Here is a 57671-nt window from a genome sequence, read left to right on the forward strand (position 1 = left end):
CAAAGATATTCTAATTTTTCTTTTATGTTACCGAGAGGAATATTGACAAAGTTTTGATTTGTCTTTTTTCCTAGATTAATATTGCGTTGTAATGTTTCCGCATAGCCAATGACAAGTTTGCCAATTTACAATCCGACGTTGTACATGTTCTTGGCAATATGGCACAGTTCTCGAAGAGTCAAGTATTCTTCTTTGGTCAAACCATTTAGCTGTTGTTTGATACAAAAATACATGTTTTCACCTCCCATCTAACTATATGATACTATATTTTACTGAATCTATCCTATTTTCAGCAAAATATAGTTAAGGCGATTCATCTCCCACTTACTCCGCTTCGCTTCGTCGAAGTGGGAGTCTTCTCGCCTAATTAAGATAAAGGAGGAAAAACTGTGCACATTGCCATCAATGGCGGAACCGGGCTCATCGGTCAGGCGCTCGCCCGCTACTTTTCTGAACAAGGGCATGACGTTTATATTTTCACCCGCTCTCCACAGCCTTCTAACGGCAATATCCATTACCTTTCCTTCAACGACAGCCGAAAACCGGACTCCATCGATGTGGCCGTGAACTTGGCCGGCGAGCCGCTCAACCGAAAGCGCTGGACGGCGAAACAAAAAGCCGTGATTGTTGACAGCCGCCTTCAGACTACCGAAGCAATGGTTAAGTATATCCACACGCTATCTAAACGCCCAGCGCTGTTTATTAACGCGAGCGCCATCGGCGTTTACGGCACCTCCGACTCCGCTATGTTCACCGAGCAAACGGACGAGTATGGGGCTGATTTTCTCGCGAAAACGGTCCGAGCGTGGGAAGCAGCGGCCCGTCCAATCGAACAGCTCGGCATCCGCACCGTCTACGCCCGGTTTGGCGTCGTCTTCGCCCGCCACGGCGGCGCCTTGCCGATGATGGTCATGCCTTACCGTTTGTTCATCGGCGGCCGGGTCGGCAGCGGACGGCAATGGCTGTCATGGATTCATCTTAAGGACGTCGTCCGTGCAATCGCTTATACCATCGAACATGACAAGCTGTCGGGTCCGGTCAACTTCACCGCGCCCCATCCGGTGCAAATGGACGAGTTCGGTCGTACGGTCTCCCGCCTGCTTCGCCGCCCGCACTGGCTTCCGGTTCCTGCGGCAGCACTTCGCCTTCTCCTCGGCGAAATGAGCATGCTTGTTACGGACGGGCAACGCGTCATTCCAGAAAAGCTGCTGCAAGCCGGGTTTCGCTTTTCATTTCCAACGTTAGAAGATGGTCTCACGGATTTGTTTTTGCCGCAAAGCTGACAAAAAATATCCAAAAAAAATTAACAAAAAAGCAATTCCCTTTTTACATCTAATCGTGTATGATAAAGAAGACCTCAGGGCAGTTGTTGTTTATAACCGCATACGGATAGGAATAAAGGGAAGGCAAATGGTGCGCCACCAGCGCTCGCGCTGGTTCTAGTGGGTTCGATTCCCACCCCGAAATTTTTTTAATGAAGTTTTAATAAAAAAATTTCGAGGGTGGTTTCCTGCTAGGAGGCTGCCCTCGGTATCCAAAGGAGGGATTGGCCATGCTGAAAAAACGCGAGCTGCAAGACTGCCATGCGCTGTATGAGCTGATGGTGCACCCGGATGTCTTCCCTTTTGTGCGCCAGAAAGCCGGCTCGTACGAAGAGTTTTTGTTTATGACGAAACAGCTCATTGAAGCGGAAGAACGCGGCGAGCTCATTTCGCGCACGATCTTGGACGAATGGGGAAACCCGATCGGCACGATCAGCCTCTTTGATATCGAAGATGGCGCCGGCTTTTTAGGGACGTGGCTTGGCAAACCGTACCACGGGCTCGGCTACAACCGGCGCGCCAAAGAGGCGTTTTTCCATGAACTATTTTATGAACTTTCCATCGAAACGGTATTTTTGCGCATCCGCAAAGTCAATGTTCGCTCGATTAAAGCGGCGGAAAAGCTGCCATATGTGGCGCCAGCCAATGAAACGCGGCGGGCGCTGCTCGAGCAAATCGGGGCGGACGTGTACAATTTGTATGAAATTACGAAAGACAACTATACGCTTTATACGATGCGCCATCCCTCCTTCACACTTGAAGAGGAACAACGAAAAGAGGCGTAAGCGCGGGAGGCCGCATGACGATCCAAAAAGAGGCTGTCCGTCCGGACATCCTCTTTTTTATGCATAAAAGCGGCTCATATCGTCCAAAATGGAACTGAAGGAATATTGATGCAAAGCGAGGGAACGAGCGATGGCGGAAAAACGAAAACGCGAAAAAGCAAAACATACGCTGACAAGCGCCCAGGAAGTGAGCTATGCCCGCGATTTTAAAATGGCCGACCAAGCAGGCGGGTATACGGCTAAAAAGGCGCGCCATTAGAAACGATTGCTATTTATACAACCGCTTTGTCCTTGCCATCCTAATGAATGAATCGTACGATTCACCACTTTTCGATAGGGGGCATGGACGATGGGCCGATCTCGCGGACAACGGGCACGTGACAAAAACAAGGCGACTTTGCCGCAGGTGCCGAAACAACTGAAATCCGACGGCATTGACGTCGAGTATTCCGAAGAATTTGCCGACCATGAAGACCTCGAGGCGCAAGCGCGCGCTGCAGCAGCTGGCATCCGCCGGCAAGAACGCAAACGGTAACCGAACAGGGTGTCCCGCTTAACGGGGCACCTTTTCCTATGACGTGGGCACTTTGTTGACATGCAGACGTTTTGCGGATCATCCCCTATGCCCGAAAGCAAACCATACGATCTTTTCTCCTTAGCGATTCATTTGCCGCGTGCCTGCCATTCCCCTTCCGCCCTCGCTGGCAGTCAGAAACGTTCCTTTGGAATTGAAGATCACTCCCATTGTCTCAACCGGTTACACTATCGTTTCCCCTTCCAACTCGAGCATTTGGCTGTATCGCCTGTAAAACAGTCCGAGCTCCCCTTTGTAATTAGGCTTCCATGGTTTTTCTTTACCGCAATAATGAATGAAGACCGTATGCTCCTCAATCCAAGACAAGTCATGCTTTGGATTCGGCAACAGCTGTAAAAGGTCATAGTAACGGGCATCGTAATTGTAGCGGTAGCCGTCGACCGGTTTGATTTTGTCCCAATACAGCCCGTTAAGCACGTCTTGATCCGGGAGGACAAGCTTAAACCGGTTGTCGCGAATGAACTGGTAAATCTCCTCTAGCCGGACGTGTTGCCGCATCATCGCTATATCCATCATCATTACGCCTGTGTTGAAATAGCCTTTGGCATTCGGCGTCTTTAACCGAAGTTTGTTGAACAAGTTGGCCACTTTCGTGGAATGTGTATGTTCGGCAGCGATAAACCAATTCCCTTCAAAATCCATCTCATACAACTCATCGATCGGGTTAATGGCGACAATATCCGGGTCAAGGTACAATACACGCTCGACATCCGAAGGCAGAAACAAATGGGCCGCCAGCCGGTAATACATCTCGGCCGTATAGTGGCGAAACACCGGAGCGTCATGAAACAGTTGCGGGTCGACATAAATCGGCACCAGTTCATGCCCTTGCTTGCGCACGAAATCACTAAGCGCCCGGATCTCCTCCTCCGCAATGCGCGAATAAAGCAAATAAAACGTAAACGGGCGCCGATTATTGCAAAATAACGAACGCATGAGCACTTTCAACGGCGGAAGATAATTAGCGTCTGTCGTCACTAAAATGCGGAACATGCACCATCACTTCCTTTGCGTCATCGTTTCCCCTTTCTTTACAATTATATATAGATACAGGCGAATGTTGCGCGCTTTTGGTCTCAGCCAGCGATGTTTTCTTGCCGCCCGCTGCAATCGGCCGCCTCTCCTTTTGTTTGAAAAAGGGGATCAACTCCTATGCCGTCAGCACAGTGAAACGCATCTTTGCTGTCTCCCTAACCAATTTTGCCGTCACATATTTTCCAGGATTAATATTTAGACTATTTACAATTATCCAATAAAATTTTATAATAACGATAGCGAGCTGTCTCCTGCCAGCTTGGCCGCTTGTGCAGACCAGACGGCCGCGCCATCTGTTCGTCCCGCTGCCTATCAGGCAACGTCGGTTGACTGCGTTCATTTTCATATCACCGTCACCAAAAAAGAACTGTGCGGTCTGACGGCATCTCCGCGCCGGGATGCCCCCTCAGTCCGCTTGAGCCGGTTCCTGTTTCGCACTTTTTGCAAGGAACCGGCTTTTTGCATGTGAAAGAAAGGAGGGAATCCGATGGGAGGAGCGCTCGATGGCGTGCGTGTTCTCGACCTGTCACGCGTGTTGGCCGGTCCATACGCGACGATGATTTTAGGCGATTTAGGGGCCGATGTCATCAAAATCGAGGCGCCTGGCGGATCGGATGACACCCGGTTTTGGGGGCCGCCGTTTCAAAATGGCATGAGCGCTTACTATACAGCCGTCAATCGCAATAAGCGGAGCATGACCGTCGATTTAAAAACGGAGGAAGGGAGAAAAACGGTCTTCCGCCTGGCGGAAACAGCCGATGTCGTCATCCACAATTTCAAAACCGGAACGATGGACAAATGGGGGCTTGGCTATGAAGCGCTGTCCCGGCTGAATCCGCGCCTCATCTATTGCTCGATCACCGGGTTCGGCGAAACCGGGCCGCTTGCCCCGCTCGCCGGCTACGACTACATCATTCAAGCGATGAGCGGCTGGATGAGCATTAACGGCGCCCCGGACACCGGTCCGCTTAAGGTCGGCGTAGCCGTTACCGATGTATTTACCGGCCTGTACGCTGCCATCGCCATTGAAGCGGCGTTGCTTGCCCGCGAAAAAACGGGACGCGGGCAAAAAATCGACCTATCGCTCTTTGACTGCGCGATCGGCGCGCTGGTCAATGTCGCCGCCAATTACTTATTATCCGGCGACGTTCCAAAGCCGCTTGGTAATGAACATCCGAACATCGTTCCGTATTCAACGTACGAGGCAAGTGACGGTCCGATCGTCATCGCTATCGGCAATGACCGGCAGTTTCAAGCGCTTTGTTCATTATTGTCCGACCGTTCGATCGGGGCCGATCCGCGCTTCCAGACGAACCCGGGCCGCGTCGCCCACCGCGACGAACTCAACCGGCGGCTGAACGAGGAGATCAAACAACGGACGCGGGCGGAATGGCAGCGCCTGCTCGCTGAGAAAGGCATCCCGTGCGGCCCGGTGCAGACGCTGGACGAACTGTTTCGCCATCCGCAAACGGCAGCGCGCGAAATGACAGTCACCATGCACCATCCGACCGTCGGTCCGCTCCCGCTTGTCGCCAGTCCGCTCAAGCTATCCGGAACACCCGTATCCTACCGGCTGCCGCCGCCGCTCGCCGGCGAGCATAACGGCGAAGCCGAAATCGGATGGCGAAACGGGCACGCGCCCCAAAGCGGACAGAACGAATCGCCATGACCAATGGAGAATCACTGCTTCTTGCAGCGGCTGGCGCCCGCAAGCGCTGACTTATACAATCATCTTTCACCAACAAATTCATGCATAGGGGGATCAAAACGATGATGAACTTCGACTTTACACCGGAACAAGAGATGTTGCGGCAAACGGTGCGCAAGTTTGTCGACAAAGAAATTATGCCGTATATCAAAGAATGGGATGAGCGCGGCGCATTTGACCGCAACATTTTCAAACGGCTCGCCGAGCTCAATTTAATGGGCGTCTGCATTCCGGAGCAATATGGCGGCATGGGGATGGACTACAACTCGCTCGCCATCGTCTGCGAAGAGCTCGAGCGCGGCGACACCGCCTTCCGCACCGCCGTCTCGGTTCACACCGGGCTCAACAGCTTAACGCTGCTGCAATGGGGAACGGAAGAACAAAAACAAAAATATCTCGTCCCGCAAGCCCGCGGGGAAAAAATCGGCGCGTTTGGCCTGACCGAACCAAACGCCGGCTCGGACGTCGCTTCGATTCAAACGACCGCTGTCCGCGATGGCGATGACTATATTTTAAACGGACAAAAAACGTGGATTTCCCTTGCTGATATCGCCGATCATTTCCTCGTATTCGCCTATACGGATAAATCGAAAAAGCATCGCGGCATTTCCGCTTTTATCGTTGAACGGACAATGCCCGGCTTTTCGTCGCGCCCGATTAAAGGGAAGCTTGGCATCCGCTCCGGCAACACAGGCGAGCTGTTTTTTGACAACGTCCGCGTCCCGAAAGAAAACTTGCTCGGCGAGGAAGGTGAAGGGTTCAAAATCGCCATGTCCGCGCTTGACAACGGCCGCTTCACCGTCGCTGCCGGCGCCGTCGGCCTCATTATGGCGTGCTTGGAAGCGAGCGTCAAATATTGTCATGAACGAAAAACGTTCGGCAAAGAAATCGGCCGCCATCAACTCGTTCAGCAAATGATCGCCCGCATGGAAGCCGGCCTGCAAATCAGCCGCCTGCTCGTCTACAAAGTCGGATTTTTGAAAAACGAAGGCCGCCGCTGCACGCGGGAAACATCGCTCGCCAAATGGATCGCCTGCGACTACGCCAACCAAGCGGCCGATGACGCCGTTCAAGTCCATGGCGCTTATGGCTACTCGAACGAATATCCGGTCGAACGCTACTTGCGCAACTCAAAAGCGCCGGTCATATACGAAGGCACGCGCGAAATTCATACGATCATGCAGGCGGAGTATGTGCTTGGCTACCGCGAGGACAAACCGCTGCGCAAAACATTGCCGGCATGGCGGCCAGACGAGGACTAAAACAACGGCGAAACAACGGCGGCCCCATCTCGCCGCCGCGCGCAAAAACGCGGCTGTCCTCATCCGTCGATGAGGAGCAGCCGCCTATTGTTCTTTCTCGTCCATTTTGCAAAATTGTTTGTACAAATCTTTCAGCGCCGCACAAAGAGCGGAATGCGCTTTGCCTAAATACCCCTCGTCAAGCTCAGCCAACAGCTCGTCAATGCCGTCGCGCAGCGAATGGCCGCGAAGCAGCCGGGCGACATAGTCGCGCCCGTGTTCAGTGGCAAGGGTGCACGACGCCTCAACGATCACTCCGTACTTTTTATCAATTTCCGCCGTAATCGTTAACGTATCGTAAAGGCTTTTCGCCGCCATTCCGGCTGGCAGTCGCGCATGGCCGGCGATAAACTGTGTTTTCATCCGCTCTCCCTCTTTCCTTCTCGCCTGATGTTTCCTGCGTCATCTGCTATGTTATTTCGCTGCCCCGTGCCGTTTTCCCTGCCTTTTTGTTGACAATTGGCTGAGGACGAAGGGTTATTCCTCCTGTAGCTGATCGATCATGCGGAACTGCTTTACCATATAGTCAAACCGGGCGCCATGCCCTTCGCTCGCTTCAACAAAATACCGTTGCTCAATAATAAACGCGCCGCCTTTTCCGTTTGGAACAACATAATATTTAACGACTTCGTCATTCCACTGATGCCCGGCTTCCCCGTGAATCACATAGCCATCCACCGGTTCGTTCACTTTTCCGGTTTGAATGATGACCGGGTATTTCTCCTTTACTTCCTGCTCTAGCTCGACGGCCACCATCTCTGGGGATCGGTCCGTCACTTGACGAATTTCCATATATACCGGCGGAATGTTGGCGCCCCCTTGATGAAGCGGCACAATCCGGTCGTACCCGTTCTTTGTTTCAAGCCGGTACATACTTTCATCGATGTAAATGATATAGCCGGCTTTCCCTTCGTTCAACGTCACCTCTTTTTGTTCCTTTTGGCCTTCTATTTCCTCCGTGATCACTTTTTTCGAGGCAAACCATTGCCTCACTTGATCAATCGCCGCCTGGCCAGGGGCGGTGAACAAAAATGCCAGCACAACCGTTGCCGCCACGGAAGCCATCGGCCATACCCACCTGCCTACACGGCGGCGTTTCCGTCGCTCTTTTACCATACGGGAGCGAAGATGCACCCATACATCCTCTTTCTGCTCCGCTGCCTCATCCGTTCCGTACAGCAACGCCGTTTGGATCATTTCGTCCCATTTCCGCTCATCCATTTGTCGCACCCCTTTCCTCCTCCATTTTCATCCATTTCATTAGTTGGCTGCGCGCTTTAAACAGCCGCGATTTTACAGTATTGACGTTTAAATCGAGAATGTCGGCGATTTCCTCATCGGTGAATCCTTGCAAATATTTCAGCACTATAGGAATACGCTGCTTTTCCTTCAACCGCCCGATCGCTTTGTACAGCTCTTCATACTGTGCAAACGCGTAACGCTCTTCATACGACAGAAAACCGGCAGCTCCCATCTCCTCGCTCAAGATGGCAACAGCGCGCTGTTTTTTCATAAACCGCCGGCATTCATTGATCAAAATGCGGTAAAACCATGGCCGAAACGGCCTAGAGGGGTCAAAGCGCCCGATATGGTCATAGACGCGGATAAACGTTTCCTGTACAGCATCCGCCGCGTTCGCACTGCTTCCGGTCACCGCTGCTGCCACGCGCAAAGCATATTCTGCGTAAAGCTGATACAATTCAGCGAATGCTCCTTCATCGCCGTGCCGAATCCGCTCGATCAGCTCCCTCTCCATCTCTCCACCTCCCGAAAAGGGGTTTTCACTTTATATACCCGCGATAGCGGCCAAACGTTTTTCTTTTTTATAAAAAAAGCCGCTTGCTTCGTAAACCGGGCAAGCGGCGATGATTTTCCTAATTCACATTTAGCGTGGCTGCACCGATAAGGCGCGAGCGCTCTCCCATTTCACCCACGCCCCACTATGCGGATCGATGGAGGCAAGGCGGAGCCAACCGTTTTCAACTTTTTGGCGAAAGTCGCCGTTTTCGCTGAGCAACCGTTCGATATAATAAGACGGCGCCTCAATAATGACGAGCAGGCGGAGCGGAGAATGGAACAGCTCGCGGTCAGATGCCGCCACCGACTGCCACGGCAAGCCGGTCAGCAGATCGCTTCCGTTCCCTTGCATGACGCCGATGCCGCCTGTAACCGTCTGGGTCGTTTTATCGCCGCTTCCGTAGTAGTGCGGCGCGACAGTTGACGCGTAATATTGCAAATTGATCCACTGACCGACGGTCGCCGGCCCGGCGATAATGCCGGCCAACGCTTCACCGGTCGGATCCTCGCGCCAATCGTAGCTATGCAAAAACACTCTTCCGTCCAAATGGACACCTTTTGTTAACGCCCTCCGGCCAATGAAAAAGGCGGTGTTTCCGGCTAATCCCCATTCCGGACGAACTTCGCTCCAGTCAACCGCGCGGCGCTGCGCTTCTGCCACCGGGTCGTGCGGCATGCCGCCAACATGCGGCAGCTTCGCCATCCGCTCAGCGTTCGCATGACGGCTCACACCGCCGAGGACCCGCTTGAGTTGGTCAAACGACCGCTGAGCCGCTTCTGATAACGGCGGCACCTCCAACCAGCGCAGTTCGTCAACGGTCGTGATATGTTCCGCAGCGACAAACACCGTCTCCTCCGGAATGACTATTCCCTCTTTTGCCAGCTCGGCTCGCACGCTAGGCAAATTCGCCAATGCGGTAAACACGCGGGCGTTAAATGCTCCGGCGGCACCGCCGCACGCTCCGCAGTCAAGCGCCGAGGCGTACGGGTTGTTTGCCGTTTCGCTTTCGTGGCCGCAAACGACGACAAGGGGGGCAAACGAGGACGTCAGGCCGATGTTGACAAGCAGTTGCTTAACATATTGGACTTGCTCCTCTTTTGTCAAACCGACCGGCAGTCCGGCCGCTTCGTCCCCGCTATGGCGATGGAGCGACAACATCGTTTTTGGTTTTTGTTCCGTCGTCGTTTCAGCGCGGCGAATCACCCGCCCGGCCCAAGCTGGCGCTGCGCTCCGAGCGAGCGTATGCAAGCCGAGCCATGGCCCGCTCATTTCCGGAAGCAATAAGCCGGCCAATATGTGCTGCTTGATTTTTTTAAACGTTTCACCGACAAAGCGAAGCGCATCGCGCCGGCGGCGATAGGGTTTGGCTTCCTCTTGATCCGCCGTTTCGCGAATTTCATGCTGGGGCGCGACGATCGCCGGGCACGATGGGTGGGCATCATCGCTGTCAAGCGCGCGCGTCTGAATCGGCAAGCCAAAAAAGCCGGCACATCCGTATGTTTCAAACGGCCCAGCTGCTTCCAAATGCCGGCGAAACGGCTCGGAACGAACGTCAATACAAAACAGCAGCTGAGCTGCGGCCCGCTCTGGTTCGCTCACCGGACGGCGCGTGGACACCGCCTCTTTCAGCCTTGCTTCATCCGTATCTTCCCACGCCTCAAGCCAAAGGTGACGGCGGTCAATCCGCCAAAAGCGATCCGCAAAAGCCAGGCGGGCTTGTTGTTCGTCCGGCCGCAAGCGCCGCCAGTCTTCCGGCGCCATTCCGGCCCAATGAAACCAAGCGGCCAACAACGGAAGAACATCGTTCCGATCTCCGTTTTCTTCCTCGCCTAACGGCAAATGCGGGGCGGCAAGCGCCCACTCGAGCGAGAGCCGGACAGCTAAATAACCGATCAATCCATCCACCTCATCGCCTGCTTGACGCGATCGCCACACTGTCATGCCGGCCCAGCCAGGCAGCGCCAGCAAATGCGCCTCCACATACGCCACTGCGTCTTCGTCCTGCACCCCCAGTTTTTCAAGCGCCTGGCGCAGCGCCTCATTTGGATCGTGCGGCCAATCGGAAAGCCGCTTCCGTTCATCTTTCGAAAGCGCTGGGTCCGCGGCGGCAAGCTGGCGCCATGCCTGATAAAAACCGCGCTCACGATGCGGAAGCGTCCATGACGCCCCGCTTTCATCATAAAACAGCTTGCACCACTTGATCATCTGTTGATCAAGCCGTTCGGCGATGTTGCCCAACCGTGCGCTGACCGGCCGGACAGCCGTCAGACGCAGCTGCGTTGCCTCCGCCAACGGTACCAGCTCCGCAAGACCAAACGCTTCCTCCGGCACCGTGTCGTTCCAAAGGAGGGCGCGGCAAAGCCGTTCCGCTTCGTGGCGCGGCGCCGGAAGCGGCTGTTTGTCAAGCCAGCGCTGCAGCCGTTGCTCAACGAACGAAAGATCGATCTCTCCTTTGGCCAACGCTGTATGGAACACGGCCATCGGCGGATACAAGTCGATCCCATACACTTGTTGCAACCGATCGGCTGCATCGGCAAACCGTTCCCTTTCAAACCCCATCCACGGATGGCGGGCGATAAATGCCGAAATCGGCCAAAGCGGGGCAATCGCCTTTGCCGCCTCTTTGACCATGTCAGCGAGCGGGCGGCCTTGCACGCGATCCCGCTTGAATACTCCAACCGTTCGCTCAATCGGCATCGCACTTTTATTCATGAGCCATTCCCTCCTTCATATAGGATGCCAAGTAATGCGGATGCGTCTCCATTGCCGCTAGGCGCGGCTCTCCAAGGTGAACGAGCCGCATATACAAACGAATGGCAAGCGCTGACGTGCGCTCGTTCGCGATCCAATAGGCAGCGAGCGCCGCCGCGGCGAATAACATGCCTGCCATCCATTCGAACGGAGCAGTCGGAATGAACACGGATGCTCCCCCTTCACCGAAGAGCGCCATAAACTCATGGCGCACCGTTTCCGAAACAAACGCCAAGGCGGCGACAACAGCGAAGCCAAGCCAGCGGCCTTCGCGAAAGTCGGCGAGCCGTCCCCAGGCGACCGCCGCCGAAGCGCCAAGCAGGAGCGCACTTAACAAGCGAGCCGGTTCACCGGGAGCTGCAAACCAAAAGGCTGCCCCAAGCAGTGCGCCGACGACCATGCTGCCCCGCCATGAACCTCCCGCTTTTCGATATCCCGCCCGGCCCACTCGCGGGACGACCGAACCGGACTGCAGAAAAAGCGTCGCTTTAAACAACCCGTGCAGCACTAAATGCACAACCGCCGCCCCATAAGCGCCAAGGGCGCATTGCACAAGCATGACGCCCATTTGCGCCATCGTTGACGCGACAAGCTGGCGCTTATAGTCAACATGCACCAAGCTGATCCCGGTTCCGATCAAAATTGAGAAAAAGGCGATCATAAACAGTGCTACATGCGCCTCCGTCCCACTAAAAAGCGGAGAAAAACGCCAAAGCAACAGCCCGCCGGCATTGACGAGCCCGGCATGCATGACCGCCGACACCGGTGTCGGTGTTACTGCCGATTCCATCAGCCAGCGGTGAAACGGCCATTGTCCAGCCGGGATGATCGCCGCCAAAATAAGCAGCCCGTTCATCACTGCCTTCTCCCAGGCACCTAGACGTGCAAGGTGCTCCACTGACAGCGCCGAAGCAAGACGCCATTCGCCGGTCGCCGCCCCAAGCCACCCAACTACAACGGCGACAGCCAGCCAACTGATGCCAAATACCGCGGCCATCTGTCGGGCGACGAACCGAGCGGGCCCCCACTCTTTTTTCAACCCGGTTAATGCTACAAGGCCGATCAACGGCAGCCCCCAGCATATGACCATCAAACGCAAGTCACCGCCCGCCCATGTGAGTGAAGCGGCAAAGGCGGTCCAAGTCAACAGCGAAAAATAAAGCCGATACGCACGGTCGCCATGCAAATAACGGATCGCAAACCGTTGAATCGCCCAGCTAAGGAGCGAAATATAGACACCAGCCAGCCAGGTGACCGTATCAAATCGCCATATCCCGACTTCCACGGCACCAGCGCCGATCCATCCCGACAGCGCTGCCGCCCCCGGCAGAAGCAACAGCCAGACGTGTACGTGCACATACCGCTCCGGCACGCGCGGAAATAGCCATACGATCGCGCTGGCAAACACAATCGCCACCGCTGCCAGCCAGCCCCATACGAACCATTCAAGCTCCATAAACATCTCCTCCCTCATCCGCTTGCTTTTTCACGGGAGAAAAAGAAAAAACCGGCTATGTCAATCAAGCAAGGCGGCCGAAAAAAGGCCGTTCCATTGCCTATAGATTGCCCATAGCCGGTTTATCTTCAACCAATCACTGATGGACTGTTTGAAGATCTCCCGTCGTTAGTTGTGCAACGGACATCGGTCGGTTTCCCTTCAACGAACCTAAGCAGATGTAGGTTTTTTGAAGGGCTCCCGACAATAACGTCCTCTTTATTTATTCTATACTTACTGTATAAAAGTTGTTTCAATTATACAACAATTCCGCCAGCCTGTCATCTGAAAAATTTATTTCGCCAGCTGTTTTTCCAAATCGTTGAACAGTTTAAAGACGATAATCCGCTCGCCTGTCCGCGTGCTTAAATCAGTATGAAAACTTTTCACCCGTTCACCGGTAATTTCCAAAATCATCTCTTTTAAGTCATCGACCCCTGATTCGACCAAACTCGTCCGCGACCGCTTCACGGCGAGCATCCCTTCCTTTGACTCACAAAGGGTGTATTCGGCAGGCGTCAAAATGCCATGCAAGGAAACGATAATCATATCGCGCAAAATATCGGTTTTGACAGACACCGAGCCGCGGCCGAGAAAATCTTTTTCCCATTTTGTTAGCGCCTTGCTGATTTCGGATTCGATCCAGCCTTTGGATTTGTTCATGCCCCGATCCCCCTCTAGCCAACCGGCAGCCTCTTTGCCGCCCTCCGCCGCGTTGCACTGATAAACATAATTATAACGATAATCGGCGGATGACGCTAGAGCAAAATCGCAGGAGCGCCGTCAGAAAGCGAATTCAATCGCTTGTTTGCCGCTTCTTAGCCCCATCGCGTTAGGGGCGGCTTGTTGTCCCGTCCATCGAAACGAACTGGCCTGAATGGACTGCCTGTCTTGCTTGCACTGGCACACTGTCACCATCATCGGGAGCGATGCGCTTGTTTCCATCGATCAGCGGTCGCAGGCATCTTTTCATCTCCTTATGTTGATGATATCATGATGCCTGCTTTCATCCCGTCCCTAAAGGAATGGGCTTTCCCGCCCACGGGTCTGGAAGGAAAACCACGCCCCTTTCTCCTGCCATCGTGCCTGCCGTTATTGGCTGCACCGGAGCGTCCGCAGCCGATTGAGCGCCGCCGCCAGCTCGAAGCGGCGCGGGCGGGCGAACTCGCCGGGATGGCCGTTGCGCAAAGAAATCGAGCCAAGCCCATGTCGGTCCCACCGTTCCTCGATGGCATCAAGCAGTTGGCGGACGGTTTTCTTTCCGTCGAACCATCCTTTTCGTTCCATATACAGCAGCGCCGCGGCGATCGCTCGCGTCTGGCTGTCGTCAACAAGCTGCTCGAGCGCATACAACAGCACGTCCGTCAGCCCGTATTGAATGACATGGCGACCGCGCGCGGCCGCTTTCGCTTTCTTTCCTTTTTGGCTGTTTAAGCTCTCCGGCAGCGGAATGCGCTCACGAATGCGGCCAAACGACGCTCCGCCTTCCGCTTTCCGCCCCGATGGCATCTTGGCCGCGATCTGTTTCGCTTCACTGGTCACATCGGATGGAGCATACTGTTCCATTTTGATCACACAATCGGCAATCTCAAAATAATCCCCTAACCCTCCGACGACCAGAACGGTGGAAATGCCGTAGTCGTGAAACAGCTGGCGGGCTTTGTCGATATACGGGGTGATCGGCTCGGCTTCTTTCGCGATGAGCGCCTGCATGCGCGCGTCGCGCATGAACAAATTGGTAGCGCTCGTATCTTCGTCAATCAAAAACGCCGACGCCCCCGCTTCGATCATTTCGATCATGCTCGCGGCTTGCGAGGTGCTGCCGCTCGCGTTTTCCGTCGAAAAGCGCGTCGTCTCCTTGCCGTACGGCAGCGTGCCGATAAACGGGGAAATATCGACATTGGCCACGCTGCGACCGTCCTCAGCGCGAATTTTCACCGCCCCGCTGTCGGTGATGACAAACTCCCGGCCATCGCCGGCGATATGATCATACACACCGTGCTCTAACGCCTGAAGCAGCGTCGATTTTCCGTGGTAACCGCCGCCGACAATGAGCGTGATCCCCTTTCGGATGCCCATGCCTTTGATCGGTTCGGTGCGATGCGGCACCGGAATCGCCACTTCGAGCTCCGGCGGGCTTTGAAACGGCACCGCGCCGCGCCGCAGCGGCTTGTCGCTCACCCCGCTTTCGCGCGGCAAAATCGCGCCGTTGGCGACAAACGCCACCAATCCGTGCTCATGCAAATAGCGGCGGATGGCGTGCTGTTGATCGGCCAGTTCAACCGCCGGGCGGATATCCTCTTCACGAAGGCCGTACACCGCCCGCTCGATCACGGCTGGAATTTGTTCGAAAAAGATGCCCTCGGCTTCCTTCGCTAAGATGCGCCGCCCGTTGGCCGGCAAGCCAACCGATAAACAAATGGTGATCGTCTCATCGGTGATGTGCACCGCCGTTCGCTCGAGCACCTTCTGCCCGGGCGCATCGATCGACACGAGCCCGCTTTTTCCCGACCCGCGCGCCCGCGCCGGCCATTGCCGCAGTTCGTGATGAACGCGGCGCACTAGCACATCTTCGCAACGGACGCGGCGCGGTTTCGTATTCGTCCACTCCGATGTCAACACCGTCTTCACCCGCGGCACGATCACCCGAATTTTTGACGGTTCCGCAAACGGGTCGCCTTGCACATGGTCAATCGCCAGGGTAAATGCCGGAAAGGAATACTCCCCCTCAATCGCTTTGTACGCCTTATATCCCTTTTGATCAATGGCCCGCAGTCGTTGTCTGAGCGCCTCCATTGCATCCACTCCTTCCTTTCACTGTTCACCGAGGGCTCCTTTATGCACCACTTTGATTGTACCGCAAACCGAACGCCTTCATCCAGAACCGTCAAAAACGGCGGCTCGCCTATTCTTCGGGCGGGCCGCCTGCCGCTTACCGGTCTTTCATCCCCGTATAGATCCAAATCGCTTCTTTGAGAAACTCAGCCGCTCCCGGATGCACTTGGTCATAATACGCTTTGAACCGTTCGTCCTCGACATACAGGCGCGCCAGTCCGGCATGCGCTTCCTCGGAATAATGCATGCACGGTGTACTCGATATTCCTCACCTCCCTATGGATGACGATACACCTTGACGCAACGTCAACGTAAAGAGGAAAATGAAAAAAAGGGCTCCCAAGGGCCCTTTTCACGTCCCACAAAACGTCCGGTACGGCCGGTCGGACGGCGGCGGCAGTTCCGCGTACTCGGCTTGTTCCGGCGAATAAGCGTACGGATCGGCCAGCGCTTCGAGGAAACGCTCCATCACGCTGTAGTCGCCGCAATTGACCGCGGCGGCCAATGCCTCTTCAACCCGATGGTTGCGCGGAATGACGGCCGGATTATGGCGGCGCATCCGTTCATACGCTTCTTCCCGCGAAACCGCTTCTTGGCTGAGCCTCGTTTGCCAGCGCTCGTGCCACTCGCGAAACTCGGAAGCGTCAAAGAGCGCCATTCCGATGTACTCGCCTAACGTCAACGCCCGGAACGTGTTCGTATAGTCAGCGCGGTATTCTTCCATCAGCCGCAATAAATCGGCGATAAGCTCGCCATCCCCCGCTTGCGCTTCAGCCAAACCGAGTTTCGCTCTCATCCCGTCGAGCCAATGACGATGGTACAACGTCGGATATTGATCGAGCGCTTCCTGCGCCAACGCCACCGCCTTTTCCTCATCCTCATCCAGCAGCGGCAGCAAGCTCTCCGCCAATCGAGCTAAGTTCCAGCCCCCGATATACGGCTGATTGCCGTACGCATACCGCCCTTCCGTATCGATGGAGCTGAACACCGTCTTCAAGTCATACGTGTCCATAAACGCGCATGGCCCGTAATCGATCGTTTCCCCGCTGATCGTCATGTTATCGGTGTTCATCACCCCGTGGACGAAACCGACCAGCTGCCATTGGGCGATCAATGCCGCCTGCCGGGCGATGACTTGTTCAAGCAAAAACAAATAGCGGTTTTCAGCCTCTTCAAACCGAGGGAAATGCCGCTCAAGCGCGTAATCGGCCAACGCGCGCAGCTCTTCTTTCGTCCCCCATTGCGCCGCGTATTGGAACGTCCCGACACGCAAATGGCTCGACGCCACACGCGTTAAAATCGCCCCAGGCAGTTCGGTTTCCCGCCGAATCGTCTCTCCCGTTGTCACGACCGCCAGACTGCGGGTCGTCGGAATGCCAAGGGCGTGCATCGCCTCGCTCACGATGTACTCCCGCAGCATCGGCCCGAGCGCCGCCCGCCCGTCGCCGCCGCGCGAATACGGCGTCCGGCCCGAGCCTTTCAGCTGAATATCCACCCGCTTGCCGCTTGGGGTGACATGCTCGCCGATGAGCACCGCCCGTCCGTCGCCAAGCATCGTGAAATAGCCGAACTGATGCCCGGCATACGCCTGCGCCAGCGGCTCAGCCCCGTCCGGAATCCGATTTCCCGCCAGCACCGCCACCTCTGCGTCGCTTCGCAATGCTTCTTCATTCAACCCAAGTTCTGCCGCAAGCGGCCGGTTGAGCACCGCCAGTTCCGGCGCGCGCACCGGCGTGGGGAGAACGCGGCTGAAAAAGCGTTCCGGCAGCCTTGCATAACGGTTGTCAAACGTCCACCCCGCATCCAATTTGATCATCTCCTTTTTTCGGCCAAGCTATGGTTTTATTGTATGGTAAAACCGGCGGCATAATAAATCGAAAACACGCGGTTCGCCCCAAAAATTCGACCGCCCTGTTTCGACGAAACCCGCCATCTTTTCTCTTTCGCTTCTGTTCCGTTTCGCCTATAATGGCTATGAGGAGGTGAAACGAATGGAAGAAAACACGATCATCCAAGCGGTGCTGCACGCCCTCGAACAACATTCCGACAAAATCAGCTCGAAAATGGAGGAAATGGAACAACGACTGCGCGGTGAAATGCATGAAATGGGCCAACAACTCCGCACGGAAATGCACGAAATGGGCCAGCAGCTCCGCAACGAAATCCATGCTGTCGAAACCCGTCTTGAAGCCAAAATCGATTCCCTTCGTGAGGAAATGCAACAGATGAACAGACAACTGACCGAACGAAGCGATCGCCTCGAAGAAGAACTCGCAGACACGCAAACCTCGGTCGACGTGTTGACCACGAAGGTGCTCCATCACGACCGAAAGCTTCGCCAACTGGCCAAACAAGCGTAATTCCTCTCGAAACGTTAGCCTTTTTGACCCACCGCAACGAACAAAACCGCTCCTGTTTCATCCTCCTGTTCCGTTTGATGAAATGGAGCGGTTTTCGTCTGAATATGGCGATCTTTTTCCCATCGCGGCCAAATGATGCACTCCTCACTTCACCAGCCCATGGCGAAACGCATAAATCACCGCTTGCGTCCCATTTCTTGAACGCATAGTACAAGATCGCCAGCGTGATCGCCAGCCCGACAAGCGGCCCGAGATGAAACAAGAGCACCAACAAGGCGGCCGCCCCGGCAACGAACAACCCGATCTTTTTTGCCATCCTTTCGCTTCCTATCTCACATTTCGCACCCTCTCGACAAAAATCGGGAGGATTTTTTTATCTTCCTGTCGAATAAAACCTTGAAACACAAGGAAAGCAAAGGAGTTTGCCCATCATGGACGTTCGAATTCGGGCCATTTATGAAAGTTCTTATTTGAATATAATAAGCACCCTGTTCAAGGATCTTGACCTTCCTCAGTTGATTGATCATCTGGTTCCCGTGAATCCGCAATGCCAAACTCGAGCCAGCGATATCGTCAAGCTAATCATTCTGGATATCTTGAGCGGCCGGCAAGCGCTCGTTCATTTGGAACAATGGGCGCACGACATCGATTTGCCGAAGCTGATTCGGCCAGGGCTGGAGCCGTCTTGGTTCAACGACGATGCCATCGCGCGTCATTTGGATCGCCTGTATGAGGCGAATATCCATCAAGTCCTTTCGTCTTGCCTCGTGCAGATCTACAAGAAAGAAGGCCTCTCTCTTCGTGTCTTCCACGCCGATACGACGGACAAGACCGTTTACGGCGCGTATGAATCGGTCTCGTCAGAGGCCCTGCAGATCACGCATGGCTACAACCGGCATCATCGTTGGCAAAAACAGATCGGTTTCGGGCTGATCGGCAACGAAGACGGCATCCCGTTTTACGGCGATGTGCACGACGGCAACGTGCCGGACAAAACGTGGAATCCCGAGGTACTCTCCCGTGTCCATGAACAGCTGAAGCAAGCCAAGATCCAAGACGAATGGATTTACGTGGCGGATTCCGCTGCGATGACGAAAGACACACTGACGCAAACGAAGACCGCCAACGCCTTTTTGATCACGCGAGGCCCTTCATCGCTTCGGATCGTCAAAGCCGCGCTTTTGGAGGCAGATGCCCAACCCGATTCGGCGTGGAGCGATCCCTTTACGTTGGCGGAGAAAAACGGTGCCACGTATCGAGTATGGGAAACAGCCTCGACTTATGAAGGCCATCCGGTTCGACTGATCGTCGTCGAATCGAGCGCGCTCGACCAGCGAAAAGGAAAGACGCTCGACAAAGAGCGGACCAAAGAAGCGGAGCTTCTTCGCGAGGAACAAGCCCGTTGGGAACGCCACCCCTTCTCTTGTCAGGCTGAGTCGAAGGGTTTTTGGGGGCTTTCATGATCCGCTCACGCTCCATTCCAACGATTTTTCTTCCTTTTTCGACATAAGCCCCCTAAATCCCTGCCTCAGGGTGTACTTTTTTCACCGGCCTTCTAGAAGGCCGGTGAAAAACGGCTGCCACGAGCAAATCAGCGGCATCTCGCCAAAAAAGAAGGCTGATTTCGCCAGGTTTTTCTAACTGAGAAACAGATGGAATAGCACTATTTTGTACTAAATCACCGCCCCTCTAGAACTCGAAATTTTGGGTACCATCAAGAATTTTGTGTAATGCAAGATGGGTATCTCTGAAATAGATTTGGAATGGATAAGGGACGGTTTCCTCCACACAGGAGACTTAATATTCAGTCTCCTGTGTGGAAAGAGAGAATCTCCTTATCTCATTTATTTACATTATTTGGTTAATTGTAACGTTCTTCAAACATTCATTGAAGAGCTTCATGTGCTTCGGCAAATCCTCACAACTTTCGTCCTGCCCTTTCTCATTAAAGTCCTAGATGGTTAAATGCACGACTTTTTCTACAGACTCTAAACTGCTTAAACTGTTCATCGACTTTAGACGTTTCCGAATCTCCTTGATCGTTCGTTCGATAGTATTGGTTGTGTCAATCACATTTCGAATACAGCTTGAATCATCCATAAATGTAAGGAGGATCCCCAACTCATTGGCCCAAGATTGAACTTTTCTTGGATAGTTGCCGGACCATTTTGACTCAATATAAGCTATCTTGACAATTTTTGTACTTGATGAAATATAAGGTACCTTCAAGACATCTCCAGCCTCAAAGATCCCTTAACACCGAAGAAAAACAAAATATATGGAAAGTATTAACAAAAAACCCAACGGCTAACTAGATTACCACAAGGAACGCTTTTGCTACGCCCCCACAATATCTTCCGAATTCCGGTTAATCTCATCGATAATGCGAATGATCTTCCGCGCGTCGTCCATGTTGTCTTGAAAGAGTTCAACAATGCTGCCAACGGTTTTGAACGGTTCTTCCTGCAGCACCCGCTTGTCCATGACTCCGTTTTTTACAAAGTAATCGACGATCAGTTTGACAAAGCGGCTTTGCTGGATGTTCAACCGTTCGCTTGATAAAAATTCGGAAAACGCTTCGTTGGCGGCCTGCGGGTCAAGGCCGACGATTTGGCGGACGAGCTTTGTAATCGGCGTGGCGCCGAATTCTCTTTGATAATCTTCCTGTGTGCCAAGCTCATTCCAAAGAATATGCTCCAACGTTTTTACGTCTTGGATGGTCAGCTTTTTATTATTCCGCAGCTTGTAAATGGCCATCTGGTCGCGGTGTTCGTGCAGATAATGTTCCACCTTTTTGCGATAATTTTTCAGATCATTGACAGTAAACATCGGGCCGTTTTCTTTGACTTCTAAAACTTGATCTTTGAAGTTCGTATAGTAAATTTTTTGCGTTTCTTTTTCAAGGAATTTCACTAAATCACGCAACGCTTCGCGAACGGCTTCCAATTCGAACAGATCGGCTTCGCTCCAAAACTCTTCCGTCTGCACCTTTTCGATGATGTATTTTTGTTCCTGCACTTGCGGGATCGAGCCGAGCTTAGATAGCACCTCTGCGGTGCGAATCACGCTGCGGATCGGTTTTGTGGCATTATTCGTTTGCAGCTTCGCCAGCTCAATCGTATACATCAGCAAATCAAAGCGCTTGGCCAGCTCATCATCGTTGAGCGGAACGATGAGCGGTGCCAGATGTTCTTTGATTTCATTGACATCCATGGCCGTTAAACAGTTCCATGCTTCCCGGTTTTGGAACTTGTGTACGTACTGAATATGTTGGCGTACGCGGAAGTTTTCTTCGTTTAACCGATTGATTTCCGCCAGCAGCTCGTCAATCAATTGATGGCGATAGGCAATATACTCTTCTTCTTGATATTGTAAATGTTGCAGCTCTTTAATGATTTCCAGTTTGGCGGTAAACAAACGCTCCGTTAAGCTTTCCACCGCTTTTCCTTCGATTCCTTTCGGATTTTCCCGGAAAAACTCAAAGTTGCCGCAATAGTCAAAAATAAGGAAATGCGTTTTATCTTGCCCGGCTCCGAATAAGTCTTTGCATAAACGGGTGCCACGCCCGATCATTTGCCAAAACTTCGACTTCGAGCGTACTTTCTTAAAGAACACAAGGTTGACGACTTCGGGAATATCCACTCCCGTATCAAGCATATCGACCGATACGGCAATTTGCGGCCATTTGTTGCGGTCGGAAAAATCATCGATTAATGTTTGGTAGTAGTTCACGCTGTAATCAATCACCCGCGCAAAACCGCCCTTGTATTCGGGAAACAATTGATCAAAGCGCTCCACGATCCGTTCCGCATGGCGATGGTTTTTCGCAAAAATGATCGTTTTGCCGAGTTTGTCTCCGCCTTCGACGCGAATTCCTTTTTCCATTACATCTCTCAGCACCGTATCAATCGTATCGTCATTAAACAGCCATTCGTTTAACGCCGCGCTGTCAATATCGTCGCCGACTTCCTCATCAAATGTTTCTTCATATCGTTCTTTTTCTTCCTCCGGCAACTGGTCGTAATGAATGCCCTCTTCCAAAAATTTAAGCTTTGTTTCGATCGTACGGTAATCGACCAAATAGCCGTCTTGAACGGCTTGGTCCAGCTCATACGCATACGTCGGCACACCGTTTTCCAGATCAAACACTTCATACGTATTGCGGTCAATTTCATCTTTTGGTGTGGCGGTAAGCCCAAGCAATATTGCGTCAAAATAGTCAAAAATAGCCCGATATTTCTTATAAATACTGCGGTGGGATTCATCGACGATAATTAAATCAAAATGCCCGACGGTAAAGAGGCGTTTGCCGTCTTTTCGTTTCGCTTCGTCAATCGCGTTCATCATCGTCGGGTACGTCGAAAACACCATGCGGCTTTCCTCGGGATTGTCTTTGTTGTCAAGCAAATTGCAAAGCGTCAAGTTCGGCAGCAGATGGCTAAAGCTGTTTTTCGCCTGCGTAACCAGCGTTTTGCGGTCGGCTAAAAACAAAATATTTTTCACCCAATTGTGACGGGTAAGAACATCGACAATCGAAATCGCTGTCCGCGTTTTGCCGCTCCCCGTCGCCATGACCAGCAGCGCTTTGCGCCGTTTGTTCTCAAGCGCGTCACAGACCGCCAGCACCGCTTCTTTTTGATAATAACGATTCGCGATGTTGTCATTGATTTGCACATGTTTTAGCGGCTTCTTCATCGTCCGGCGGTCAATCAGCAAGCTTAATTCTTCCTTGTTGTAAAAGCCGGAAACCTTCCGCGCCGGATAGGCAAGGTCGTCCCAAAGATACGTTTCAAAACCGTTGGTGTAAAAAATGATGGGACGTTGGCCGTGCATGTTTTCGATACAGTCGGCATATAGCTTGGCTTGTTGCTTTCCTTTGTTCGGGTCGGCGGTTGTCCGTTTTGCTTCCACGACCGCCAGCGGCTTTCCGTTGTCGCCAAACAGAACGTAATCGACATAGCCGACCCCTTCTTGATTTGGCATGCCAACGACGGGATATTCGACCACAACGTCCTTTTGAAACTCCCAGCCCGCTAATTTCAAATCCAAATCAATGTATTTCTTCCTTGTTTCCCATTCGCTCAGTGCATCGACTTGGAAATGGGACTCTTTCGTGTTTTCTTCCCGTTTGGCGGCAAGCAGAGCGCGAAGCTGTTCGTTTTCTTTCATCATCTCTTCCAGGCGCTTGTCTTTCGAACTGAGCCGCTCGTATAAATCTTTCAGCTCTTCCGGACGCTCGCGCTTTTCCTCGCCGATGGGCAATAACGATTCATTAAACTCCGCCGCCGTATAGTCATCCGAATAACAATAATCAATCCAAGAGACGAACTGATGAAGATTGTGGAGGGAAAGAATCGCTTCTTCCCTCGTAATCATCGAGTTCGTATGAACCGCGACATTTCCCAGTTTGACAATGTAACGCAACAGCGGCAGCAACGCTTCATCAATAACGGCCAAAAAACCGGGGTCATGAATCAAACTCGAAAGACGATCTTGATACGGAACTTTCAACGCACCATCAAAGCTGTACACCCACTTCACCGCCAGCTCCAGCGCCCGGCGCGTCAAAATCGCGCACGTCGCCGGACTGACAACCAAACTTTTCTCCGCCTCCAAACACGCATTCGCAAAGCTCTCATAATGAGGTTTGCCGATTAAAAACTGAAAGTTGGATCGCAATCAACGCCCCTCCCTTAACCGGTACCGAATTCCTTTCCTGTCGGTCAATCGTTGAACAACTCTCCCTTGAATGCGCGTTGCATGAGGGAGTTGAAGTTGTTTTCTAGTTCTTCTAGGCTTTTTTGAAGAAGGTCTTTTTGAGATTCTATTTTTTCTACTATCTCTACAAATTTATTTTGAAGTTCAACAGGTGGTACCGGTATTTCTAACTCACTTAAAATTTTGAGATTAATATTTTTTTGTGCTGATTCGGGAGCATTAGCTTCAATGATTCTTTGTAAAAACGTGAACCAAAAATGAACATATATATTAGACATATAATTTTTTGGAATGTAAGCAACAACGCTGTCTGGAAAACAAGCATCAAACGTTAATATTCCTGTTTGGGCTATATTAGCCGCAATTGTAATACATAACGTACCTTTTGGCCACATTTTGCTCTGCTTTAAACCTAACTCAGAGTACGTTTGATTATATTTTTTTATGAATATACCTGAATTTGCAACATCCCCAGTTTGAATCAAAGGATAAGGACCATTCAGAAGTTCAGGAGCATTTCTTGGTCGATATTTCGATATTCCTCTTTTAAGCTCACCTGTCTCGGATAGCTTCTGCATGACCCAGTTTTTATTATTTTTAACCGGATCCCCAAACATCTCCAAAAACACACTTTGCGTTAACTGGTCTAACGCTTCAATTTGGGCTTTTCTTTTATTTATTAATTCTTGTGCTTTGCCCAGAGCTGATGCAATTTTCTTTTGAAGTGTAAGAGGAGGTAAAGGAATTTGTAAATCTGAAATTAGACTAACCGTAATCCCCTTAACAGTGGCACCTTTTCCTTTAGATTCAATGAAACTAGATTTACTCTTTAGAAAGTAAAATAGGTAGTAAAGATCTAATTGGCTATTATCTTTTATTATCAATGCTTTTAAATCTTGGTTAATTGCTACGTCAATCTGATTTATAGCAACCTTACCCAGAGCCATTCTTGTAGGTAATATAATATTCCCTTTTGGGATTAACTTAGCACTCGACTTTTCTAATCCTTCTCTAGTTATAGTCTCCAATGATGAAGATATACTATCATCTACTAAGTCTTTAACAGAAATCCAATTTATATCTCCATTCCAAAAATGTGGCTTTCTTCTATCGGGCGTTCCACCACCGACAATCGCAACTAATTCTCCTAATTTTTTATAATGAAACACCATAGTAAAATTCACTACCCTCTAATCATTTCTTTTAACTCTTGCAACCCTTGCATAATCTCTTTTTCCAACGCTTCCACTCTTTCAAGTATCACACTCGGCGCTTCATACTGCACTTCTTCATACTCAATCTCTTTATACTTGTTAATCGAAAGGTCATAGCCGTTTTCCCGAAGTTCTTCCACCGACACGAAGAACGATTGCTCTGTTCGTTTTCGGTCTTTTTCCGCTTCACGGTTATGGAAGCGCGCAATGATGTCCGGAATGTCGTTTTCTTCCATCGGGGTGCGCTTGTCGTCCAATGAATAGCCGTCGGCTTTCATGTCGTAAAACCAGACGTGATCGGTTCCGCCGGCGCCTGTTTTCGTAAAAATCATAATGGCTGTCGATACGCCGGCGTACGGTTTAAACACGCCGCTTGGCATCGAAATAATCGCTTCGAGCTTATGGTTTTCGACGATTTCTTTGCGAATCGCTTTATGCGCCGTCGAGCTGCCGAACAATACCCCATCTGGCACGATGCAGGCGCAGCGGCCGCCCGGTTTTAAGATGCGCAAGAATAACGCCAAGAATAATAACTCCGTTTTCTTTGTTTTGACCACTTTTAATAAATCGCTTGATACCGCTTCATAGTCGAGCGAGCCTTTAAACGGCGGATTGGCCAAGACAAGGGTGTATTTGTCGCGATCTTTGTTTTGTTCCGACAAGGAGTCGCGATATTCGATATTCGGGTTTTCAATGCCATGGAGCATCATGTTCATCGCGCCAATCCGCAGCATCGTGCGGTCCATGTCAAAACCGTAGAACATCTGGTTGTGAAAATGTTCTTTTAAACTTTGCACTAAAAATAAGTCGCTGCGATGGTTGCGCAAATATTCGCCGGCGGCGACTAAAAACCCGGCGGACCCGGCGGCCGGGTCGACGATGATGTCTTCCGGCGTCGGTTTTACGAGTTCGACCATCATGTTGATAATATGGCGCGGCGTCCGGAATTGGCCGTTCGTCCCTGCGGTGGCGATTTTCGATAACAAATACTCATACAAATCGCCTTTTGTATCGCGGTCTTTCATCGGAATGTGGTCAATGCCATCGACAATTTTGACGAGCAGTTGCGGCGTTGGGATCATGAACATGGCGTCGCCCATATATTTCGCATAGGCGGACTCCCTGTCACCATGCAAGTTTTTGATAAATGGAAACACTTCGTTGGAAACGACCTCATACATATGGGCGGCTTCAAAATGTTTGAATTTGCTCCAACGCAAGTGCTGCTTATCTGGCGGAAAGATGCGTTCCGATTCGATGCCCAGCAAAGCATCTTCCTGTTCGCGCTGCGTTTCGACTTCGTCGAGACCTTTGATGAATAACAAGTATGTAAACTGTTCAATAACCGTCAGCGGGTTCGTAATGCCGCCCGTCCAAAATGTTTCCCATATTTTATCGACTTTGTTCTTTAATTCTCCTGTCATCATATAGATGCCCCCTTATTATTTCCAAATTTAATTATACATAGTTTTATCGGTGTTAGAAACTTTGGTTTCGCGGGATTCAATCATCCATGATGGATGGACAACGAAAATTCTCCCCTCGCCTCATCGATTGTGTGGAAACCCGATGGAACGCCAAAAACTTTTTTGTCGATTCTCTGTTCCGAAAATGAAATAGCAGGAAACAAACCCGTTTCCTGCTTACGTTTCTCGTAACACGATCTGCGCGACACACTCCACATGCGCCGTATGTGGGAACATGTCGACCGGCTGGATGTAGTCGACGCGATAGGCGGCCGCTAGGGTGTCGAGGTCGCGGGCGAGGCTGGACGGGTTGCACGAGACGTAGACGACTTTCTGCGGGCGGACGCGGAGGATCGTTTCGAGCAGTGCCCGGTCGCAGCCGACGCGGGGCGGGTCGACGATGATGACGTCCGGCTTCCAGCCTTCGTTCACCCATTTCGGCAGCCAATATTCCGCTTTGCCGACGACATAATGGGTGTTCGTGAACCCGTGTTTTTTGGCGTTTTTCTTTGCGTCTGCGATCGCTTCTGGAATCGTATCCATGCCGCGCACTTCGTTGGCGTCGCGGGCGAGCCACAGCCCGATCGTGCCGACGCCGCAATAGGCGTCCACGATCCTCTCTGTTCCGGTGAGAGCGGCCGCTTTTTTCACTTCATCGTACAATTTCACCGTTTGGATCGGATTGAGCTGGAAAAACGCGCGCGCGGAGAGCTCAAATGACAAATCGCCGAGCGTTTCTTGAATGTATTCGTCGCCGGCGAGCACTTCCGTCTCATCGCCGAAAATGAGCGATGTTTTTTCGCCGTTGATGTTTTGCACGATCGATTTGACTTCGGGGAGACGACGGCGAATTTCGTCAATGAGCAGCTCTTGGCGCGGGATGTCTTTCGTCGCCGTGACGAGAACGACTTGGATGTCGCCGGTATGAAAGCCGACGCGGGCGACGATCGTCCGCACGACGCCGGTTCTTGTCCGCTCGTTGTAAATCGGGATGCGCAAGTCTTGCAAAATCGTTTTGATGATGTTTGTCACGCGCGTCGTTTGCGGGTGTTGGACGCGGCATTCCGACAAGTCGATGAGCCGATGGGAGTTGAGGCCGTACAGCCCGGCGAGCACCTTCCCTTCTTTCATCCCGACTTGGAACTGGCTTTTGTTTCGGTAATGCCACGGGTCATCCATGCCGATCGTCGGACGGATGTCAAGTTTGTCAACATCGAGGCGGCGGGCGTGGCGGCGCAGCGCTTGGATGACAATGTCGCGCTTCGCCTCCAGCTGCGCTTCGTACGCCAAGTGCTGCAGCTGGCAGCCGCCGCACTGGTCATAGAGCGGGCATGGCGGCTTGATGCGGTTTGGCGAGCGCTTGCGGATGCGCTTGATGTTCGCCTCGGCATAGGTAGGGTGGATGTCGGTCGCCTCGACGATCACTTCCTCACCCGGCAAGGCGCCGGGGACGAAGACGACTTGTTTTTGAAAATAGCCGACCCCTTCGCCGTTAATGCCGATCCGCTGAATCATCAGCGGAAATTGGTCTCCCTTTCGAATCTTCACCTTCGTTTGTCGCTTTGCCATATCGGTCCCTCTCATTCAATGCTTCTCCATAAATAAAGCGCCGCGTAGCTCGCATACGGCTTCCACCGTTCGCCGAGCGCCGCCAGCTCGTGGGCGGTCGGCCGCTTCGGCAGCTGAAAAAGTTGTTCCACCGCCCGCTGCAAGCCAATATCCGCCGGCGGGAAGACGTTCGGGCGGCCGAGCCCGAACACGAGAAAATTTTGCACGGTCCATGGCCCGATGCCGCGGATGGCGGTCAGCCGTTCCATCACTTCGCCGTCCTCCATCTGCCTGAGTTCATCAAGTCGCAGCTTCCCCTCGGCAATGAGGCGCGACACATCGACGATATATTCCGCTTTCCGTCCGCTCAGCTGCAAGGCGCGCAAGTCCTCGTACGAGCGGGCGGCGATCTCTTCTGGGCACGGGTAAAACCAAACGCCGTCCCGCTCCTCGCCGAACGTTTTCACAAACCGCTCTGTGAGCCGATAGCCGACTTTGAGATGAAGCTGTTGGTGGATCAAACATTTGACGAGGCAAAAATACAAATCAAAATCAAGCACCAACGGCAGCCCTTCATAACGGGCAAACAGCGGCGCCAGCTCGGTCGCCTGAAAATGGCCGTGCACCGAAGCGAGCGGCGTCCGCCATTGAAACAGATCGGAAATCCGTTCAATGATCTCCTGTTGCCGCTCGGGATGCGGCCCTGACACGATCAAGCGTGGGGCGTCTTTTGTGCCGATGCTTTCCACCGCGACGGGCACCTTTACGTCATCGAGATGAAGCGGCACGGTGACGCGCTGCCGCTCTAGATCAACCGCCAGCAGCGGATCGAGCGCCAATCGCTCCAACGCATGGGCAAAATCGTACGGCGCGGGCACGGTAATCGTTTGCTTCCACATCGTTCTCACCTTTCTCGTTCGTCCGTGCCCTTATTATAACGAAAAACCCCCCGCCAAACCAACGAATCGGACAAGCAGCCGATCCGTTTCTGGTGGCGAGGCGGGGGAATGGCCTAGCGGCGCACCCTGTTGTTTTGACTATCCGTAACGCGACAACGACGACGGACACGGGGACAGAAGCCGTCGGCGCTGACCTCTGCACCGAAAAGCGCTCACTTCCATGAGCAGACAGGCCGCGCTGAAAGCCTTACGGACGAAACAGCCACGGATGGAGGCCCATCTTTTTCGCCATCAATTCATCTAAGCTGGCAAACGTATACCCTTGTTTGCGCAAGTCGTCGATCACTTTCGGCAGCGCGTCGGCGTTGTCTTTCGAGACCGAGTGTAAAAGCAAAATCGCCCCGGGATGGATTTGCTTCATGATTTGATCGTACGCGTATTGCCAGCCGTGCTGGCGGTCGGTCTGCCAGTCGACGAACGCCAGCGACCAAAAGACGTGGTAATAGCCAAGCTCGCGGGCGAGCGCCAACGTCCGTTCACTGAAAATGCCGCGCGGCGGGCGAAGGTACGCCATCCCTTTTTGCCCGGTCAATTCCTCGGTCTTTTCTTTTACTTTTTCCAGCTCTTCACGGAACCGCTCTTCGCTTGCCGTTGTCAAATCGGGGTGGTGCCATGAATGATTGCCGATGATGTGCCCCTCGGCGGCCATTCGTTTCACCAACTCAGGGGCGGTTTGCAAGTAATGGCCGGTGACAAAAAAGGCAGCCGGCACGTTCTTTTCTTTTAACACGTCTAAAATTTGCGCCGTATAGCCGTTTTCATAGCCGTTGTCAAACGTCAAATAAATTGTTTTTTCGCTCGTATCGCCGACATAAAAGGCATCGTATTTGGCGAGCAGTTCGTCAAGCTCTTTTCCCGCTGATGGGGGCTCATGGTTTTCGCTCCGCTTGAATCCCCAATGGATCGGGGCATGGCTTGCCGCGAACGCGGGGGCGGGGATCAACGTGAACAGCAACAAAAGAGAAAGAAGCCATTTCATGCGCACAATGCCTCCTTGGCCACGGTCGTTTCCTTTTTCTTATTGTTTTCCCGCCTCCGCGCTTTACGCGCGCCATTTTTTGCAAAAAAAGCCCCAAACGCGCCTGCGGCACACGCGTTTGGGGCTAGGTGAGCTGATCGGCCAGCCGTTCGTTTGAAATCGCTTCTTTCTTTATTATTTGAACACCGGTTCTTTGAACTGAGCGAGCTTTTCAAGCGACGATTGTTCCACATCTTCATGCAGGCTGTTGCCGTGCGAATCCATCGTGACGACGGCGGTGAAGTTTTCGACGCGCAAATGCCACATCGCTTCCGGGATGCCGAATTCCAGCAAATCGACGCCTTCTACGGATTTGATGCAATCGGCGTAATATTGCGCGGCGCCGCCGATGGCGTTCAAGTACACGCCGCCATGTTCTTTTAAGGCTTGCAGCGTTTTCGCGCCCATGCCGCCTTTGCCGATGACGGCGCGGACGCCGAATTTTTTCATGATGTCGCCTTGGTACGGCTCCTCGCGGATGCTCGTCGTCGGACCGGCGGCTTTGACGTGCCAGCGGCCTTCTTCATCTTTCAGCATCACCGGACCGCAATGGTAAATGATTTGCCCGTTCAAGTCGACCGGCGCGTCATGGTCCATCAAATATTTATGAATGGCGTCGCGGCCCGTATACATCATGCCGCTGATGCGGACGACATCGCCGACGCGAAGCTGGCGCACTTGTTCTTCCGACAGCGGCGGAACGAGGTCGATGACGCGCGTCTCCCCTTGTTCAAGCGCCGCGGCGGCTTCCGCTTTTTCCAATTCTTTCGCGAAATCGACGTCTTCGCCGTCTTGGTACAGCCATTCGATGATCTCGCCCGTTGCCGGATCGATTTTTACGCCCATGCGGCGGAACGCCCAACAATTGTAAGCGACGGAAACGAAGAAGCTCGCCGGGATGCGGTGCATGACGCCGATTTTACAGCCAAGCAGCGTCGATTCGCCGCCAAAGCCCATCGTACCGATGCCGAGTTTGTTGGCGTTTTCCATAATGTATTCTTCCAACTGGCGGAGTTCTTCGATCGGGTTGACGTCATCAACCGAGCGGAACAGTTGCTCCTTGGCCAGCTCATAGCCTGATGAGCGGTCGCCGCCGATGCCGACGCCGATAAAGCCGGCGCTGCATCCTTGCCCTTGCGCTTGGTACACCGCATGCAAGATGCATTTGCGGATGCCATCAAGGTCGCGGCCGGCGCGGCCGAGCCCTTCGAGTTCACAAGGAAGGCTGTATTGGATGTTTTTGTTTTCACAGCCGCCGCCTTTTAAAATCAAACGGACGTCAATGTAATCGTTTTCCCATTGTTCAAATTTAATGACCGGCACGCCTTCCCCTAAGTTGTCGCCGCTGTTTTTGCCGGTAAGCGAGTCGACCGAGTTCGGACGCAGCTTGCCGTTTTTCGTCGCTTCAGCGATGGCCGCCCGGATCGCTTTTTTCATTTCGATTTGATTCACGCCGACCGGCACTTTGATTTTAAACGTCGGCAAGCCGGTGTCCTGACAGATCGGTGACACGTTTTCATCCGCCATTTGAATGTTCTCGACGATCGTATCGAGCGCCATCGCTGCCCGTGTGCCGGCGTTTTCGCGCACTTTCGCCCGAGCGATCGCTCGGCGAACGTCCTTCGGCAGCTTCGTTGACGTCTCAACGATCAAGTCATACATGCTTTGCTGGAATTTTTCCATGTCGGTTCCACGCCCTTTCCCTTTTGATCGCCCTATCGGCAGTTGTCTCATCTCCTTCTATTATACTGCTTTTTCTCGGTTATGGAAAAAATCTTTCTTTTCGGTCTCATCAGCTCCAAGCCCGCCTCATAGGAATGGGATAGAGGATCAGCGGCTAAAACGATTGACAAGCGAAGCAACTGTTGCCGATAATGAACGTTGAGACTTTGAATGGAAAGAGGAGAAAGACATGCGTTCATCGACCATGCCAGCGATTACACCGGCGTATGACCCGTGGGAGGTGTATGTCGATATTGAAGAATATGGAAAACTTGAACTGACGAACATCGAGTTCACGACAACGACACTTTGCAATATGCGTTGCGAACATTGTGCGGTTGGCTATACGTTGACAGCCAAGGACCCCGAAGCGCTGCCGCTTGACTTGTTGCTCCGCCGGCTCGAGGAAATCCCGCATTTGCGCTCCTTAAGCATCACCGGCGGCGAGCCGATGCTGTCATTAAAATCCGTTGACCAATACGTTGTTCCGCTCCTCCGCTATGCGCATGAACGCGGGGTGCGGACGCAGCTCAATTCAAATTTGACCCTTGACTTGGCGCGCTACGAACGAATCATTCCGTATTTGGATGTGCTGCACATCTCCCATAACTGGGGAACGATCGATGACTTTGTCGATGGGGGATTTGCCATGATGGAGCGGAAGCCGGCGCGCGCCCAGCGCGAAAAGTATTTTCAGCGCATGCTCGACAATGCGAAAGCATTGGCGAAAGCAGGGGTCTTAGTGTCGGCGGAAACGATGCTCAACAAGCGCACGGTTCGCCATTTGGAAACGATCCACCGCCAAGTGGTTGAGGACATGGGCTGCCGGCGGCATGAAATCCACCCGATGTATCCGAGCGATTTTGCCAGTGCACTTGAGACGTTGAGCTTGGACGAATTGCGCCAAGCGATCCACCATTTGCTTGACATTCGCAACGAGGACGTCTGGATGTTGTTCGGGACGCTCCCGTTTTACCCGTGCAGCGACAATGAAGAAGATGTGGCTCTATTGAAACGGCTGTATGAAAGCAAAAACGTCACCGTGCGCAACGACCCGGACGGCCGCTCGCGGCTCAATGTCAACATTTTCACCGGCGATGTCATCGTCACCGATTTCGGGGATGAACCGCCGCTTGGCAACATCATTCACGATTCGCTGCCGGACGTGTATGACCAATGGCGCCGTTCAAAGCTCGCAAGCGGGCTTCTTTGCCACTGCCCGGCGGCGCGCTGCCTCGGACCGAACGTGCTCGTCAAACAAACCTATTACCGGGATGTCGATTTTACAAAACGCTCGGCACGCGTTGCCCGGTAAAAGCTGCTTGGATCAAGCGGTTCGTTTCAAACAACAGACGGCCGATCGATAGCGTCACGCACATATCTTGCCATAAGAGAAGGTGTCCCATTGCCTTTGGGACACCTTCGTTACCTTGGCTGCTCGCTGACAACATAAGATACGTATAGACGATCTTGCACCGGAATCCACGCTCCGACGCCTCTTGTCGTCACGTTTTTGACGACAATTTTCTTTTTGTTTCCTCTCAAGACAACGTACACTTCGCCGTACGTCACTTTCCCTTTTTCATTCACGGCTGGAGCATACGCATACAAGTAGCCCATTTTTTTCGCCGGCACGTTGTATGGCTGATCCTTTTTCGTGCCGATGCCGATGACAGTGCTAAATGACAGCGGCAAGTTTGTCTTTGCCATGGCCTTGTTCAACATCATCCGTTTGACGGCGTCTTCATTCGGCACTTTCACCGTCAAGCCGCCACGGACGTATTTTTGCATTTCCTGTTTGTAATACAGTTTTTGTGCTGTGTCGCCGCCGCGGTTGTCGAGGAAATTCGTGTTGACCTTTTGGTATTCCCAATTCGTTGACGTCTCAAGCGACTGGTAATTGAGCGGCCATTGGCCTAAATAAATCGTCGCTCGGTAGCCGACAGCCCAAGGGGTATTCGTCGCTGACGATTCGTTAAAGAGATGAATCAATTCGGGATTCTCAATTTTTACGTTCGATGATTTTAACAGCTGTTTCGTAAACGAGCTCGGCTCTAAATGCGGCAAATCTTGCGTCGGATTCGGATACGTATTTTCTTTTGATATGTCGATCACCGTTCCGGGCGCTGGTTTTCCGGAGGCCGCCAGCACCGGGAACGCCGCCGCATAGAGAAGAACCGCACTCGTCAATAAGGAAACGGTCCACTTTTTCATCCTATTCGCTCCTTTCTGTCCCGTATTCACTGTTATTTTCTTTCAAAATACACTCTTTATCCGCAGCGATGAAAATTTCGTCCTGCTTTGGCGCTCCGTTTCCCGCGCATGGGCAAACAAACACCCGGACGGCGGGCGTCCGGGTGCATGCTTACAACAAGTAAAAGCCGATTCCCATCATCGTATATGCCGCCAGCAGCGTTGCTCCCTCAAACCAGTTCGTATCCCCATCATTGGAGAGCACGATCATCAACAGCACCGAAGCGCCCATCGCGATGAGCTCAGGAAGCGAAATTTGTTCATTCGTTTTCATTCCACCTTTCTTCGTAACGTTTTTCGTTGCATTGGCCGTCATTCGTATGTACGATGAATACGGACGATACGTCGATCCGCAAAAAAGCGGAGACCCTGTTTGTTTCGTTGTCCACCATTTTAGCAGAAATGAGGATGTACGATGCGTTTTGCCATTTTAACCGGAATCGTCGCCATCTCCGGCTTGTCCCAAGGGATGTTGCTTCCGCTGTTGGCCATGCTGCTCGAGGAAAGCGGCGTCTCCTCGACCGTTAACGGAGCGCACGCTGCCGCGCTCTATATCGGCGTGCTTGCCATCTCACCGTTTTTGGAGCGCCCATTAGGCAAATATGGATACAAACCCATGATTCTCCTTGGGGGTTTTATTGTAATCGGCTCGCTCATCCTTTTTCCACTTTTTCCTTCATTTTTCTTTTGGCTTATTCTTCGTCTTCTGATCGGGGTGGGCGACCATATGCTTCATTTTGCGACCCAAACGTGGATTACCGACTTTTCGCCGCCGGCTGAGCGCGGGCGGCGGCTGTCGCTGTATGGACTCGCATTTGGCCTCGGTTTTACAGCCGGTCCGCTTCTCGCTTCGCTCACCTCGCTCAACAGGGGGCTGCCGTTTTTTTTGGCTGCGCTCCTCAGCTTCGTCGGGTGGGTTGCCGTTTTTTGGCTGCCAACTGAAAAACCGAAGCCGTTTGAGCGCTCTTCCTCAGCTGCCGGGCGATGGATCGGCGCATGGAGGTATGCGTGGCCGGCGCTCTTGCTGCCGCTTACTTATGGCTTTTTGGAAGCGGCCATTCATTCCGTTTTTCCGCTGTATGCCTTGCATAAACGGATGAGCACCGAACAGATCGCGTTGATCTTGCCGTTTTTCTCGTTCGGCGGCATCCTCTTTCAGCTTCCGCTCGGTGCGCTCGGCGACCGGTTCGGACGCCGCATTGCCATCATTGGCGCGCTGCTGGCCGGCATCAGCTGTTTTTTGGCCGCACTCGCCGCTAGCTCATCGACTGTCGGGCTTGCTGCCTGCTTGTTTGCCGCCGGGATGTTTACGGGATCGCTTTTCTCGCTTGGCATTGCCTATATGGCCGACCTGCTGCCGAAAGCGCTCCTTCCGGCCGGCAATTTGTTGTCCGGAATGTTATACAGCCTCGGCAGCATGATCGGTCCGCCGCTTGCCGGCAGCGCCGTCGATGCGGCGGCGGACGCCTTTTTCCTTGCGGTCAGTGCCGTTCTCCTCATCCCGACCGTCGGCCTTGCCAGACGACAGGAACAGGAAAAAGCGGCTTGACCGCATTTTTTATTTTTTGTTTTTTTCAAAAAAATCGTTGACCATTTTGTTCCTTCTGTTATATAATAAAACCAAGATATAAAGTTACTGTTTTAAAACAGGGTAAAGGAGTGGCGATGATGAGCAGAGCGGAACGGAAAAATATGATCGAGTTTATCGAAAAAGTGCGGGGGTTATCGCGGGAGCAGCTGGCCTACATGACCGACGCGGAAATCGAGTACATTTACGAACGCTATTACCATCATCACGAAGAAAGCGTTGAGTAAAGCGGCTGTTCCGCATGAAAAAGGGCGCTCTTTCCAGAGCACCCTTTTTCAATGATAGCCGTTTTGGCCGTTGGCACTGCCGCTCGTTTTATGCTTTGGCCTGTTTTTTCCTTTTTGTTTCGTGCCCCCGTCTTTTTTCGTATGCTTGGCCATGGTCATCCCCCCTGTATCAAAGTCCCCCACACCGTTACGTTATCCGGTTTTCGGGCCGTTTATGCGCGCGTTAGCGCATCCTCTTCCTCCCTTCACGCTCACAATCAAAAATCGCGTTCATTTCTCCGCCTAAAACGAGAACCATGCCGGATAAATAAAGCCAAATCATCAAGACGATCATCCCGCCGAGGCTTCCGTGCATGGCCGTGTAATTGGCAAAGTGGTTGACATAATAGGCAAACGCCAGCGACGTCGCAATCCAGCCGGCAGTGGCGAATAAAGCGCCGCGCACGACATTAACGCAGCGCAGTTGTTTGTTCGGGGCAAAATAATACAGGGCGGTGAAAACGGCAAACAATAACAGCGAACTCGTCGTCCAACGGAATGCATTCCATGCGGTTAAAAAGTGTTCCGATAACCCTAATGCTGAGAACAAAAACAGCCCGATCATCCGCCCGAACACCGGCAGCACGAGCGCGATGATGATCACAGCGATCATCCCGAGCGTCAGCACGACCGACAATCCGCGCGCCACCCAAAACGGACGATTTTCCTCCACGTCGTAAGCGCGGTTGAACGCCCGCATAATGGCGCCCATCCCGTTTGAGGCGGACCAGACGGCACCGATAATGCTTAACGACAACAATTTCCCATTTTGCTCGTCCATCAGGCGATGCACATTTGTCTCAATGAGATGAAGCGCCTCTTTCGGCGCGTATTGCCGCACGAGCGCGAGCACATCTTCATGCGGAATAGGCAAATACGCCAACAGCGTCATTAAAAACAGCAAAAACGGAAACAGCGACAAGAGAAAGTAGTACGCCAATTCCGCCGACAACCGCGGAATTTCATCCTCCATAAAGCGCCGGGCCAACTCGCGGATGAACGTCATGTTCAAGAACATGGGCTGCCCTCCTTTCCCGTTTTTTCAAACCGAGCGCATCCCTTTTTGACGCTCTTTATTCGCCGGCGACAAGCTGATGGTCACGGATGATGGCCTCAAGCAAATGCTCGCATCCGGAACGGACAAGGCGATATACTTCGGCGAAATTCCCCGTATAATATGGATCCGGCACGTCGTCTTTTTCCCGTTCGGGCACAAAATCGAGCAGCCGGGCGATGACGGCCGGTGAATTAGATCCGGCCAACCGGCGCAAATCGTGTAAATTGGCGGCATCCATGGCGATAATATAATCAAATTCCTCCAAATCGCGGCGGCCGACTTGCCGGGCGCGAATGCCAGAATAATCAATGGCGTTTTCGTTTAAAATGCGCCTTGTCCCTTCATGCGGCGGCTCACCAACATGCCAGCTACCCGTTCCCGCCGAATCAACGGCGATACGCCCATCGAGCCCGCGTTCTTTCACTAAGTGGCGAAAGATCGCTTCAGCCATCGGTGAACGGCAAATATTCCCAAGGCAAACAAACAACACTTTGATCATCCGAACAACAACCCCTTTCGCTGTTTCGACAGCATATCTCCTATCGTTAGTCTTTCTTCTTTTTCCTCCGTCTAGACCTTTTATGCCGCTTTCGGGCATATCGTGTACATGCATCTATATTTTACTACATTGTCCGCTTTTCGGCAGGCAAACAAGTCATCCCCCTCCCTATTTTCACCGCCTGTATGGTACAATACATGATATCTTGCCATGAAAGGAGCCAGACGATGGACTTATCGAAACGGTCGGCGGAAAACGTCGAATATATGATCGAGCAGCTGAAGCAAAAGTTGAAAGTGCTGAACTTTGATGCCATTAAGCCGTCCCATTTTTCCGAAGAATGGTATGATGAACTGAAAGACATTTATGAGATGGTTATGAAGCGCGAGACGTTCAGTCCGAGCGAAATGCAGGCGATCGTTGAAGAACTCGGAAACTTGCGCAAAAAATGATGTTCTGCCTTTCGCCAGGACAGCATGCTTAGGCTGCCGCCCATAGCTGAACGCTCCTCACTTTCGTTCATGCCAGGTTCCCGCATTGGAATGATAAAAAAATAATTCCTATCGAAAAACTAGGATTGACATTGGCGGCAATTGTGCTAAAATTTTAATCAATTACATCCGTTACATACGCTTATCAAGAGCGAGGGAGGGACTGGCCCGATGAACTCCGGCAACCTGCTCTGTTTAGCAAGGTGCCAATTCCAGCAAAATGGGTTCCATTTTGGAAGATAAGGCGTCGCTAGTTCTTCCGCTCTTTCCAAAATGGAAAGGGCATTTTTGTCGCCGGGCTGCCGCTTGCTGAGTAAATATCCGACTAATTACGTGGATTTTCTTTGATTTATAAGGAGGGGAAACGATGCTCACGTATGATCGGTGGGAAACGTCAGAAAAACCGTCTTTTCCGTCTGACAATGAAACAAAAGGAGCGCTTGATGTTCTCGCTTGGGCGTACCGCGAGTACGGGGATGAAATTGTGTACGCCTGCAGCTTTGGCATCGAAGGGATTGTGCTGATTGATTTGATTTCGAAAGTGAAGCCTGATACAGAGATCGTCTTCTTAGACACCGGGTTGCACTTTCAAGAAACGTACGATACGATCGCGAAGGTGAAAGAAACATACCCTTCCCTCCGCATCGTCATGAAACAGCCGCACTTGACGCTGGAAGAGCAAGCCGCGCAGTTTGGCGACGAGCTATGGAAACGCAATCCAAACAAATGCTGCGAGCTGCGCAAAGTCATTCCACTGCGTGAAGTGCTGACTGGGGTGACCGCCTGGATTTCCGGCTTGCGCCGTGAACAATCGCCGACGCGGCGTCATGTTGAATACATCAACAAGGACGACAAATTCCGTTCGGTCAAAGTCTGTCCGCTCATTCATTGGACATGGAAAGACGTATGGAACTATGTGTATAAACACAATCTTCCATACAACGTGCTTCATGACCGCGGCTACCCGAGCATCGGCTGCGCCCCGTGTACAGCGCCGGCATCAGACCCGAATGATTTGCGCTCCGGACGCTGGGCCGGCCAAGGGAAAACAGAGTGCGGGCTTCATCTCGCATAGGGGGAGAACACCATATGCTCCTTGCAATTGCCTTTATCGTATCCTTTTTCTTCGCGATGAACATCGGGGCGAGCGGCGCGGCCGCCTCGATGGGCGTCGCTTACGGATCAGGCGCCATTCCCCGAAAATCGGTCGCCCTCCTTCTTTGCGGCATCGGCGTTTTTCTTGGCAGCCTCGGCGGCGGAGAAGTGGTGAAAACGATCGGCTCGGGCATTATCCCGTCTTCGATCCTTACCATCAAAATCGTTGTGATTATTTTAACGGCGGCCGCCATTTCGCTTTTTGCTGCGAACATCATGGGCATTCCGCTATCGACGAGCGAGATCACCGTCGGATCGGTCGTCGGTGTCGGCATTGCCTACCAAGCGGTGTACTTTCACAAACTGCTGTTTATCGTCTCGGTGTGGGTCATCATTCCGATCATTGCCTTCTCATTTACATTCGCCGTCGGCAAATGGTTTTTAGCGCTCAAGCGAAAATATCCGCAGCTTGAGCAAGGCCGCTGGCAAAAAACGTTTATGGCCTTGCTCATTGTCACTGGCTTTTTCGAGGCGTTCTCCGCCGGCATGAACAACGTCGCGAACGCTGTCGGACCGCTTGTCGGCGCCGGGCTGATCGCGGTCGGGCCCGCAACGATCCTAGGCGGCTTGTTCGTCGCTGCTGGAGCGCTCCTGCTCGGACACCGTGTATTGGAAACAAACGGAAAGAAAATTACGAACTTTTCCCCGTTCGAGGGGAGCGCCATTTCGGGCACTGGAGCGGTGCTTGTCATCCTTGCGTCGCTGTTCGGCTTGCCTGTGCCGCTCACGCAAATTACAACATCGGCCATCATCGGCATCGGCACAGCCAAAAGCGGTTTATCGATCTGGCAGAAGCGAATCGTTGTCCAGCTTTTAAAAGTTTGGCTTGTTTCGCCGGTTTTTTCCCTTGTCATTTCGTACAGCCTTGTGAAACTGCTGCTTGACAGCGACGTCTATACGGTCATCGCCATTTTCAGTGTTTGCTTAGCGACCCTCGGCGTCATCAGCCTGAAAAAAACGGTCGCCGAAGAAGAGCGCTCGCTTCATGAACATGGCGGCGGCATTTAATTCTAAACATGAAATCTTACCATCTATCATTCTAGGAGGTTATGAACATGAGCGTAAGCATCCCGCATGGCGGCACATTAATCAACCGTTGGAATCCCGACTATCCGCTTGACGAAGCATCCAAAACGATCGAACTGTCGAAAGCGGAATTAAGCGATTTGGAATTGATCGGCACGGGGGCGTACAGCCCGCTCACCGGCTTTTTGACGAAAGCGGACTACGATGCGGTTGTGGAAACGATGCGCCTCGCTGACGGCACCGTCTGGAGCATTCCGATCACGCTCGCGGTGACGGAAGAAAAAGCAAAAGAACTTGCTGTCGGCGATAAAGCAAAGCTCGTTTATAACGGCGACGTCTACGGCGTCATCGAAATTGCTGATATTTACCGCCCAGACAAAACGAAAGAAGCCACGTTCGTTTACAAAACGGATGAACTCGCCCATCCTGGCGTGCGCAAACTGTTTGAAAAACCGGATGTGTACGTCGGCGGGGAAGTCACGCTTGTCAAACGGACCGATAAAGGACAGTTCGCCGCGTTTTATTTCGATCCGGCAGAAACGCGGAAGCGGTTTGCCGAACTCGGCTGGAACACGGTCGTTGGCTTCCAGACGCGCAACCCGGTTCACCGTGCTCACGAATACATTCAAAAATGCGCGCTTGAGATCGTCGACGGCTTATTTTTAAACCCGCTCGTCGGTGAAACGAAAGCGGATGACATTCCGGCTGACATCCGGATGGAAAGCTACCAAGTGCTGCTTGAAAACTATTATCCGAAAGACCGCGTGTTCCTTGGCGTCTTCCAAGCAGCCATGCGCTATGCCGGACCGCGTGAGGCCATTTTCCATGCCATGGTGCGCAAAAACTTCGGCTGCACGCACTTCATCGTCGGCCGCGACCATGCCGGTGTCGGCAATTATTATGGCACGTATGACGCGCAAAAAATCTTCTCGAACTTTACGGCTGAAGAGCTCGGGATCACGCCGCTCTTTTTCGAACATAGCTTTTATTGCACGAAATGCGAAGGCATGGCGTCGACGAAAACGTGCCCGCATGACGCTGAGCATCATGTCGTCCTTTCCGGCACGAAAGTCCGCGAAATGCTGCGCAACGGCCAAGTGCCGCCAAGCACGTTCAGCCGCCCGGAAGTCGCTGCCGTCTTGATCAAAGGATTGCAAGAACGCGAAGCGGTCACCCCGTCAACGCGCTAAAGGAGGAGCGTCATGAGCACGAACATCGTTTGGCATCAGACATCGGTCACGAAAAAAGACCGGCGCGAGCGCAACGGCCATCATAGCGCCATTCTTTGGTTCACCGGGCTGTCCGGCTCGGGCAAATCGACAGTGGCGAACGCCGTCTCCAGACGGCTGTTTGAGCTCGGCATTCAAAACTATGTATTAGACGGCGACAACATCCGCCATGGGCTCAACAAAGACCTCGGCTTTTCCGCCGCCGACCGGACGGAAAACATCCGCCGCATCGGCGAAGTGGCAAAACTGTTTGTCGACAGTGGCCAGTTTGTGCTAACCGCCTTTATTTCGCCGTTTGCCGAAGACCGGGCGCTCGTCCGCCGCCTAGTTGAAGAAGATGAGTTTATCGAAATTTATGTCAACTGTCCGCTTGAAGAATGTGAAAAACGCGATCCAAAAGGATTGTATGAAAAGGCGCGCCGCGGAGAAATCCGCGAATTTACCGGCATCGACTCACCGTACGAAGCGCCGGAAGCGCCCGAGTTGACGATTGAAACACACCGCTACTCCGTCGACGAGTGCGTCGCGCAAGTGATCGCCTACTTGCGCGACCGCGGGTTGATCCCGGCGGTAAAAGCCAATTAACCACTCCTGTCTCCCGCTCGAAAAAAAGAGCGGGAGATGATTTCACAAAGTCGTTTTCGCACCAGGCCGATCCGTTTACAATGAAAACGTACCGTCTTTCGACGGCCAGCTGGATCATGCAAGAAAGGGCTGAAACAACGATGGGCAAAGTATATCTTGTCGGCGCCGGTCCCGGCGACCCGGAACTCATCACCGTCAAAGGATTAAAATGCATTCAGCAGGCGGATGTCATTTTGTACGACCGCCTCATTAACGAAGAACTGCTGTCGTATGCGAAACCGGGCGCCGAGCTCATCTTTTGCGGCAAGCTGCCCGGCTACCACGTGATGCAGCAAGAAACGATCAACCATTCGCTCGTCCTGCACGCCAAAAAAGGAAAAACCGTCGTCCGCTTAAAAGGCGGCGATCCGTTCGTGTTCGGGCGCGGCGGCGAAGAAGCAGAGGCGCTCGTCAAGCACGGGATTGAGTTTGAGATCGTTCCCGGTGTCACCTCTGCCATCGCTGCGGCGGCTTATGCCGGCATCCCTGTCACCCATCGCGAGTTCAGCTCAAGCGTTGCCTTTGTCACCGGACATCGGCGCGACGGAAGCCGTGAAGATATCAAATGGGAAAGCCTCGCCAAAGGCATCGATACAATCGCCATTTACATGGGGGTTTACCACTTGCCGTATATTTGCGAACAGCTAGTCAAGTATGGCAAGGCGCCAGAGACGCCAGCGGCGGTCATCGAGTGGGGAACGACAACGTCTCAGCGCACGGTCACCGGCACGCTGGCGACGATCGCCGGGATCGTCGCCAAAGAAAACATTGAAAATCCAAGCATGGTCATCATCGGAGATGTCGTCCGGCTGCGCGCCAACATTCGATGGTTCGAACAGCTGTTGGCATCATCCGCGGCCGCTGGCGCGACATCGTGAGGCGATCGCGATGGAAGCCATTTTATACGTCAGCCATGGCAGCCGCATCGCTGCGGCCCGCTATGAAGCGGCTCGCTTCGTCGAACGATGCAAAGCAGCCATCGACATCCCGATTCAAGAACTTTGCTTCGTCGAACTGGCGGAACCGGATATCGTTACCGGCGTTGACCGTTGCGTCGCCCAAGGAGCGACGCGCGTCATCGTCATTCCGCTCCTGCTTCTATCCGCCGGGCACGCGAAACACGACATCCCGGCGGCGCTCGAGCGCGCGAAACGGCGGCATCCGTCTCTCGAGATCGCCTGCGGCACCCCGTTTGGCGTCCATGAAACGATGATCGATATCATCATTGACCGCATCAGTGAACAAGCGACGCCGCTTGATGATCAATCGATGATTTTACTCATCGGCCGTGGCAGCAGCGACCCGGATACAAAGCGCGACATCGCCGCCATCGCCCGACGCCTGAAAGAAAAAACGAACGTGCCGCATGTCGACATTTGCTTTCTCGCTGCCATTCGTCCGACGCTCGATGAAGGGCTTAAGCAGGCGAACGCATCCACATACCGACACGTATTTGTCGTTCCGTATTTATTGTTTACTGGCGTCTTAATGAAAACGATCGAACGGAAACTAGAGGCGCTCCGTGTTTCCCCCCAACAGTGGCATTTATGCTCTTACTTAGGCTATCATCCGCGGCTCATAACGCTCATTCAACAACAACTATCGTCGCTATCGCTTGCGAAAAAAGGAGCTTGAACAAACAAGCTCCTTTTTCATGTACTTTCTGCTTCATCTATTATATCATGAAAACAGAGTGATCGTGACGAAGGAGGCATCATCGCCATGAAACGGGTTCATGTCATTGTCGAAGGACGTGTACAAGGCGTTGGCTTTCGCTATTTCGTCCAGCACGAAGCACTGAAGCGGCAGCTGACCGGCTGGGTGAAAAACAATGACGACGGGACGGTGGAAATGGAAGCCCAAGGACATGAAAGCGCCCTCCAGCTCTTTTTGGATACGATTGAAGCTGGAACGATGTTTGCCAAAGTCACGCGTATGCACATTGCACCGCGCGACCCCCGCCCTGATGAGAAACAGTTCCGCATTATGTACGGGTGTTAACATAATTTCCGAAAGAAGTCTCCCGCCTTAAGGAATGTGCAGGGCGATCGCCCAATGAGCAGGCGGGAGATGAATTCCACAACCATCGATGATCAGGCGCCGCGATGTTCACCGGCCTTTTCAGTATGCCCCGATCAAGCCGGACGCAAATGGGAAGCGGCGTAACGAAAACACGTCTCTAAAATGGCGCTGTTTGCCTGTTCATTTTTGCGCCGCGCCTCACGGCAAAGCGGATCAAATAGATCGACGGCCGCTTGCGGATATTCTCCGCATATATCTACGCCTAACACCTTTTTATAGAATAATAGCAGACGCAGACAAGCGAGCAAGCGGAAAAGCGGCATCCTTCCTTGATCCCAGTTCGTGACCGCGTCTTCGCGGCGAAGCGCGTCTTTATCGATGCTGATATACACGCTTTCGGTCGGGATGGCTTGCAGAAGCGCATTCGGCCATTCGTCATGGTCATCAAACGGAAGAACAGTAATATTCGGAGATAAACGGAGATCGCGCGGAGAAAACGATGGACCAACAATCACCACTTTTCGCAACAGGGCATGTTGAAGCACATGAGCCACCCATGATCCGCATGAAATAAGGCGGTCATCACCCTGTTCAGCGTCCGTATGGTGGTCAAACAGCACAAGGGTGAACGGTTCGTTCATTTCTTTCAACAACAAATACGTGATATAATGATAGTTGCCGCTCCCGATCAGCACCGCCCCGCGGGTTCGCCGCCGGCGCAACCGCTTCTCCATTTCGACAAGCGCGGCCTCGCTGCAATACAAGTTCGTCTCCGGTACATCAGCGAGATCGATCCACTCGTGCGGAAACCGAAACAACTGCTTTTGCGGCCGGTATGTGCCATCAACATTGAGCACAGTGACACCGTTGCCTTGAAACCCCATGTCCCCTCACCTTTCCTTTCGCTGAATCGTTATTCAACGCCTCTAAGGTGCGGATGAGTCCAAGCTGTGTCTCTTTCTATTATACAATAAAAGACGAAATAGTTCCGTTCCTATGCTCTCGTCATGTACAATATATAGAAAACAACGATAAGGAGGGACTCCGTGTGCAGCCGATTGACGCCGCCGCCGTGCAAGAGGCGCTGAACCACCTTGCCAACCGCGATATATACATTCATTTGGAGACGACGAACGGGGCGTATGCCTCTCACCATAATGAAGGAGTTTTTTCCGCTGGCGCTTACATCCGCAACGCCCGCATCCGCTTCACCCGCGGCAAAATCACCGGCCCAGGGCCATACCGCGTCGGGCTGAAGCTCGACATCGGCTGGGTGTACGCCGAAGGGTTAACCCATTGGGAATGGACGAAAGAAGGACAATTGCTGTTAGCGGGACATGACTATGAAGGAAAACTGGCTGTCGCTCTTGAGCTGAGCGGCGAGCCATTTGCCTAAGGAGGGGCTTTCGATGAACGAACGACATGTACTCGTTGTCTTTCCCCACCCGGACGATGAGGCGTTCGGCGTCTCGGGAACGATCGCCCAGCATGTGCAAAGCGGCACACCGGTGACATACGCCTGCTTGACGCTTGGCGAAATGGGGCGGAATATGGGCGTGCCCCCGTTTGCCAATCGCGAAACGTTGCCGTTCATTCGTAGACAGGAACTAGAGGAAGCATGCCGCGTTCTCGGCATTCACGATTTGCGCTTGCTCGGCTATCGCGACAAAACCGTCGAATTTGAAGATGAAGAAGAACTGGCCGACCGGATTGCCGCCATCGCAGCGGAAACGAATCCGTCGCTTGTCATTACATTTTATCCCGGCTACAGCGTCCATCCCGACCATGATGCGTGCGGGGCTGCTGTCATTCGCGCGTTGAAGCGGTGGCCAAAAGAACAACGGCCGACCGTTTATTGCGTCGCCTTTGCCAAAAACTGCGAGCAGGATCTCGGCCAGCCGGACGTCGTCCGCGATGTCAGCTCGGTGATTGATACGAAACTCGCCGCCATTCGCGCTCACCGCTCGCAAACGGAAGGGCTGATGCAGGCGGCTTCAAAACGCGGCGACGCGCTCGCGTGGCTGAAAACGGAGCGATTTTGGACGTACCGGTGGGATGATTAACAGAAGGAGCGGTCTATACAGTCTAAAAAGGGGATCCTAACGCGACGGATCCCCTTTTCGTTTCGCGCCCGCGAGGAAAGATGCCCATCTAGCCGCGCGTAACCCTCATCTTTCCACCGGTAGCCGCTGTCTTGGCCGAAGCTTAGAAACTAGCCGCTGCAGCCAGCGCTCCTTTCAACACGGTAACCGCTTCGCCTTCAAGTTGCACCTGCTCCCCCGCTACCGTCACCCGCACAACGCCGCCGCTATTTGTCAAAAAAGAAATGTTCTCCTCACGGCGGCGTTCACCCAGCTCCCATAGTACATGGGCGCTCGCTAAGGTCGCATGCCCGCACAGATCGACTTCCGCCTTGGGCGTGAACCAGCGCAGGCGATAGCCATCCTCGTATGGAAGTGAACTACTCCCACTTAGCTTTGCTTGAAGTGGGAGACTTCTTTCGGAATTATGTTAAAAAGGCGGCCTCAGATCAGTTCATCTCTGCAGCAATACGTTGCATCCATTCGTCCCGAGCCGGCTGCGGCAGCAGACAGACCGCTGCCGGGTCGCCGACAAACGACCGAGCGGTGAACGCATCAACAATGTATATTGGAATCCTCATCGTTCTCGCCCCTTCTTTCTTCGCCTCGTTCTTTTTCCTTCGCCAACAAGCCGGCTAACTCCTCGTCCCAGCGGCCGTTTTGCCGAAATGAATCAGCAGCGAGCGCCCGAAACAGCCGTTTTCGTCCCTCGACGTCATCCACTTCGCGCAATACAATGTCGCGAGCCCGTTGCAAAAACTCAAGATACGGCCCGTACTCTTCCCCATATTGCTCCTCAAGCTCGCGACGAATGCGGCGAGCGACCGCCGGGCTTGCACCTTCAGTCGAGACAGCGATCGTTAATGGACCGCGGCGGACGACAGCGGGAACGTGAAAATCACACCGCTCCGGGTCATCCACGACATTGACGAGCTGGCCCGGCGCTGCCGCCTGTGCCACCGCCTCGTTTACTCCGCGGTCGTTCGTCGCCGCGATGACAAGAAACGCACCGTCCAAATCGCCAGGTGCAAATGTCTTGATGCACCAGCCAATCGTTCCCGCCGCCGCTAGCGCTTGCAGCTCCGGTTCTGCTTTAGGAGCGATCATCACAACATCCGCCCCTGCCTCGAGCAGCCCGCGAATCTTCCGCGCTGCCACCTTCCCCCCGCCAACAACGACCGCCCGGCGGCCGCGCACCTGAAGAATGACCGAATATCCCATGACACACTCCTCCTCTCGCGGTAAACTTCATCCCTGCCTTAGGCAAACGGAGGATAAAAAAAGAAGCCGTGCACAAAACACGGCTTTTTTTCTATTATATCACCCTTGTTTGACTTCTTGAAGGCATTTTGCCAGCCGCTCGTTTTCCTTTTTCATATACTCGAGCCATTGCGGGAGCAGTTTTTTCATCGCCTCTTGGTCATTGTTCTCCATGGCTTGCCTTGTTTGCTCATGAAGCATATGGAGCTGCTTTTTTTCTTCCTTTGTCATCCAACGTTTCTTTTTATGTAACTGTTTCAGTTCTTGCTTAAACTGCTCTTTCGTTATTTTTTTGTCCGCGAGCTGATCGATGAGCCGGTCAAGGGCCGCCTCACGCTCCTTTTTCAGTTGCTTATGCTTCTCTTTCATCGCCTGTTTCACTTTTTTGTCCTTGAACTGCTCGCGCAGCGCGTTCCGTTCATCCAACACTTTTTTCCACTCGCCGGCTTGCTCTGGCGTATACGTTTGGACCATTTCCATCCACTTTTGCTCATCGAGCGCCCCGTGCTTCCACATATGTCCAACCGGCAAATGAACATCGCCGGCTTCATGATGGCCGGCAACCACCCACGACGGCATCGCCAGCACGAGGGAAACAAAAAACGCCAACCATACGTTTTTCATGCTTTTTCACTCCTTTTCTTTTCGGTTCTTCTCCATGGCAACTTCGACCTGCTCCATTCACCGTTCATTCACATCTATGGCGATCTCCCCTTTCCAATGATCATTCCTTCCTATTTTCCCCGTTTTTTGGGCATCATTGCATAAAAAAGTTAAGGAGGTTCGTCAAAAATCGAACCTCCCCATGTTTATTGAGAAAACTCATTTAGCGGAATTTTTCCTCAATGCGCCGTCCGTAATCGCGCAGCGCCTTTGCGTTCGTCTGCTGCCGCTTTTTCATCAGTTCCGCAAAGCGGAGTTGTTTTTCTGTCCATTTTTTCGTCAGTTCTTGTTTTTTCTCGTCATCCTCGCAACAGCGAAGCAAATCTTCAAGCGTCATCAGTTCTTTTCGCAATTCCGTCTCTTCCGTCACATACCCAGCATTTTTCAGCAACAAATACCCGAGCCGCAACTCTTCGGGAATATGAGAAATATCCTCAAGCTCGAGCGGCTTTCCAAAACCGGGCAAGTGATCAAACTCGCCGTTTTTCATCGCCTCGCGAATTTTCTCTTCGGCAATGCGCCAAAATCCATCCATTTCACGTCAACTCCTGTGCCTGCCGCCTCGCATGCTGCTCGGTTAAAAAATGGACAAATTCGTCATACGGAAGCGGCGGGGAAAAATAATACCCTTGCGCCTCATCACACCGTTTTCCTTGCAAGTAAGCTGCTGCAGTCTCTGTTTCTACCCCTTCGGCTAACACTTTTACACCTATATTATGCCCGAGGCGGATAATGGACGGCAAGATGACATCTTTTTTTCCTTGAATATGCTGGACGAACGAACGGTCAATTTTCAGCCGATCGATCGGCAAATCGGTCAGGTAGCTGAGCGAGCTGTAGCCGGTGCCGAAGTCGTCCATGCTGATCGTCACACCGAGCGCTTTGAGTTTCGCCAAAATATCGAGTGCACGCTCTGTATCCATTGTCATTCGTTCCGTAATTTCAAGATCCAAATGGTGCGGCGGCAGCCCGGTGTCAGCGAGCAGGCGGGCGAGCTTGTCGACAAACCGCCGGTTTTCAAATTCATACGGTGATAAGTTGACGGAGACGGACAAATGCGGAAACTGATCGATCAGCTGTTTCGTTTGCCGACAGGCGGTGCGGATCACCCATTCGTTGATCGGAATAATCATTCCCGTTTGTTCGGCGACCGGAATAAACAATGAGGGGGGGATCATTCCTTTCTCCGGGTGGCGCCAACGGATGAGCGCTTCCATGCCGATGACTTGCCGGTCATAAAGCCGAATTTGCGGCTGGTAATACAGCTCGAACTCCCCATTTTGAAGCGCACGCCGCAAATCGCGTTCCATGGCCATCTTTTCCTGCAGGCGGTCGGCCATCGGTTCAGTGAAAAAGAGAAAATCGCTCGCCGCTTTTTTCCGCGCCTCATAGCGGGCAATATCCGCCTTGCGGATTAACGTTTTCGCCTCCTCCCCGTCTTTCGGGTAGACGCTGATGCCGATGTTCACCGTTACATATAGCTCAAGGCCGTTGACAACGATCGGTTCGTCAGCAGCTTCAATCAAGCGCTTCGCTGCTTGCTCCGCTTTTTCGTTCGCGCTATCCGGCAGCACAGCGATAAATTCATTTCCGCTCCAACGCCCGATCGTTATTCCCTTCTGTTCCCGCCAAATGCCGGACAAATAAACCAACACTTCGTCCCCGACGGCATAACCGTAAAAATCGTTAATCGTCTTGATGCCGGTCACTTCCAAAAACATAACCGCCACTTCTTGCTGAAACCTGTTTGCATCGGCAAGACAACGCTCCGCCGCCTTGTACATCGCCTCTTTGTTCGGCAGCCCGGTCAGTTCGTCATGGCTGGTGATATAGTGCATCCGCTCTTCGTTTTGTTTTCGCTCCGTTACATCACGGACAGCGACGACCGTTACTTTTTGCCCTTCGTAATCGTAGCGGCGCTGCACGATTTCCGACGGAAACACCGTTCCGTCCTTTCGGCGCAGCTCGATCTCAAACCGCTCCAATCCGCTGTCCGAACGGACCGGTCTCATCGATCCGGCGACAACGATATCATCGATCGGCAAGTGGACGAGTTCGCTTTCTGTATAGCCAAGCAGGCGGCACGCCGCTTCGTTTACCTCGACAATTTTCCTAGATGCATACACGATGATTCCTTCCATCGTCATCTCGGCCAGCCGCCGCAGCCGCCGCTCATTCGCTGCCAGCGTTTTTTTATAGATGGCAAACGCCCTCCGTTCCATTTGTCGATGCAGCGCTAACAAATAAATGAAGACAGCGATGAAATAAATCGTCATCATGATGGCGGCTGCCTTTTGCCGTTCGTTTTGCAGACGCCGCTCATACATCTTCGCATCATAATCGATGCCGACGACCGCATCCACTGTCCCATCGGACCTATGAATCGGCATAAATGCGCTGATGCTTCTTCCCCACTCATCCGTTGTCGGGTGCTGTTCCATCGCAAACCGACCTTGAAACGCCGCTTCTATTTCTGGAAAATCGCGGTGGTAAATCGTCCCAGGCGGAACAGCTTGTGCATTTTTGCCGCCGATGCGGCTATTCCGGTTGTCATCGGCCGCTGGGCCGACAACAAAATACAGCTCACCGTGCGCATTCTTTTTTAACGTATATACACTAAGCACGCGGCCGTGTTGCTGCCATCGCTCGAGCGCAGCCAGCATCGTATGATACGCGGGCAGACGGTCCGCTCTTTCATCAAGATGCTCATGCCCCATGGCGGCCAAATCGCCGGCGATCATGCCGGCGATTTGCTTCGCGCTTTCCTTGTATTCTTCACGTTCATGATTCTCTGCCTCATAGATATAAGCCATTCCAGCGCCTAAAAGAAAGAGCGAACATACGGCAAAAGCAGCAGTTAGCTTTGGCGCCGCCCTCCATGGCGGCAATGCCCCATGCCGCTTTGTCACCCGCTGGGCATACATATAGACAGCACCCGCTGTCAAGAGAAATCCGAACATGTATACGAGATATTCGAACTTATTCGACATGAATCATCACCGTCATAGCTTTTTCGACGTTCTTCTTTCATTATAAAGTCGGTGTTCCTTACCCGCTTCCCTCCGCCGTTCCTATTCGTTCGACAGCTTCCGACATTTATACATGAGTCATAGGACCGAAGTATCAGAAAAGCCGTATCGCTGTCGCCACAAAAACGAACATCCTAATAGGGAACATAGAAACAGATTTCTACAAGCCATTAAGACTAGGTCCTATGTTTGTAAACGCATTGTAACATTATTTAATTCAACTGTAAAAAACAAGACCGTTTTCCTCTGTTATACTGTAGTCAGATAACGTCGAATGGAAAAAGATCTTGTCGGGGGTTAGGAAAAATGAAAAAATGGCTCACTCTTTTGTCTGTATCCATGATCGTTCTATTTTCCTCCTTCTTTGTAAGCACTTCCAGTTCCGATGCAGCAGCTAACAAAACACGGCTAATCGCCGAAGCAAAAAAGCTTGTCGGCACTCCTTACCGATATGGCGGAACGACACCAAAAGGATTCGATTGCTCGGGATTTGTCTACTATGCGCATAAAAAAGTCGGCGTCACCTTGCCGCGCTCTTCCAAAGAGATGTATAAAAAAGGGACATACGTACATAAATCGAAATTGCAGCCGGGAGATTTAGTGTTCTTTGACACGTCGAAACGAACGAAAGGCGTCTCGCACGTGGCGATTTACATCGGAAACAACCAGGTCATCCACGCTGTTTCGCGCGGTGTGAAAATCGACAATTTAAACAGCAGCTACTGGAAAACGAAATACGTCGGAGCCAAACGGTTGTAACGGTTCCAGCGAGTGAAAAGCTCTCTGTCCTATTAGATTCGCTTACGATAGGCAGAGAGTTTTTATTATGGCAAAAAAAAGCGGCTCTCCGCAACCGGAGAGCCCAATATGTATTCATAGGGGATCGGGGGAATACTTGGAAAACGTTACGCTATTATTCATTTCCTCCCTTTTCATTTTTTATACATGAAAACAAAAAAATTTTTATACTTCCTGCTCTGAATCAACCACATAAACCATTCATGGGCATCCGCCTAAAAGCCAAACGAAAAAAATCGTCTCCTCTAGTTGGTGTGGGACAGAACGAAGAAATGGGAAACCGATATGACAAAGTTGCTCCATTTGAAAACCGTCGTTGAGAAGCATGCGTCTTCGTGCATCACCGTCCTTCTCGCATGACAGACATAAATAGGCGATCGGTGTCGAATGTTATAGATGATGATTTGTTGTCCGTTCATCGATTTTGAATAAAGGCAGGTGTTTTCATTGTTCGCTTCTTCAGAGCTGGGCATCGATTTAGGGACGATGAATGTCCGGCTGTTTAGCCAAACGAAGGGGCTGCTGTTTGACGAACCGGCGGCGGTCGCCTATAATCGTCAAGCGAACAAGCTGATGGCGATCGGCAAAAAAGCAAAGCAAATGATCGGCAAAGCCCCGTCCCACGTCGAGGTCACCTATCCGCTGCGAAATGGTGTCATCGCTGATTTTGACCAAGCGAAAGCGTTGTTGCAGCAAGTCTTCAAACAATCGAGCAAACAGCTCGGCCTCGCCTTCAAAAAACCGAGCATCGTCATGAGCGTTCCGTTTCACGCCACCTCCGTCGAGCGCCGCTCTTTTTATGAAATCGCCAAACATTGCGGAGCGAAGCACATTCATTTCATCGAAGAGCCGGTCGCAGCGGCCATTGGGGCTGATTTGCCGGTCGGTGAACCCGTCGCTAACGTCATCGTACATTTAGGGGCCGGCAAAACGGAAGCCGCGATTATCTCATTTGGCGGCGTCGTTGCCTGCCGCTCGCTTCGCATCGGCGGCAACCAGCTTGATGAAGACATTATGCAATACGTTCGTCAGCGCTACAATTTGCTAATCGGCGAACAGACGGCCGAACAGGTGAAAATCGAAATCGGCAGCGCGCCGGGAGCTGGCTTGGCGCAAACGATGACCATTCACGGCCGCGATTTTGTCACCGGATTTCTTAAAGCCGTTTCCCTTGATCCGGCCGAGGTGCAACATGCCATCAAGGAATCGCTTCTGCAAATCGCCGAAGCCATTCGCGCTGTTCTTGAGGAATGCCCAGCCGAACTGAGCGGCGATATTATCGACCGCGGCATCGTTCTCACCGGGGGCGGGGCCTTGCTTCACGGCATTGAGCAATGGCTCAGCGCTGAACTGCATGTGCCGGTGCATGTGGCGCCAAACCCGGCCGAGGCGGTCGCCATCGGCACCGGGAAGGCATTGCGAGCGATGCCGAAACGGCTCGGCGCGGCGCTGTAGCGAGCTGATGTCCCTCAAAAACGAGCGGACAGCCGCATGGTGCAGCTCGACTCCTCGCCATTCATCATGAAAACCATGTTTCATCGTTCGGCAACATAGCGAACGAGCGTAACGGAAGGGTTCACCACCATAAAGAAAAACCCCGCGTCCATGGCGGGGTTTTTCTTTTATAACGGGACCTTCTTCCGTTCCATCACGTTTGGCGCAGCCTGTCTGCATCGAAATGACACCGGCCCCGCCTTATGAGGTTTGCCGGATGCGTTCTTCCTCTTTTGCCGCTTGCGCCCCTTCGGCCGCCTCCAGCAGCAAATCGACAAGATGGACAGCGCGAACGCTTTCTGTCAACCCGGCCCGCTCAATGCCAAGCTTCATTTGCAGCAAACACCCCGGGTTGGCGGTGACGATCGTCGTCGCCTTCGTTTGCTTTGCCATTTCCATTTTATAATCTAAAATTTTCATCGACATCTCGGGTTCAACCAAATTGTAAATGCCGGCCGAACCGCAGCAGCGGTCGGCGTCTTTCATTTCGCGAAACTCGACTCCGTCAATCGCTTGCAACAGGCGGCGCGGGGCGGCTGCCGTTTTCATCACGTTGCGCAAATGGCACGAATCCTGATAAGTAACCGTTTGCGGCGCAACGCGAAGCGGTAGGTGGTGAAACCCGAGTTCGACCAACACTTCAGAAATGTCTTTGATTCTCGCCGCAAACGCTGCCGCCCGATCGCGCCATGCGGGATCGTCCTTTAGCAGATGACCATATTCAAGCAAAAACGCCCCACAGCCGCCGGCGTTCGTCACAATATACTCAACGTCCAACTGTTCAAAAGCAGCAATGTTTCGCTTCGCGAGTTCTTTCGCCAGTTCTTTTTCCCCGCCATGTCCGTGCAGCGCCCCGCAGCATCCTTGGGCCGGCGGAATGATGACTTCACAACCCGCGAGCTGCAATAGGCGCATCGTCGCATCGTTTGTCGTCATAAACATCGTATCCATCAAACAGCCGGCAAAAAAGGCGACCCGTTTTTTGGCCGAGCCGTCCGGATTCAGGCGATGCGGCCGGTTTTTCAGTTCTTTTGCGGTTGGAACGTCGGGCAGCACGCGCTCCATTTGCCGGAACGAAGCGGGCAGCAGGCGAAGCAGCCCGGTTTTGCGAACAAGCGTCCGCAAGCCGGAGCGCTGATACCATCCAAGAAACGACGCGGCCTTTCGCATCCGCTCTTGATGCGGAAACAGCCCGGCAAAGACAACCTTGCGCACAAGCCGGATATGAAGCGGCATTCGCTGATGTTGGGCGATGATATCGCGCGCCTCTTCAAGCAAATGGCCGTAGCGGACGCCAGACGGGCAAACGGGTTCACACGCCCGGCAGCCTAAACAGAGGCGAAGCGACCGCTCGACTTCCTCATCCGGCTCGATCAGCCCGTCCACGACCGCTTTCATTAAGGCGATCCGTCCGCGCGGCGACTGGGCTTCTTGCTGCCCGGATTCAATGTATGTCGGACACGACGGCAAACAAAAACCGCAGCGCATACAGTTCATCAATTCATCCTCGTCCATCCGCTCTTGAAACGCTTTTTGAATCAGTGCTTGGTCTGTCTTCGATGTCATCGTGTCACCACCACCCGCTTTCTTGTGCTTTTCGCGAACACTTTGCCTGGATTCATAATGTTGTTCGGGTCGAGCGCCTGTTTAATCGCCTTCATGGCGGCAATGCCGGCCGGGCCGAGCTTCCATTCCAAATACGGCGCTTTCATCGCCCCGACGCCGTGTTCCCCAGTGATCGTCCCCCCTAATTCAATCGCTTTGGCGAAAATTTCTTCAAACGCTTTTTCCACCCGTTCCATTTCTTCACGGTTGCGGGCATCAGTCGGACAGGTCGGATGCAAGTTGCCGTCGCCGGCATGGCCGAACGTACAAATTTTCAGTTGATATTTCGCGGCGATCTCATTGATGGCTTTCACCATTTTCGCAATTTCCGAACGCGGCACGGTCGCATCTTCTAAAATCGTCGTCGGTTTCAAACGCGCCAGCGCCGATAGCGCCGCCCGCCTCGCCGTCCGTAGCGCCTCGGCCTCTTCCTCTGAACGGGCAAGCTCAACGGACACCGCTTGTTCCGAACGGCAAATATCAGCCATCTTCTTCATATCGCGTTCCACCACTTCGTTTGGCCCATCCTGCTCAATGAGCAAAACGGCTTTCACATCGGTCGGCAAACCGATGCGGGCGTAGTCCTCGACAACTTCCAACGTCGGCTGATCCAAAAACTCAAGCGTTGCCGGGATGATTTGATTGGCAATGATTTTCGACACAGAACGGGCAGCCGCCTCTAAATCTTGATAAAGAGCGAGCATCGTCTGCTTCGTCTCCGGCATCGGGATCAGTTTCAACGTTGCTTCGGTGACGATGCCAAGCGTCCCTTCCGATCCGACAAACAGGCGAGTTAAGTCATAGCCAGCCACATCTTTTGCCAGCTTGCCGCCGGTGCGGATGATATCGCCATTGGCCAAGACGACTTCCAATCCAAGCACATAATCGCGCGTCACGCCATATTTCAGCCCGCGTAAACCACCGGAATTTTCGCTAATATTGCCGCCGATCGTCGAAATTTTCATCGACCCCGGATCCGGCGGATAAAACAACCCTTTTTCCTCAACCGCCTTCATAAGGTCAAGCGTGATCACGCCCGGTTGAACAGTCGCCGTCAAGTTTTCTTCGTCAATTTCTAAAATGCGGTTCATATGTTTAAACAGCAGGGCGATGCCGCCTTCAACCGGACATGTGCCTGCGCAAAGGTTCGTTCCTGATCCGCGCGGTACGATCGGAATGCGATATTCGTTACAAATTTTCGCAATTTCCGCTACTTCTTGTGTATTTCGCGGCGCAACAACCGCATCAGGAAGCGATTGAAACTGCGGCGTTGCATCGTAAGAATAAACGAGACGTCCTGCTTTTGTATCATCATAGTTTTCCGCCCCGACAATTTGAATCAGCCGTTTTTTCGCTTCGTTTGGAATCAACTGTCTCACCTCTCCAGAGTGATTGACGCTCGTTGATAGCGGAAAAGGGGCCGGGCTTGGCGCCTCTCTTCCCCCTTCGCCAAGCCCCGTCCCCCCTTCGTTGCCGTTATGGAATCATCCATGACAATACCGTCGATTGCAAATAAACGAGAATGCCAATCAAGATGATTAAGAACAAGCTATGTTTGACCGTGAAGCGGAACAAGTCGGATTCTTTGCCCGTCAAGCCGACAGCCGCGCAGGCAACGGCGATCGACTGCGGCGAAATCATTTTCCCGACAACCCCGCCGGACGAGTTGGCCGCCAATGCCAACACTGGATCCATGCCGATCGAGGTCGCCGTCACTTTTTGCAAGTTGCCAAACAATAAGTTCGACGACGTATCCGAACCGGTAATAAACACGCCGAGCCAGCCCAAAATCGGCGAGAAGAACGGGAAGAACGACCCCGTTTTCGCCAGCGCCATCCCGAGCGTCGTGCTCATGCCCGATGAGTTGGCAATATACGCAAAGCCGACGACCGAGGCGATGGTGATAATCGGGTATTTCAGTTCATTCAACGTTTCCACAAACGTCCGCGACCAGTCTTTCCATGAAATGCCGACAATGAACTTGGTCACGACCGCGGCGAGCAAGATGGCCGTGCCGGCCGCACCAAGCAGCTCAAGCTTATACACCGCCGCAATCGGCTGGCCGCTCGCGTTCAAAATTTGGTTGTTCAACCCCGGCACCGGCGGCATAAACGTCAAATGCGAGCCGATCGCATTGATGGCCTTCAGCAACGCGTTTGTTCCTTCATAATGACCGGTGAGCGCCGCCTTTACCTGCGGGATGCCCCAAAGCGAGATCAAAGCTGTCAGCACGAGGAATGGCGACCACGCCCGGAACACTTCCCCACCGCGATGCGTTGCACGAGCCGTTTGCCCGGCAGCCGCCACCTCCGACTCGGTCGCAAAGCGGAAGGTGCTTTTCGGCTTCCAATATTTCAAAAAGACAGCCAACGCGACGATTGAAACGAGCGAGGACAAAATGTCCGGCAGTTCCGGTCCTAAAAAGTTTGACGATAAATATTGCGTCAGCGCGAACGACACACCCGAGACGATAATGGCCGGAAATACTTCCACGGTCTTTTTCCAGCCCGCCATAATGAGCACGAGATAGAACGGAATGAACACCGATAAAAACGGGAGCTGCCGACCAACCATTTTCGAAATTTCCATCGCCGGCACGCCAGTCGGCCCTTCCATCGAGATGATCGGAATCCCGACTGCCCCGAACGCAACCGGGGCCGTATTGGCAATTAAACAAATGCCCGCAGCGTAAAGCGGATTAAACCCTAACCCGACTAGAAGCGCTGCCGAAATCGCTACTGGCGCACCGAATCCGGCCGCCCCTTCCAAAAACGCCCCGAACGAAAACGCAATGAGCAGCGCCTGCAGCCGCCGGTCTTCGGTGAGCGAAACGACGGAGTTACGAATGATGTCAAAATGGCCGGTCTTCACCGTCAGCTTATATAAAAAGACAGATGTAAT

At 52.8% G+C, this 57671-nt stretch carries 50 protein-coding genes, 6 pseudogenes and 1 riboswitch (1 of these 57 running past the window's edge); of the genes and pseudogenes, 23 read left to right on the forward strand and 33 right to left on the reverse strand.

The features are described from left to right. Positions 1–389: 389 nt before the first annotated feature. The 4 genes from B9L21_RS13505 to B9L21_RS13520 all read left to right on the forward strand — a co-directional run bounded on the left by B9L21_RS13505 (position 390) and on the right by B9L21_RS13520 (position 2642). On the forward strand, positions 390–1283 hold the full coding sequence (locus B9L21_RS13505) for a TIGR01777 family oxidoreductase (RefSeq protein WP_063166745.1): 894 nt from the start codon (positions 390–392) through the stop codon (positions 1281–1283). 269 nt (positions 1284–1552) lie between these two features. Beyond that, on the forward strand, positions 1553–2107 hold the full coding sequence (locus B9L21_RS13510) for a GNAT family N-acetyltransferase (protein ID WP_063166746.1): 555 nt from the start codon (positions 1553–1555) through the stop codon (positions 2105–2107). A gap of 130 nt (positions 2108–2237) precedes the next feature. Then, positions 2238–2366, forward strand: coding sequence for a YfhE family protein (locus tag B9L21_RS13515; RefSeq protein ID WP_013146323.1), 129 nt, complete (start codon positions 2238–2240; stop codon positions 2364–2366). Positions 2367–2456: 90 nt separating this feature from the next. Beyond that, entirely contained in the window at positions 2457–2642 is a 186-nt protein-coding gene (locus tag B9L21_RS13520) for a YfhD family protein (protein WP_063166747.1), read from the forward strand. A gap of 222 nt (positions 2643–2864) precedes the next feature. On the opposite strand, the gene B9L21_RS13525 is transcribed toward B9L21_RS13520, so the two are convergent. Next, positions 2865–3695 (reverse strand): glycosyltransferase family 8 protein, encoded by an 831-nt coding sequence (locus B9L21_RS13525; RefSeq protein ID WP_063166748.1) that lies wholly within the window; start codon positions 3693–3695, stop codon positions 2865–2867. A 529-nt stretch (positions 3696–4224) separates the two neighbouring features. On the opposite strand from B9L21_RS13525, the gene B9L21_RS13530 reads away from it, so the two are divergent. Next, on the forward strand, positions 4225–5406 hold the full coding sequence (locus B9L21_RS13530) for a CaiB/BaiF CoA transferase family protein (protein ID WP_063166749.1): 1182 nt from the start codon (positions 4225–4227) through the stop codon (positions 5404–5406). Between the two features lie 101 nt (positions 5407–5507). Further along, on the forward strand, positions 5508–6707 hold the full coding sequence (locus B9L21_RS13535; protein ID WP_063166750.1) for an acyl-CoA dehydrogenase family protein: 1200 nt from the start codon (positions 5508–5510) through the stop codon (positions 6705–6707). An 84-nt stretch (positions 6708–6791) separates the two neighbouring features. On the opposite strand, the gene B9L21_RS13540 is transcribed toward B9L21_RS13535, so the two are convergent. The 9 genes and pseudogenes from B9L21_RS13540 to B9L21_RS13580 all read right to left on the reverse strand — a co-directional run bounded on the left by B9L21_RS13540 (position 6792) and on the right by B9L21_RS13580 (position 17441). After that, positions 6792–7109 carry a DUF3870 domain-containing protein gene (locus tag B9L21_RS13540; RefSeq protein ID WP_063166751.1) on the reverse strand — a complete coding sequence of 106 codons (318 nt, stop codon included), beginning with the start codon at positions 7107–7109 and terminating at the stop codon, positions 6792–6794. A gap of 114 nt (positions 7110–7223) precedes the next feature. After that, a complete protein-coding gene (locus B9L21_RS13545) occupies positions 7224–7967 on the reverse strand; it encodes a hypothetical protein (RefSeq protein ID WP_063166752.1) in 744 nt (247 codons plus the stop codon). After that, the gene (locus tag B9L21_RS13550) at positions 7960–8502 is read right to left on the reverse strand and encodes an RNA polymerase sigma factor (RefSeq protein WP_063166753.1); all 543 of its coding nucleotides are present in this window, start codon (positions 8500–8502) and stop codon (positions 7960–7962) included. Before B9L21_RS13550 ends, B9L21_RS13545 begins: the two co-directional genes overlap by 8 nt. Positions 8503–8631: 129 nt before the next feature. Then, a complete protein-coding gene (locus tag B9L21_RS13555; RefSeq protein ID WP_413229278.1) occupies positions 8632–11241 on the reverse strand; it encodes a DUF2309 domain-containing protein in 2610 nt (869 codons plus the stop codon). A 7-nt stretch (positions 11242–11248) separates the two neighbouring features. Continuing rightward, the gene (locus tag B9L21_RS13560; protein WP_063166755.1) at positions 11249–12751 is read right to left on the reverse strand and encodes an NADH dehydrogenase subunit 5; all 1503 of its coding nucleotides are present in this window, start codon (positions 12749–12751) and stop codon (positions 11249–11251) included. Between the two features lie 333 nt (positions 12752–13084). Beyond that, positions 13085–13453 carry a DUF2294 domain-containing protein gene (locus B9L21_RS13565; protein ID WP_063166756.1) on the reverse strand — a complete coding sequence of 123 codons (369 nt, stop codon included), beginning with the start codon at positions 13451–13453 and terminating at the stop codon, positions 13085–13087. Between the two features lie 429 nt (positions 13454–13882). Further along, positions 13883–15586, reverse strand: coding sequence for an ABC-ATPase domain-containing protein (locus B9L21_RS13570; protein WP_063166757.1), 1704 nt, complete (start codon positions 15584–15586; stop codon positions 13883–13885). Positions 15587–15722: 136 nt separating this feature from the next. Next, positions 15723–15869: pseudogene (locus B9L21_RS13575) on the reverse strand (TipAS antibiotic-recognition domain-containing protein); the annotation flags it as partial. Between the two features lie 108 nt (positions 15870–15977). Beyond that, on the reverse strand, positions 15978–17441 hold the full coding sequence (locus B9L21_RS13580) for a protein adenylyltransferase SelO (protein WP_063166758.1): 1464 nt from the start codon (positions 17439–17441) through the stop codon (positions 15978–15980). A 175-nt stretch (positions 17442–17616) separates the two neighbouring features. Between B9L21_RS13580 and B9L21_RS13585 the strand changes: the two genes are divergently transcribed. Continuing rightward, positions 17617–17985: a hypothetical protein gene (locus B9L21_RS13585; RefSeq protein ID WP_063166759.1), complete on the forward strand. Its 369-nt coding sequence runs from the start codon at positions 17617–17619 to the stop codon at positions 17983–17985. Positions 17986–18175: 190 nt separating this feature from the next. Here B9L21_RS13585 and B9L21_RS17970 read toward each other — a convergent pair. Then, a pseudogene (locus tag B9L21_RS17970) lies at positions 18176–18301 on the reverse strand (flagellar basal body rod protein); the annotation flags it as partial. 115 nt (positions 18302–18416) lie between these two features. On the opposite strand from B9L21_RS17970, the pseudogene B9L21_RS13595 reads away from it, so the two are divergent. Further along, a pseudogene (locus tag B9L21_RS13595) lies at positions 18417–19427 on the forward strand (IS1634 family transposase); the annotation flags it as partial. A 476-nt stretch (positions 19428–19903) separates the two neighbouring features. On the opposite strand, the pseudogene B9L21_RS13600 reads toward B9L21_RS13595, so the two are convergent. The 8 genes and pseudogenes from B9L21_RS13600 to B9L21_RS13635 form a co-directional block, all read right to left on the reverse strand. After that, positions 19904–20160, reverse strand: a pseudogene (locus B9L21_RS13600) (transposase); the annotation flags it as partial. Between the two features lie 162 nt (positions 20161–20322). Next, the gene (locus B9L21_RS13605) at positions 20323–23664 is read right to left on the reverse strand and encodes a DEAD/DEAH box helicase family protein (RefSeq protein ID WP_063166762.1); all 3342 of its coding nucleotides are present in this window, start codon (positions 23662–23664) and stop codon (positions 20323–20325) included. 44 nt (positions 23665–23708) lie between these two features. After that, positions 23709–24875 carry a restriction endonuclease subunit S gene (locus B9L21_RS13610; RefSeq protein ID WP_063166763.1) on the reverse strand — a complete coding sequence of 389 codons (1167 nt, stop codon included), beginning with the start codon at positions 24873–24875 and terminating at the stop codon, positions 23709–23711. A gap of 11 nt (positions 24876–24886) precedes the next feature. After that, positions 24887–26344: a type I restriction-modification system subunit M gene (locus tag B9L21_RS13615; protein ID WP_063166764.1), complete on the reverse strand. Its 1458-nt coding sequence runs from the start codon at positions 26342–26344 to the stop codon at positions 24887–24889. Positions 26345–26560: 216 nt separating this feature from the next. Further along, positions 26561–27967, reverse strand: coding sequence for a 23S rRNA (uracil(1939)-C(5))-methyltransferase RlmD (gene rlmD / locus B9L21_RS13620; protein WP_063166765.1), 1407 nt, complete (start codon positions 27965–27967; stop codon positions 26561–26563). Further along, on the reverse strand, positions 27964–28830 hold the full coding sequence (locus B9L21_RS13625) for a DNA-3-methyladenine glycosylase family protein (protein WP_063166766.1): 867 nt from the start codon (positions 28828–28830) through the stop codon (positions 27964–27966). The genes rlmD and B9L21_RS13625 overlap by 4 nt, the downstream gene beginning before the upstream one ends. A gap of 247 nt (positions 28831–29077) precedes the next feature. Continuing rightward, on the reverse strand, positions 29078–29869 hold the full coding sequence (gene pdaA / locus B9L21_RS13630) for a delta-lactam-biosynthetic de-N-acetylase (RefSeq protein ID WP_063166767.1): 792 nt from the start codon (positions 29867–29869) through the stop codon (positions 29078–29080). 174 nt (positions 29870–30043) lie between these two features. Further along, a complete protein-coding gene (locus tag B9L21_RS13635; RefSeq protein WP_063166768.1) occupies positions 30044–31591 on the reverse strand; it encodes a fumarate hydratase in 1548 nt (515 codons plus the stop codon). A gap of 229 nt (positions 31592–31820) precedes the next feature. Between B9L21_RS13635 and yfkAB the strand changes: the two genes are divergently transcribed. Further along, positions 31821–32945 carry a radical SAM/CxCxxxxC motif protein YfkAB gene (gene yfkAB, locus B9L21_RS13640; RefSeq protein WP_063166769.1) on the forward strand — a complete coding sequence of 375 codons (1125 nt, stop codon included), beginning with the start codon at positions 31821–31823 and terminating at the stop codon, positions 32943–32945. A gap of 110 nt (positions 32946–33055) precedes the next feature. Here the strand turns inward: yfkAB and B9L21_RS13645 are convergent, their stop codons facing one another. Both B9L21_RS13645 and B9L21_RS17415 read right to left on the reverse strand, forming a co-directional pair. Further along, positions 33056–33844 carry a YfkD famly protein gene (locus B9L21_RS13645; RefSeq protein ID WP_063166770.1) on the reverse strand — a complete coding sequence of 263 codons (789 nt, stop codon included), beginning with the start codon at positions 33842–33844 and terminating at the stop codon, positions 33056–33058. 151 nt (positions 33845–33995) lie between these two features. Then, a pseudogene (locus B9L21_RS17415) lies at positions 33996–34136 on the reverse strand (calcium/proton exchanger); the annotation flags it as partial. 162 nt (positions 34137–34298) lie between these two features. Between B9L21_RS17415 and B9L21_RS13650 the strand changes: the two are divergent. Both B9L21_RS13650 and B9L21_RS13655 read left to right on the forward strand, forming a co-directional pair. After that, positions 34299–35432, forward strand: a complete 1134-nt coding sequence (locus tag B9L21_RS13650) for an MFS transporter (protein WP_063166771.1) — start codon at positions 34299–34301, stop codon at positions 35430–35432. 119 nt (positions 35433–35551) lie between these two features. Then, positions 35552–35698 (forward strand): BH0509 family protein, encoded by a 147-nt coding sequence (locus tag B9L21_RS13655; protein WP_041267834.1) that lies wholly within the window; start codon positions 35552–35554, stop codon positions 35696–35698. Positions 35699–35921: 223 nt separating this feature from the next. Here B9L21_RS13655 and B9L21_RS13660 read toward each other — a convergent pair whose 3' ends face one another. Together B9L21_RS13660 and B9L21_RS13665 are read right to left on the reverse strand one after the other, a co-directional pair. Beyond that, positions 35922–36755, reverse strand: coding sequence for a YihY/virulence factor BrkB family protein (locus tag B9L21_RS13660; RefSeq protein ID WP_063166772.1), 834 nt, complete (start codon positions 36753–36755; stop codon positions 35922–35924). A 55-nt stretch (positions 36756–36810) separates the two neighbouring features. Then, entirely contained in the window at positions 36811–37293 is a 483-nt protein-coding gene (locus B9L21_RS13665; RefSeq protein ID WP_063166773.1) for a low molecular weight protein-tyrosine-phosphatase, read from the reverse strand. 227 nt (positions 37294–37520) lie between these two features. Between B9L21_RS13665 and B9L21_RS13670 the strand changes: the two genes are divergently transcribed. The 8 genes from B9L21_RS13670 to B9L21_RS13705 all read left to right on the forward strand — a co-directional run bounded on the left by B9L21_RS13670 (position 37521) and on the right by B9L21_RS13705 (position 43819). Then, complete coding sequence (locus B9L21_RS13670) at positions 37521–37745, forward strand: DUF1128 domain-containing protein (protein ID WP_063166774.1); 225 nt, start codon at positions 37521–37523, stop codon at positions 37743–37745. Positions 37746–37923: 178 nt separating this feature from the next. Beyond that, positions 37924–38030: riboswitch (SAM riboswitch) on the forward strand. Positions 38031–38151: 121 nt separating this feature from the next. Then, on the forward strand, positions 38152–38859 hold the full coding sequence (locus B9L21_RS13675; protein ID WP_063166775.1) for a phosphoadenylyl-sulfate reductase: 708 nt from the start codon (positions 38152–38154) through the stop codon (positions 38857–38859). A 14-nt stretch (positions 38860–38873) separates the two neighbouring features. After that, positions 38874–39947, forward strand: coding sequence for an inorganic phosphate transporter (locus B9L21_RS13680; RefSeq protein WP_063166776.1), 1074 nt, complete (start codon positions 38874–38876; stop codon positions 39945–39947). 47 nt (positions 39948–39994) lie between these two features. After that, positions 39995–41155 (forward strand): sulfate adenylyltransferase, encoded by a 1161-nt coding sequence (sat, locus tag B9L21_RS13685; RefSeq protein ID WP_063166777.1) that lies wholly within the window; start codon positions 39995–39997, stop codon positions 41153–41155. Between the two features lie 12 nt (positions 41156–41167). Beyond that, complete coding sequence (gene cysC / locus B9L21_RS13690) at positions 41168–41779, forward strand: adenylyl-sulfate kinase (protein ID WP_063166778.1); 612 nt, start codon at positions 41168–41170, stop codon at positions 41777–41779. A 140-nt stretch (positions 41780–41919) separates the two neighbouring features. After that, positions 41920–42696, forward strand: coding sequence for a uroporphyrinogen-III C-methyltransferase (gene cobA / locus B9L21_RS13695; RefSeq protein WP_063167418.1), 777 nt, complete (start codon positions 41920–41922; stop codon positions 42694–42696). Between the two features lie 10 nt (positions 42697–42706). Continuing rightward, positions 42707–43453 (forward strand): sirohydrochlorin chelatase, encoded by a 747-nt coding sequence (locus B9L21_RS13700; protein ID WP_063166779.1) that lies wholly within the window; start codon positions 42707–42709, stop codon positions 43451–43453. A gap of 87 nt (positions 43454–43540) precedes the next feature. Continuing rightward, the gene (locus B9L21_RS13705; RefSeq protein ID WP_063166780.1) at positions 43541–43819 is read left to right on the forward strand and encodes an acylphosphatase; all 279 of its coding nucleotides are present in this window, start codon (positions 43541–43543) and stop codon (positions 43817–43819) included. A 134-nt stretch (positions 43820–43953) separates the two neighbouring features. On the opposite strand, the gene B9L21_RS13710 is transcribed toward B9L21_RS13705, so the two are convergent. Beyond that, the gene (locus B9L21_RS13710; RefSeq protein ID WP_063166781.1) at positions 43954–44724 is read right to left on the reverse strand and encodes an arginase family protein; all 771 of its coding nucleotides are present in this window, start codon (positions 44722–44724) and stop codon (positions 43954–43956) included. A 164-nt stretch (positions 44725–44888) separates the two neighbouring features. On the opposite strand from B9L21_RS13710, the gene B9L21_RS13715 reads away from it, so the two are divergent. After that, positions 44889–45236: a YojF family protein gene (locus B9L21_RS13715; protein ID WP_063166782.1), complete on the forward strand. Its 348-nt coding sequence runs from the start codon at positions 44889–44891 to the stop codon at positions 45234–45236. Positions 45237–45249: 13 nt separating this feature from the next. Further along, positions 45250–45903 (forward strand): bacillithiol biosynthesis deacetylase BshB2, encoded by a 654-nt coding sequence (gene bshB2 / locus B9L21_RS13720; RefSeq protein WP_063166783.1) that lies wholly within the window; start codon positions 45250–45252, stop codon positions 45901–45903. A gap of 268 nt (positions 45904–46171) precedes the next feature. Here bshB2 and B9L21_RS18205 read toward each other — a convergent pair. The 6 genes and pseudogenes from B9L21_RS18205 to B9L21_RS13745 form a co-directional block, all read right to left on the reverse strand. Further along, positions 46172–46273 (reverse strand): annotated as a pseudogene (locus B9L21_RS18205) (PhzF family phenazine biosynthesis protein); the annotation flags it as partial. 97 nt (positions 46274–46370) lie between these two features. Next, positions 46371–46502: a PhzF family phenazine biosynthesis protein gene (locus B9L21_RS18130; RefSeq protein ID WP_250636810.1), complete on the reverse strand. Its 132-nt coding sequence runs from the start codon at positions 46500–46502 to the stop codon at positions 46371–46373. Continuing rightward, entirely contained in the window at positions 46477–47142 is a 666-nt protein-coding gene (locus B9L21_RS13730; protein WP_063166784.1) for a bifunctional precorrin-2 dehydrogenase/sirohydrochlorin ferrochelatase, read from the reverse strand. The genes B9L21_RS18130 and B9L21_RS13730 overlap by 26 nt, the downstream gene beginning before the upstream one ends. Positions 47143–47241: 99 nt before the next feature. Continuing rightward, on the reverse strand, positions 47242–47805 hold the full coding sequence (locus B9L21_RS13735) for a hypothetical protein (protein ID WP_063166785.1): 564 nt from the start codon (positions 47803–47805) through the stop codon (positions 47242–47244). A 202-nt stretch (positions 47806–48007) separates the two neighbouring features. Continuing rightward, positions 48008–48379 carry a DnaJ family domain-containing protein gene (locus B9L21_RS13740; RefSeq protein ID WP_063166786.1) on the reverse strand — a complete coding sequence of 124 codons (372 nt, stop codon included), beginning with the start codon at positions 48377–48379 and terminating at the stop codon, positions 48008–48010. 1 nt (position 48380) lies between these two features. Further along, the gene (locus tag B9L21_RS13745; RefSeq protein ID WP_063857358.1) at positions 48381–50834 is read right to left on the reverse strand and encodes a putative bifunctional diguanylate cyclase/phosphodiesterase; all 2454 of its coding nucleotides are present in this window, start codon (positions 50832–50834) and stop codon (positions 48381–48383) included. A 345-nt stretch (positions 50835–51179) separates the two neighbouring features. Here B9L21_RS13745 and B9L21_RS13750 point away from each other — a divergent pair, with 345 nt between their 5' ends. Together B9L21_RS13750 and mreBH are read left to right on the forward strand one after the other, a co-directional pair. After that, positions 51180–51632 (forward strand): C40 family peptidase, encoded by a 453-nt coding sequence (locus B9L21_RS13750; protein WP_063166787.1) that lies wholly within the window; start codon positions 51180–51182, stop codon positions 51630–51632. Positions 51633–52118: 486 nt separating this feature from the next. Further along, entirely contained in the window at positions 52119–53126 is a 1008-nt protein-coding gene (mreBH, locus tag B9L21_RS13755) for a rod-share determining protein MreBH (protein ID WP_063166788.1), read from the forward strand. 240 nt (positions 53127–53366) lie between these two features. On the opposite strand, the gene B9L21_RS13760 is transcribed toward mreBH, so the two are convergent. From B9L21_RS13760 to B9L21_RS13770, 3 genes are all read right to left on the reverse strand, one after another. Next, positions 53367–54731, reverse strand: a complete 1365-nt coding sequence (locus tag B9L21_RS13760; protein ID WP_063166789.1) for a (Fe-S)-binding protein — start codon at positions 54729–54731, stop codon at positions 53367–53369. Continuing rightward, a complete protein-coding gene (glcD, locus tag B9L21_RS13765) occupies positions 54728–56140 on the reverse strand; it encodes a glycolate oxidase subunit GlcD (RefSeq protein WP_063166790.1) in 1413 nt (470 codons plus the stop codon). The genes B9L21_RS13760 and glcD overlap by 4 nt, the downstream gene beginning before the upstream one ends. A 106-nt stretch (positions 56141–56246) precedes the next feature. Then, a protein-coding gene (locus B9L21_RS13770) for an L-lactate permease (protein ID WP_063166791.1) crosses the window boundary here: on the reverse strand, positions 56247–57671 show its 3' portion. The gene runs 252 nt beyond the window's last position; 1425 of the gene's 1677 nt are visible here — the last part of the coding sequence; the start codon falls outside the window, past its right edge; it ends in the stop codon at positions 56247–56249.

Source organism: Geobacillus uzenensis (assembly GCF_002217665.1).
Taxonomy (GTDB): domain Bacteria; phylum Bacillota; class Bacilli; order Bacillales; family Anoxybacillaceae; genus Geobacillus; species Geobacillus subterraneus.

What these genes read in the sequence shown, in the direction of transcription:
- B9L21_RS13510 (WP_063166746.1), top strand. Translation starts at nt 1,553, where the DNA reads ATGCTGAAAAAACGCGAGCTGCAAGACTGCCATGCGCTGTATGAGCTG.
- B9L21_RS13515 (WP_013146323.1), top strand. Translation starts at nt 2,238, where the DNA reads ATGGCGGAAAAACGAAAACGCGAAAAAGCAAAACATACGCTGACAAGC.
- B9L21_RS13520 (WP_063166747.1), top strand. Translation starts at nt 2,457, where the DNA reads ATGGGCCGATCTCGCGGACAACGGGCACGTGACAAAAACAAGGCGACT.
- B9L21_RS13525 (WP_063166748.1), bottom strand. Translation starts at nt 3,695, where the DNA reads ATGTTCCGCATTTTAGTGACGACAGACGCTAATTATCTTCCGCCGTTG.
- B9L21_RS13530 (WP_063166749.1), top strand. Translation starts at nt 4,225, where the DNA reads ATGGGAGGAGCGCTCGATGGCGTGCGTGTTCTCGACCTGTCACGCGTG.
- B9L21_RS13535 (WP_063166750.1), top strand. Translation starts at nt 5,508, where the DNA reads ATGATGAACTTCGACTTTACACCGGAACAAGAGATGTTGCGGCAAACG.
- B9L21_RS13540 (WP_063166751.1), bottom strand. Translation starts at nt 7,109, where the DNA reads ATGAAAACACAGTTTATCGCCGGCCATGCGCGACTGCCAGCCGGAATG.
- B9L21_RS13545 (WP_063166752.1), bottom strand. Translation starts at nt 7,967, where the DNA reads ATGGATGAGCGGAAATGGGACGAAATGATCCAAACGGCGTTGCTGTAC.
- B9L21_RS13550 (WP_063166753.1), bottom strand. Translation starts at nt 8,502, where the DNA reads ATGGAGAGGGAGCTGATCGAGCGGATTCGGCACGGCGATGAAGGAGCA.
- B9L21_RS13555 (WP_413229278.1), bottom strand. Translation starts at nt 11,241, where the DNA reads ATGCCGATTGAGCGAACGGTTGGAGTATTCAAGCGGGATCGCGTGCAA.
- B9L21_RS13560 (WP_063166755.1), bottom strand. Translation starts at nt 12,751, where the DNA reads ATGGAGCTTGAATGGTTCGTATGGGGCTGGCTGGCAGCGGTGGCGATT.
- B9L21_RS13565 (WP_063166756.1), bottom strand. Translation starts at nt 13,453, where the DNA reads ATGAACAAATCCAAAGGCTGGATCGAATCCGAAATCAGCAAGGCGCTA.
- B9L21_RS13570 (WP_063166757.1), bottom strand. Translation starts at nt 15,586, where the DNA reads ATGGAGGCGCTCAGACAACGACTGCGGGCCATTGATCAAAAGGGATAT.
- B9L21_RS13580 (WP_063166758.1), bottom strand. Translation starts at nt 17,441, where the DNA reads ATGATCAAATTGGATGCGGGGTGGACGTTTGACAACCGTTATGCAAGG.
- B9L21_RS13585 (WP_063166759.1), top strand. Translation starts at nt 17,617, where the DNA reads ATGGAAGAAAACACGATCATCCAAGCGGTGCTGCACGCCCTCGAACAA.
- B9L21_RS13610 (WP_063166763.1), bottom strand. Translation starts at nt 24,875, where the DNA reads ATGGTGTTTCATTATAAAAAATTAGGAGAATTAGTTGCGATTGTCGGT.
- B9L21_RS13615 (WP_063166764.1), bottom strand. Translation starts at nt 26,344, where the DNA reads ATGATGACAGGAGAATTAAAGAACAAAGTCGATAAAATATGGGAAACA.
- rlmD (WP_063166765.1), bottom strand. Translation starts at nt 27,967, where the DNA reads ATGAGAGGGACCGATATGGCAAAGCGACAAACGAAGGTGAAGATTCGA.
- B9L21_RS13625 (WP_063166766.1), bottom strand. Translation starts at nt 28,830, where the DNA reads ATGTGGAAGCAAACGATTACCGTGCCCGCGCCGTACGATTTTGCCCAT.
- pdaA (WP_063166767.1), bottom strand. Translation starts at nt 29,869, where the DNA reads ATGAAATGGCTTCTTTCTCTTTTGTTGCTGTTCACGTTGATCCCCGCC.
- B9L21_RS13635 (WP_063166768.1), bottom strand. Translation starts at nt 31,591, where the DNA reads ATGGAAAAATTCCAGCAAAGCATGTATGACTTGATCGTTGAGACGTCA.
- yfkAB (WP_063166769.1), top strand. Translation starts at nt 31,821, where the DNA reads ATGCGTTCATCGACCATGCCAGCGATTACACCGGCGTATGACCCGTGG.
- B9L21_RS13645 (WP_063166770.1), bottom strand. Translation starts at nt 33,844, where the DNA reads ATGAAAAAGTGGACCGTTTCCTTATTGACGAGTGCGGTTCTTCTCTAT.
- B9L21_RS13650 (WP_063166771.1), top strand. Translation starts at nt 34,299, where the DNA reads ATGCGTTTTGCCATTTTAACCGGAATCGTCGCCATCTCCGGCTTGTCC.
- B9L21_RS13655 (WP_041267834.1), top strand. Translation starts at nt 35,552, where the DNA reads ATGAGCAGAGCGGAACGGAAAAATATGATCGAGTTTATCGAAAAAGTG.
- B9L21_RS13660 (WP_063166772.1), bottom strand. Translation starts at nt 36,755, where the DNA reads ATGTTCTTGAACATGACGTTCATCCGCGAGTTGGCCCGGCGCTTTATG.
- B9L21_RS13665 (WP_063166773.1), bottom strand. Translation starts at nt 37,293, where the DNA reads ATGATCAAAGTGTTGTTTGTTTGCCTTGGGAATATTTGCCGTTCACCG.
- B9L21_RS13670 (WP_063166774.1), top strand. Translation starts at nt 37,521, where the DNA reads ATGGACTTATCGAAACGGTCGGCGGAAAACGTCGAATATATGATCGAG.
- B9L21_RS13675 (WP_063166775.1), top strand. Translation starts at nt 38,152, where the DNA reads ATGCTCACGTATGATCGGTGGGAAACGTCAGAAAAACCGTCTTTTCCG.
- B9L21_RS13680 (WP_063166776.1), top strand. Translation starts at nt 38,874, where the DNA reads ATGCTCCTTGCAATTGCCTTTATCGTATCCTTTTTCTTCGCGATGAAC.
- sat (WP_063166777.1), top strand. Translation starts at nt 39,995, where the DNA reads ATGAGCGTAAGCATCCCGCATGGCGGCACATTAATCAACCGTTGGAAT.
- cysC (WP_063166778.1), top strand. Translation starts at nt 41,168, where the DNA reads ATGAGCACGAACATCGTTTGGCATCAGACATCGGTCACGAAAAAAGAC.
- cobA (WP_063167418.1), top strand. Translation starts at nt 41,920, where the DNA reads ATGGGCAAAGTATATCTTGTCGGCGCCGGTCCCGGCGACCCGGAACTC.
- B9L21_RS13700 (WP_063166779.1), top strand. Translation starts at nt 42,707, where the DNA reads ATGGAAGCCATTTTATACGTCAGCCATGGCAGCCGCATCGCTGCGGCC.
- B9L21_RS13705 (WP_063166780.1), top strand. Translation starts at nt 43,541, where the DNA reads ATGAAACGGGTTCATGTCATTGTCGAAGGACGTGTACAAGGCGTTGGC.
- B9L21_RS13710 (WP_063166781.1), bottom strand. Translation starts at nt 44,724, where the DNA reads ATGGGGTTTCAAGGCAACGGTGTCACTGTGCTCAATGTTGATGGCACA.
- bshB2 (WP_063166783.1), top strand. Translation starts at nt 45,250, where the DNA reads ATGAACGAACGACATGTACTCGTTGTCTTTCCCCACCCGGACGATGAG.
- B9L21_RS18130 (WP_250636810.1), bottom strand. Translation starts at nt 46,502, where the DNA reads ATGAGGATTCCAATATACATTGTTGATGCGTTCACCGCTCGGTCGTTT.
- B9L21_RS13730 (WP_063166784.1), bottom strand. Translation starts at nt 47,142, where the DNA reads ATGGGATATTCGGTCATTCTTCAGGTGCGCGGCCGCCGGGCGGTCGTT.
- B9L21_RS13735 (WP_063166785.1), bottom strand. Translation starts at nt 47,805, where the DNA reads ATGAAAAACGTATGGTTGGCGTTTTTTGTTTCCCTCGTGCTGGCGATG.
- B9L21_RS13740 (WP_063166786.1), bottom strand. Translation starts at nt 48,379, where the DNA reads ATGGATGGATTTTGGCGCATTGCCGAAGAGAAAATTCGCGAGGCGATG.
- B9L21_RS13745 (WP_063857358.1), bottom strand. Translation starts at nt 50,834, where the DNA reads ATGTCGAATAAGTTCGAATATCTCGTATACATGTTCGGATTTCTCTTG.
- B9L21_RS13750 (WP_063166787.1), top strand. Translation starts at nt 51,180, where the DNA reads ATGAAAAAATGGCTCACTCTTTTGTCTGTATCCATGATCGTTCTATTT.
- B9L21_RS13760 (WP_063166789.1), bottom strand. Translation starts at nt 54,731, where the DNA reads ATGACATCGAAGACAGACCAAGCACTGATTCAAAAAGCGTTTCAAGAG.